Here is a 57,671-nt window from a genome sequence, read left to right as displayed (position 1 = left end):
GTGGCGGGCTACAGCATTGGCGAGCTGGCAGCCGCTTGTGTCGCCGGGGTTTTATCTGTCAGCGATACCGTCACCCTAGCCGGACAAAGAGCCGCCTTGATGGACCAGGCCGGAGCCGGGCAAGACAGCAGCATGCTGGCGATAAGCGGTGTTTCAATTCGGACGATTGAACAATGGTGCCAAGCACAGGGCGCCGCCTTGGCCATACGCAATGGCCCCGATAGTGCGGTGTGTGCGGGCCCGCGTGACAAGCTCTGTGCCCTGGAAAAGTTTGCTCAAGAACAAGGGGCTCGTTGCACACCCTTGTCCGTGAATATTGCGTCCCATACCCATTGGATGAGCAGCGCGGCTCACGCCTTTCAGGAGCAACTGAATCAAAGCGCACTGGCTGCCCCGAACGTGCCGTGGCCCACCAATGCCGGAGTGTGGGTGCATAATGCCGCTACCGCTGCCCAGGCCTTATCGGCGCAAATAATGCAAACTGTGCAATGGGATTCCTGCATGGAGCAGATTGAAGAACGACAGCCTAATGTGGTACTGGAAATTGGTCCGGGCCGTAGCCTGGCGAGCATGTGGAATCAACGCTATCCCGATATTCCCGCACGCTGTGTAGACGAGTTCCAAACCCTGGAGGGTTTGCAACGCTGGCTGTCACGCTGGGCGGGATAAATGCAGCGCGACATCGTGCGCTGGACATGCACCGTCCCTGATCAGGATTCAACACTTGGGCCGCCGTAATCGGCCAGCACCAAACCGACAGAGGATGCCAGCAGCGCTCAATAGCGGCCCTGTGAAGCCATGCACAAGAGAAAGAGAACAAAAGAAGGACCTGGCGCCGTTTTCAGACCCACATCAGGCAGACTTCTGCCCTTCTTTTTCCAGCTGCGTGCGTACGATCCGGCAGGCCCGTAACAAGCTCAACACATTCGGGCTACGCTCGCGCGACTTCATACACACCAGACCGATGCGCTGTAAATGTCGATACGGCGGCTCCAGACTGAACCACTGAATCTTGTCAGAGAAAACCTCTTTGGCACGGGCTGGCAAAAGGGAACACCCCACCCCGCCACTGACCAGGCTCATCAAAGAAAAGATGTCTCCGGTGCGCATCACAATATCGGCATCGAACCCGGCTTTGGCCAACATGCGCTGCATGTCCCGGCCAGTCGCAAAATCGTCGGTCAGCGACACAAAGCGCTCCTGGGAGCAACGCTCCAGATTCACCACGGACGAGTCCGAACCTTGCCAATCCACAGGGGCGGCAAACATCAGCTCATCATGAAAAACAGGCAGCATTTCCAGGTCATCAGGCTGCTTTTGAGGCAACTCGATCAAGGCGGCATCAATATGACCGCCCCGCAGCTTTTGCAGCAGCTTCTCGTTGGAATCCAACACCAGATCAATCTGCATGGCAGGCTTGTGGACCTTAAGCTCTACCAAAAGGCGTGGCACCAAACGTATTGTTAGCGAATACATGGAGCCAATGCGCAGTTGATCCGACGAATAGCCCCCGGCTTCACGGGCTGCGTCAATACCATGCTGTAAGGTACGGATGGTTTCCTTGGCGGCCTCGGCCAGCTCACGTGCCGACTCTTGTGGCACCAGGTGGCGCCCTTCCTGCAAGAACAAGGGGCAGCGCAAACCTTCTTCCAGACTCTTTAATGCCCGATGCACACTGACCGCACTGGTGCCCAACTGTTCTGCAGCACGGGCAATGGTGCCAGCTTCCAGAAAAGCCAGCAACACTTCCAAGCGTCGTACCGTGATTTTTTCGTCGATCAGAAACATCGTGGGGGTGGGAAGAAAAACAGCGCTAAGGCCACCAGTATGGAGCAAGCCTGACATCAATCCAATTCAGGCTAACCCGAAAAAAATGCCCCAAGCCGCTAACAACACGGCTTGAGGCATTTTCTCTTTATCTCAGACTTAGCTGAGTCAAAAGCCCGAATAATGTGCTTGCAGACCTGACATCCAAGCCCGAAGCCGACAGGATCACGCGGCCTTTTTCTCCGCACCCGATTGCACGATTTCTCGCACAGGAACCGGAGTCTGCAAACCAGCCTGATTCAATACCTGAACCGCACGGCGGAACAGATCAAAACGGGCATCCCAGAAATCAGCAGAACTGATCCAGGCACGCAGGTTTACCGTAATCACGCTGTCTTTGTACTCCATGACCATCACCACCGGGGCCGGGTCCTTGAGCACCTGCGGATGTTCATTCAACAAGTCCTGCAACAGCTTGATAGCCAGATCCAGATCATCGCCATAACGCACGCCCACACCAAAGTCCAAACGACGCGTCGCATTGCGGCTGTAGTTGATGATGGGGTTACCCCAGATCAGGCTGTTAGGCAATGTGAATTGAATGCCATCCACTTGTTCAAAACGGGTCAGGAACAACCCCACTTCCTGCACGGTACCGTCGCCTTTACCGACTACCGACACAAACTCGCCGGCACGCAAAGGACGCAGCATCAGCAACATGATGCCGGCGGCAATATTTTGCAGTGTGTTCTGCAAGGCCAGACCAACGGCCAAACCAGCAGCACCCAACACCGCAATAATGCTGGCGGTCTGTACGCCAAACCGCGCCAGTACGGCGATCAGCACAAAGACACGAATTGTCCAAACCGTCACAGACTGGGCCATAGGCACAATCGTGGGGTCCACTCGGGGAGAGCGGGCTGCCATCCGCTTGATGGCACGACCGGCAACGGCAGACAGCCACCAGCCAATGATCAGAATCAACAAAGCGATCACGACATTAAGCGCAATCGCGACAACGGCGGGAAACTCTGTCATCCAGGTTTGCAATTTTTCCACGTTTCAATCTCCTCAATTAAAAGGCAAAGCACCGAAGGGACTGGCCGCTAAGGGTAAACATTGCTAGTGCGCATCATAGCCTTGGGGGGGACATGAACCCAAGTGGACTAAGCTTTCCAGCTTATCCCCGAAAACTGTGGATAGCTCATAGGAAAAACTGGGCAAATCAGGAAAACTTTCAGTAGTATCAGCGGCTTAAAAACGGCGAACAGAAATCAACCAAATCCGGAAACAGCACCCCGCTTATCCCCATAAAATGTGGACAAGTCACAGGATAAACCGTGAATCAATGAGCTTATTTCAATATAATCAATCGCTTACACAAAGCGATCAGAGAATCGACAATTCTTTACCATTTTTTTCCTTGGGCAAGCACCGGTTTGTTGAAAACTGGCTTATCCACAAAAGATGTGCATAATAATAGGGAAAACCCCTGTATTAGCAAAAAATAGGCTTATAAAACAATCCCCTAAGTAGCCAGGTCAGGGATTCACCAATTCGCTCATCATCGGGCCGGTACGCGCCACAAGGATGCCAACCAATGTTGCTCTTGCGCTGGCCTGTCTGTAGGGCGATAAAAGTGCTTGATATATTCAAAGCCCGCTTGCTCCAGACGCTCTGACCACTGCTCCCAACTGTAGTAACAACCGTAGCGCTGACCATTCCAACCTTCCTGTCCCTGACCGCGCGGATTGGAGGAAAACAGCACCCCGCCTGGTCGCAGGCTGTGCCGCAAGGCCGTCAGCACGGCGGACAGCTCCGCACTGGGTATGTGGAATAACACGGCGTTAGCAAACACGCCATCAAACGCAGCAGCAGGCAAGTTCAAATCCAGGAAATCCTGATGCAAAACAGTCAGGCCAGTTTGCTGACGAGCCATTTCCACAAAGGCGGCACAACCATCCAAGCCCACCGGGCGATGGCCCATGGCCTGAAACGCGACCAGATCTCGCCCCGGCCCACAGCCCAGATCCAGAATATCCACAGGCCCCGGCAAACCGATCGCCGCCAGCAAGGCGTCGCGATTCTGACTGACGTCATGGTCCCACGTGCCGTCCCGATAGGCCTGCGCATGATCCTGGTAATGATTGACGGTGCGACGACTGGTTTCTTTCATCTGAACATCCTTGCCTAAGCTATGGGTTTACTTGACGCTGCCTAACGATGGATCGACTATATCCCGAGTCCAATTTGAATCCGATGCCATGAAGCCAAGCTATCCGCTCTCCGTCCTAGACCTATCCCCTATTGTGCAGGGCTCCACCCCGGCCCAGTCCTTTCGCTGTTCGGCGGATATTGCCCGTCATGCCGAGCAATGGGGCTACCACCGTTACTGGCTGGCCGAACACCACGGCATGCCCGGTATTGCCAGTGCAGCCACTTCGGTCCTGATCGGGCACATTGCCGGTCAAACCAGCCGCATTCGTGTGGGCGCAGGTGGCATCATGTTGCCTAACCACTCTCCTCTGGTGATTGCCGAGCAGTTTGGAACACTGGCCTGTCTGTACCCTGGCCGTATCGATTTGGGCCTGGGCCGTGCCCCTGGCTCCGACCCCGAAACCGCCCGCGCCTTGCGCCGCAATCTGAACAGCGACCCGGACCAGTTTCCACGCGATGTACTGGAGCTGATGGACTATATGTCCGACGAACCGCGCAACCGCATCATGGCCGTGCCCGGTCGTGGTCTGAATGTGCCGGTCTGGATTCTGGGCTCCAGCCTCTTTGGTGCTCAACTGGCTGCCGCGCTAGGCTTGCCCTATGCCTTTGCTTCGCATTTTGCGCCTGCTCAGTTGATGGATGCTATTGAGGTTTACCGCCGTCAGTTCCAGCCCTCCGTGCATCTGGAAAAACCGTACGTCATGCTGGGCTACAACGTCTTTGCCGCCGATACGCAAGACGAGGCCAAGCTACTGGCCTCCTCCTGGCAACAGTCTTTTGTGAACCTGCGCAGCGGTCGCCCCGGCCAACTGCCCCCACCCGTGCGCGATTACTACGAGCAATGCAGCCCACCGGCCCAGCACCTGCTGGACTCCCTGCTCAGCTGTACAGCCATTGGCAATCCGGAGCAAGTGCTTGAACAGATGAAAGGGTTCATTCAGCTAACGGGCGCCAACGAACTGATGCTGAACGCCAATATTTTTGATCACAACAAGCGCTTGCGCTCCTACGAGATTGCCGCCCAGTTGCGCGGCAGTCTGATATGAACCCACGCCACCTTCAAGAAACCGCACTGCGCTACTTCCAGGAAGTCGCGCGTTGTGGCTCTATCTCGCAGGCGGCCAGCAATCTGCATGTGGCTACCTCGGCCATCAGCCGCCAGATCAGCGGGCTGGAAGAAAACCTGGGCATGGCCTTATTCGAGCGCCATGCCCGTGGCATGAACCTGACCGCGGCGGGCGAATTGCTGCTGGCCCATGCCCGCCGCAGCGCCATGGATGCCGAGCGCACCTTGCACGATATTGCCGCTTTGCAAGGGCTGCAAACCGGCCTGATCCGCATTGCCTCCTCGGAAGGTTTAGCCGCCCAACTGCTGCCCCAGTGCATCGCGCAGTTTCGTGAAAAACACCCAGGCATACGCTTTTTGCTGGACGTGCTGCCACCACAGCGGATCAGCATGCTGCTGTTAAGCGGCCAGATAGATATCGGCATCAAATTTACCCAGACGGCTGAAAAAGACATCAAGACCTTGTTCCGCCGCGATGCCCCGGTAATGGCTCTGGCTGTTCCCGGCCACCCCGTCACCCGCACCGAACGCATCAGCCTGAAAAGCCTCTTGGCCCACCCCCTGGCCTTGCCCGGTCCGGACACCACGGTGCGGCAAATGATGGACGTGGCCTGCAGCGCCCAAAATCTGAGCCTGGACCCGGTATTCAGCAGCAATCACATGCAATCCTTGCATCAATTTGCCTTGTCCGGCGCAGGCGTGACCGTGTCGGCCCTGCTGTCAGCTCGTCACCTGATTGAGCAAGGTTTGCTGCAAGCCAGTTTCATCCATGAACGCGGCTTACTGAACCGCCAAATCGAAGTACAGGCCCTGGCTGGCCGCCGCTTGCCCTCTATTGTTCGCCGCTTTCTGGACGAGTTGCTGCCGCAGCTTGAAGTCGACCCGCAGGCTTTGCCAAAATAGCAACGCTGACCTGCCTATTTGTTGCTGGTTCGGCATCATCGCCTTTTCTATCATCTCTTGATTGAGGAGAGAGCCATGACAACACCCAGCAACACTGCAAGCACCGCACACCCCCCTTCAATCCACCGCCCCTGGCGACGTCTTGCCCAAACCCTGTTGGGTGCCATTCTGGCCGTCAGCAGCGTGCCGGCGGCCCGTGCCAGCGATTGGCCTGATCGTCCCATTCGCCTGATCGTCCCCTTTCCCACTGGTGGTGCCACTGACGTCATCAGCCGGTTGATTGCCGAAAGCGCCGCCAAAGCGATGAACACCAGCATTATCGTGGACAACCGCACGGGCGCAGGCGGCACCATTGGTTCAGCCGAAGTAGCCCGCAGCAAACCCGATGGCTACACCCTCCTGTTCACCACCAGCAGTACCCACGCAATTGCGCCACATCTGTACAAGTCTCTACCCTACGATGCAGACAAAGACTTCACCCCCATCGCCCACTTGGGTGATGCCGCCAGTGTCTTGCTGGTGAACCCGTCCGTCCCCGCACAAACCCTGCCGGAACTGATTGAGTACACCCGTGCCCATCCTGATGAGTTGAACTACGCCAGCAGTGGCAATGGCACCATCGTGCATCTGGGCACCGAGGCCTTTTTGAATCAGGCCGATATCGTCATGTCGCACGTTCCTTACCGGGGGACCGGTCAGGCCATTAACGATATGCTGGGCGGCTCGATCCATGTTTTACTGGACGCCATCCCCACCGGAATGCCGTATGTAAACAGCGGCCAATTGCGCGCCCTGGCGGTGACCGGCCCACAACGCTCGCCGCTGGCCCCCGATTTACCCACTTTTCAAGAGTCCGGCCTGCCGGGCTATGAATCAGTGACCTGGTTTGGTCTGTACGCACCCGCAGGCCTGCCCGATGAGATCCGTGATAAAGCTTATGAGGCTTTCACCCATGCCACTCAGGACCCCAACGTACGCTCACGCCTGCAAGCATTGGGCGTGGACCTGCCCCGCAGCACCAGCCAGGAAGAGTTTGTCTCTTTGGTTCGCGAGGACAGCGCACGTTGGCAAGGCCTGATCCAACTGACTGGAATACAGATTCAATGAACAAGACTGACACCTGTATGGACTGGAACAACCCCTACCCGTCCGCCCGTTCTGCGGTACTTGGCCAAAACATGGTCAGCACCTCCCACCCTTTAGCCGCACAAGCGGGCTTGCGCATGCTGCAAGCCGGTGGCAATGCAGTTGACGCAGCGTTGGCTGCTGCCATTGCCTTGACGGTCGTTGAACCCACGGGTTGTGGCATAGGCAGTGATGCCTTTGCTATCGTTTGGGATGGCAAAGAGTTACATGGCTTGAACGCTTCCGGGCGCTCGCCTCGTGGCTGGTCGCCGGATCGATTCAAAGGCCACGCGACTGTCCCCGACAAGGGCTGGGAAAGCGTGTCCGTTCCCGGTGCCGTCTCTGCCTGGGCCGAGCTGTCCAGCAAGCTGGGCCGTCTGAGTCTGGAGCAAGTCGCCGCCCCCGCCATTCATTACGCCCGAGAAGGTTTTCCAGTCTCACCGGTTATTGCACGCTTGTGGGAACTGGGCCGTCAGCGCCTGGGCGATCAGCCCGGTTTTGCGGACGCTTTTTTACGCGATGGCAAAGCGCCTGTGGCGGGCCAGTGGTACCAGAATCAAGACCAGGCCAATACGCTGGAACGTATCGCCGCCACCCAGGGCCAGGACTTCTATACGGGTGAACTGGCCCAACGCATTGCTGCCTTCTCCCGCCTGCATGGCGGTGCCATGGACGAGCAGGATCTGGCCGAACATCGTGCCAACTGGTGTGGCACCATCAGCCATCCTTTTGCCCAATCGGTCATTCATGAAATCCCCCCCAATGGTCAGGGTCTGGCGGCCTTGATGGCACTGGGCATCATGGAGCAGGCCGGCGTCGGTCAGCAACCGCTCGATCATATCGACACGGTGCACCTGAGCATTGAAGCCATGAAGCTGGCTTTTGCCGATCTGTACGAGCACCACGCCGATCTGGAGCACATGATTCATCAGCCCGAGCATCTGCTGGACCCGGCTTATCTGCGCGAGCGCGCTGCCCTGATTCAAAGGGACAAGGCTGGCGACCCCAAGCACGGCCTGCCCGGTCCTTCGGGCACGGTCTATGTCACCGCGGCCGATTCCAGCGGCATGATGGTGTCCTTGATCCAGTCCAACTATATGGGTTTTGGTTCCGGGGTGGTGGTCCCCGGCACCGGCATCAGCATGCAGAACCGTGGCCATGGTTTTACCCTGCGTCCCGGCCATGTGAATGAAGTGGCCGGTGGCAAGCGCCCCTCTCACACCATCATTCCTGCCTTTGCCATGAATGCCGATGGCACGCCGCAAATGTCGTTTGGTGTGATGGGTGGCCCCTTCCAGTCTCAAGGCCATATGCAAATGGCGCTGCGTGTTCTGCTGTACGGCCAGAACCCGCAAGCTGCTGCCGATGCGCCACGCTGGCGTGTAACAGGGGGCCGTGGCGTGGCGGTAGAACCTAGCTTTGACCCCGCTCTGGTGCAGGCCCTGCGCGAGCGTGGTCATGAGGTCGTCATTGAACCCGGCAGCGGTGTGTTCGCTTTTGGCGGGGCACAACTGATTCTGCGCCAGGGCAATCATTACGTGGGCGGCTCCGACCCACGTAAAGACGGGCAGGTGGTGGCTTACTAAGCCTGCTTGCCTTCCAGAGATGATTGCCTCTGCTTCGGGCCTGGATTTCGTGATCCGGGCCCAAATGCCTCTTAGTCGCCCTGACTTGTTCGATAAACAGTTCGTCCGAGCAGCGGCGTTGGCGTACCCATCCTTTCAGCCTCCCCGAACGCTAGGCGCCGGACACTACGCAGCCCGTGCTCTGACAAAGAAGATTGCGTGGCATCTGCCCTGCTCGCTGCCCAAACGTACACCGTGGTCAATATCTGACACTTCCACGACACAAAGACTGTGTTTTTATCAGGTTTTCTTCAGCCAGGCAGAATGACTGCTGTACCATCAAAAATGGCCGCTTCATCCCCCGGGAGCGGTTTTCTATTTGTCTAAACGGCCCTGTCATCCTTGAGGCCGTCCGCTGGAGCCCATTCGGTGCTGTCATTTTTTGAACGTCGATTAAACCCCTACCCCGAACAACACGTCGCCCCTCCCCCAACAGGTTTTTTCCCCTTCATTTGGGCCTGTACGAAAAATTCGCGTGGCTGGATTGGCTTGATGACCGTGACCTCGATTGGCCTGTCAGCCTACGAAGCCATGCTGTTTGCCCTGCTCAGCTATATCGTGGACTGGCTGCCCTCGATTGAACCTGCCCAGTTCTGGAGCCAGCAAGGTGGCACCCTGTTGACGATTGCCGCTGTTTTACTGAGCAGCGTGGCCCTGATCAGCCTGCATACGCTGGTCATGCACCAGGTGCTGGCCATCAACTTTCCCATGCGTCTGCGCTGGCTGTTTCATAAACTGATGCTGAACCAGAGCATGTCTTTTTACGCCGACGAGTTTGCCGGTCGTATCACCACCAAAATCATGCAAACCGCTCTGGCGGTACGCGAGACCCTGTTCATGGCTGTGGAAGTGGTTGTGGGCATGAGCGCCTACCTGATCGGTATTCTGATCCTGGCCGGCAGCTTTGACCGTTTGCTGATTCTGCCCTTTCTGTTCTGGCTGCTGGGCTACGCATTAGCCTGCGTCTACTTTGTGCCCCGTCTGGGCAAAGTCGGGGCTGAGCAGGCCGATGCCCGCGCCTTGATGACGGGCCGCATTACCGACGCCTACACCAACATCAACACGGTCAAACTGTTTGCCCACACACGCCGCGAAGCAGACCACGCCAAAAACGCCATGCGCCGCTTCCAGGAAACGGGCCATGCCCAGATGCGCCTGATCAGCCTGTTTGAAGTGACCAACCACGTCCTGGCCACAGTCTTGCTGATCAGCTCGGCGGGCCTGGCCTTGTATTTGTGGTCGATTGATCAATCCACTGCCGGTGTCGTGGCGGCCGTCATTGCCATGGCATTACGGCTGTCGGGCCATTCCCATTGGCTGATGTGGGAGCTGACCAACCTGTTCGAGAACGTGGGTACGATTCAGGACGGCATCAACACCTTGACGCAAAAACCCACCGTGGTGGATGCACCCGATGCCAAGCCCCTGCAAATCGAGCAAGGCCGTATCGAGTTTCAGGACGTCAGCTTTGCTTACCGCGATAAAAGCCGTCAGGTTATCGACAAACTCAACCTGGTGATCAAACCGGGCGAACGTGTTGGCCTGATTGGCCGTTCAGGCGCGGGCAAATCCACGCTGGTCAATCTGCTGCTGCGTTTCCATGATGTCGATAGCGGCACAATCCGCATTGATGGCCAGGACATTGCCCATGTCACGCAAGACAGTTTGCGTGCTGCCATTGGCATGGTGACGCAGGATACCTCCCTGCTGCACCGTTCCATGCGCGATAACATTCTGTATGGCCGCCCCGATGCCAACGACGAGTTGCTGCATATGGCGGTAGAGCGTGCCGCCGCTGCCGACTTCATCCCGCAACTGCACGACCGCCAGGGCCGTGAAGGTCTGGACGCGCATGTGGGCGAACGTGGTGTGAAACTGTCCGGCGGCCAGCGTCAGCGTGTGGCCATTGCCCGCGTCATGCTGAAAGATGCCCCCATCCTGTTACTGGATGAAGCCACCAGCGCACTGGACTCCGAAGTGGAAGCCGCCATTCAGGAAAGCCTGAACACCCTGATGCAAGGCAAGACAGTGATCGCCATTGCCCACCGCCTGTCCACCATTGCGGCACTGGACCGCTTGATTGTGCTGGATCAGGGCCGCATCATCGAGCAAGGCAGCCACCAGCAATTGCTGGAAAAAGGCGGGTTGTATGCCCGTTTATGGGCTCGTCAAAGCGGCGGATTCCTGGGAGAGACCGGCAAACAAGATGTCTAAGCCGGTGTCACTTGCTTGCAAAAAATACTGACGTTACGCTTTTGTCCCATTAGAATCTCGAAAGATCAAACTTCGCCGTGCTTGCGGCGAAGTTTTTTTTCAACTTATTGAGCCATACGAAGAAAAAAATCATGTTTTTAGTCTTCCCCGATTCCGCCGCCATTGCGACACACCTGAGCGCCCGTCTTCAGGACATTATTCGTCAGGATCCACAAGCGACGCTGGGTCTGGCAACCGGGGGGACCATGGAACCTATTTACGCCCGTTTCGTGCAGGACGTGCGTGACAATGCGCTGGATGTGTCCAAGATCAATAGCTTCAATCTGGACGAGTATGTCGGTTTATCTGCTGAGCACGAGCAAAGCTACGCCTGCTACATGCACCAGCACCTGTTCAGCCAATTGCCTTTTGATGCCGCGCGCCTACACCTGCCCAATGGACTGACCACAGAACTGGAACAGCACTGCCAGGACTACTCTGCGGCCATTGCCGCTAGCGGTGGTGTCGCCTTGCAACTGCTGGGCGTGGGCACCAACGGCCACATTGGCTTTAACGAGCCAGGCACCCCTTTTGACAGCCGCACGCATGTGGTGGCCCTGTCCGAGCGCACCCGTATCGACAACAGCCGCTTTTTTGACTCCATGGACGAAGTGCCAGCATCGGCCATCACCATGGGGATTGCCGATATTCTGAGCGCCCGTGAAATTGCCCTGGTGGTCACCGGCGAGCACAAGGCTCGCACCATGCTCAATTATCAGGAAGGCGGTATCACGCCCGAGCTGCCGTTCACGGCCTTGAAGCAGCACGCCAACACCCACATCCTGCTGGACGAGGCCGCTGCCAGCCTGCTAGACCCCAGCCTGTGCCACCGCCCCCTGATCAGCCAGGCCGCCTGAACCGGCTTGCCAGCCCCCGCCCAGCGCTCTGAACAGCGCCGCGCGGGACTGCAAACGCGACTGCATCAAGCTGACGCGCACATCCTGAGCGGCGTACAAGGTACGCTGCGCATCCAATAAAGACAGCAAGGTTTCCGAGCCGGAGCGATAACGTGCTTCGGCCAGTTGAAACGCTAGCCTGGCTTGCTCCCACTCCAGTTCCATGATCTGCGCCTGAGCATCCAGGCTATGCAGTTGCGCCAGCACACCTTCCACATCCATATAGGCCTGCACAATGGTCTGACGATACTGCGCCAGCCACTCCTGCAAACGGGCGTCGCTCAAATCCTTGCCCGCCTCCAGACGACCCGCATTGAAGATAGGAGCCACCAGCCCACTGATCAGGCTGTAGACCGGATGGCGCAAGCTTTCTTCCCAATGATTGCCCGATGCCCCTGCCCGCGCCCCCAGAGTCAGGCTGGGATACAGGGCAGCGCGCGCCACCCGCACATCGGCATGCGCCGCTGACAATTGGGCCTCGATGCGCGCAATGTCAGGACGTTGCGAAAGCAGTTGTGAAGGCAAGCCAGCCTCCAGCTCCGGCACCTGCAAACTGGCAATATCTTCCTGCGGTTCAGGCATGATTTCAGTACGGCCCAACAAGGTCGCCAACTCCACCCGCGTGCGCATGGCCTGCTCTTCAAGCACAAACAGTTTGCGCTGTTGCGAAGCCAGCAATTGACGTTGCTGTGCCAGCTCCAAAGGCGAAGCCGCCCCCGCCAGCAAGCGGGCCTCCAGCAAACTCAACAAGCGTTGTGCAACGGCCAGGTTTTGACGGGCAATGGCGACCCGCTGTTTATCACCCAGAGCCTGCAAGCTTAAATGCACCACCTGCGCCTGCACACTGACACGCAGCACGTCCAGCTCGTAATTCGCCGCCTGAGCCAGGAACACGGCGCTGTCGGCCTGAGCACGATGGCGCCCCCACACATCCAACTCGTAACTCATGAATACACCGGCCACATATTGCGAGCGAGAGTCTCCATGCGAGGAAGAAAACGGCGCATCTCTTTGCACAGACAGATTGCCCTGCAATTCCGGCAGCAAACTGGCTCCGGCAATGCGTGCCTGGGCCTGCGCCTGCAAGATCCGGGCCTGAGCCTGACGTAGCACCGCTACATCCTTCAAGGCTTCCTGCATCAGACTGTTCAAGGCGGGACTGTTATAGGCGCGCCACCACTGCGGCTCCACCTGGGCCAGAACCGGCTCAGAAGCCACCTTGCCTTGTTGCTGATAAGCCTGGGGCAGCGTCGGTGCTGTCTTGTCCAGATCAGAGGACAAGGAACTGCACGCTTGCAGCACCAGCGTGCTCATGGCCCCTGCTATCCATCGGTACTGAGCCATGCTTACTCCCCCGCCAAAGCCTGAACGGGGTCCAGTGCGGCCGCCGTCCGTGCGGGCATATAGCCAAAAACCATGCCCGTCACCACGGCGCAGCCAAAGGCACCCAAAGCAGCCCGCAAGGAAAACACCACATCCACCCCTCCAAAAATCAAACCAATACCTACCACAGCCCCCACCAGCACACCCAGGCAGCCACCTGTGATCGTCAACAACACCGCCTCGGTCAGAAACTGGCGCATGATGTCGCTTTGTCGCGCCCCCGTGGCCATACGTATGCCAATTTCCCGCGTGCGCTCACGCACCGTCATCAACATCACGTTCATGACGCCAATACCGCCGACCACCAAAGACACGGCGGCAATCAGGCCCAGCATCATGCTCATGGCCTGACGCGTGGACGCCTCGGCCTGCAAGCGAGCCGCCGCATTGCCGATTGAAAAGTCCTCGCGCCCACCATGACGTTGTGTCAGCAACTGGCGCATGTCCTGCTCCGCCTCCAGAACGGTCGCGCTGTCCCGCGCATCAATCACCACATAATCGGGTTGCGTCTGAGCCTGATACACACGAGCACGCGCCGCGTGGTAAGGCACAAACACCATATCGTCATAATCCTGTGCGCCTGAGTCGGCACCGCGCTCCTGCATCACCCCGATCACCTCAAAAGGCGAATTACCGATCAGGAGCTGCTGCCCCAAAGGCACATCCCTATCGGGGAAGAAATGCTTGGCGGCACGATGTCCCAGCACAACCAGAGGGGCCAGATCCCGGTCCTCGGCATCGGTGTAATAACGGCCTTGTGCCAACTGCCAGCGGTGAATATCCGGCATGGTTTCATTGGCGGCAAACACATACACCTGCCGGTCCACACGGCCCCTGCGCACCGTAATGGGATCACCGATCACCGGCATCACACGCCGTATCAGGGGCAGTTCACCGACCGCCTCCAAATCCTCCTCGGTCAGTTGTCCTTTGGGCAAACCATTGGGAGGCGAGGAACTGCTCAAGTACATGATGGTGGTGCCCATCGTGCCCATCTGATCCATCACTCGCTGACGCGCGCCCTCGCCCACGGCCAGCATGACAATGACCGAGGCCACCCCAATAATCACCCCCAGCAAGGTCAAGGCGGTGCGATGCCGGTTGATCAGCATGCTGCGCAAGGCACTGCGTGCCGCATCCTTGATTTCCGAGAGCCAGGGCGAGCGGCGATGCGCCGACTCCGTCAAAGGCGGCTTGGCCCTTGTTTCCTGGGCCGCATCGGGGCGGCTATCGGACAAGATGCAGCCATCACGAATCTCGATCACCCGGTCCGCCATCGCAGCCAATTGATGATCGTGCGTAATCAGAATGATCGTGTGCCCAGAATCCGACAGCTCGCGCAACAAAGCCATGACTTCCGCACCGCTACGTGAGTCCAGCGCACCCGTGGGCTCGTCGGCCAGAATGACTCGGCCACCGTTCATCAAGGCACGGGCAATGGACACGCGCTGCTGCTGACCGCCAGACAACTGATTTGGGCGATTGTCCAGCTTGTCCGCCAGTCCCAGACTGCTGAGTAATTCTGCGGCACGTGCAGCACGCGCGTCCTCGTCCAGGCCCGCATAAATGGCGGGCATCTGCACGTTTTCACTGGCCGTTTCGGTAGGTATCAGGTGATAGCCCTGAAACACAAAACCAAAGGTCTCCCGACGCAAGGCAGCCAGCTCATCCGCGCTTAACTGTGCAACATCCCGGCCTTGGAACAGATAAGTGCCGCTGCTGGGTTTGTCCAGACAACCGAGCAGGTTCATCAAAGTCGACTTGCCCGATCCCGACGCCCCCACAATCGCCACAAACTCGCCCGGCTCAATACTCAGGCTGACATCGAACAAAACCTGCACAGCCGGTTTGGTGCTGGGCGGGCCACCATAGATACGGCAGATGTCGCGCAGCTCAATCAAAGACGGTGCAGCCCCTACCATTGCAACCACCGCCAGCCACGCTCAGCCGCCACCACGGCCAGCACCACCTGCTCACCCTTGGCCACCCCATCCACAACTTGCACCTGATGGCGATTGCGCACGCCCAGGCTGACCGGTTTTTCCTGCAGCTTGCCTTGCTCCAGCACGGGCACCTTGAAGGCATCGGGACCGCGCTGCGGGTCAGGGCGCAAGGCCGCCAAGGGCACCAGCAAAGCCTGATCGGCACGATCAATTTCAAACAGCACCTGCGCGGTCATCTGCGGCATCAACGCGCCGTCTTTATTGTCCACATCAAACAGCACCGTATACATGATGGCCTTGGTGCCGCTCGGGGTGGCTGCGGCGGTTTCTTCCTGCGCGCTGCCCTCGGGCGCCGGCAGGACCTGCCGCACCGTAGCCTGCCATTGACGCGCCTGTGTCTCGCCCTGCTCGCCCAAGGTTGTAAAGGTCACGGCCATACCCGGTTTGATACGGCGGATATCCGCCTCGGACACGCTGGTCCACACCGTCATGGTGCCCAAATCGGCAATACGCAAAATAGTGGGGGTTTGATAAGTGGCATTCAGTGTTTGCCCTTCACGCGCCTGTACACCAATAACGGTGCCACTCATGGGTGCGTAAATGCGCGTGTAGCCCAATCGGGCCTCGTCCGCTTTCAGCGTGGCCTGAGTCTGCTCCATCTGCGCTTGCACATGGGCAACACGAGCCTGAGCCGTCGCCAGATTTGCCTGGGCAATTTGTATATCCTCCTGACGGCTGGCCTGCTGGCGTTCCAATTGACGCTGACGAGTCAACTGCTGGCGCGCCAGTACAAGCTGCGCCTGTTGCTCGGCCAACTGAGCGCGATACGCCGCCAACGACGCGCGGCCTGCATCGACCGAGGCCTGTTGCACACTGGGGTCAATTTCCACCAGCAACTGGCCCTGCTCAAGCTGATCGCCCGGCGCAACCGGCAACGCCGTAATCTGCCCCGACACCTGTGCCCCGACGTCCACATAGCGACTGGGCTTCAAGGTTCCCACCGCCGCAACGGTCGCGCGTATATCGCCTTGCTCTACGGCTACCGTTTCAAATTGCTCTGACGAGCGCCCGGCCTGTGCGGCCAGCGCCCCCAATACCAGCACCGCCACCAGGGCGAACGCCCAGCGACGCTTCACTGCTTTGGACTTCATACATAATCCCGTGGATCTACACCCGCCCGGCTCATGGCGGGCAGGTGATCAAAAAATAATAATGGTCAAAAAGAAAGGGGCTTGCTCACCCCAACACTGGCTCAACGCTGCTTAACAACGGGCCTAGAGCCCTGGCAAAACGGCGCAACAGGGGGGCAAGGAAAGAGATCCTTTTTCAGGCCTTCCCTATAAAGACGTTTGAGAGCCCATTTTCCGGACATTTATTTTGTAAAAGTTATCGCGGCAGGCTTGGACGAACCGATATAAGGCCGAATCGGATTAGCGGAGAATCGCACTACCTCATTGTCAGGAAAAACCAGGCAGTAAAAAGCTGGCAGGGGAGAGCCTCCCCTGCCCCGTCCTTAAAACTCGGCGGACATACTCAACATGAAGGTGCGTGGCTGCGATAAGACCAGATAGCCATTATTGGGATAACCGCCTACCGAAGCCCAATACGTCGTATCGGCGACATTCTCGACACTGGCCCTGAACGTCATCGGCACACCGGAGATCTTGCGCTGGTAGCTGGCCCCCAGGTCCCAGCGTACCCAGCCTGGCACACGGATTGCATTGGCCGAATCCGCGTAACGGGCACCAGTGGCCAATAGCTGTGTATCCAGCGACAAGCCCGTCACCTGCGGCACATCCCAGGTCAAACCCAGACTGCCTTGCCAGCGCGGCACGCCAATCACTCGCTGGCCTTCGCTAAGCGGATCACCCGTGTTTTTCTGCTTGGTGTCCAGGGCAGTCACACCACCGAGAATGCGCAAGGAATCGGTCAACTGACCGTAAAAGCTTAACTCCAGCCCGTTATGGCGGTCCTTGCCCGCTTCCACAAAACGCAGATCGTCATTGACCACGCCACGCGGTTTGGTCGTGGTAAAGAAAGTCAGCCCGCCGCCCAGTGAGCCGTTGTCGTACTTGACCCCCAGCTCTTTTTGCTTGGCCACAAAGGCCGACAAGCGCTGCCCGGCGTTTTGAACCGGCTGGTTATTAAAGCGAGTCGGTGCCAGATCACCTTGTGCCAGGCTTTCCGTGTAGTTGCCGTACAAGGCCCATTCATCCGTCAGCTTGAAAACCACACCCGCTGCAGGGCTGGTATGTTGCTGACGGTCTTTGCGCTGCAAGGCTTGGGTGCCGTAGTCATAGCTGCGCGTTTCCATAATTTGATGGCGCAAGCCCAGCATCACTTCCAACCGATCATCCCAGAGGTACATCAAATCACCCAGGGTATAACTGGTCAATTTGGTGCGCCCTACCAACGCCGGAGACCCCAGATCACCACCTGTAAAGGCGATGGGCGACAAGGCCTGGTTCACGGGATCATAAAGATTGCTGTCCTGCTTGCTGCCCATGGCCCAGGCGTTTTTCTCCTTGTGGTCATACAAGGAGGCGGCGGCCACCAGTTCATGCAGCACAGGCCCGGTTTCAAAACGGGCCCGCAAACCCAATTCGCCTGTTTTCACATCATCGCGTCGGGAATTGTTGAAACGTGAGAAAGTGGTTTTGCCAGATACCGCATCCGTGACCGTCTGAGTCGCAAGCTGATTATCTTCCTTGCCATGTTTCATGCCATAGGCAGCCCACAGGGTAATGGAATCATTCAGATCATATTCCCCGCGTAGGGTGCCGAAAACGGTTTCCTCATTGGAGTACGTCCAGGGTTGAGCGAAGTTACGCTTATGTGAAGGCAAGTCCGGCAAGGCGGACAGGCCCGCCTTTAACGCCACATTAGGCCGGACTTCACGCAGCTTGTGCTCCTGATAGCCCAGATCCGCCGACAACCGTACGCGCTCACCACGCCAATCCATCCCCACTGTGTACAGATCCAGACGGGTATGTTCATTGTCGACAGCCGTATCGCCGCTACGCCTGATGGCATTGACGCGAATACCGGCCGCATCATCGGCAAAACGGCGCGACATATCCACCTTGATCTGGCTTTGCCCGCCACTGCCATAACCCACACCAAGCTTGGTCAGCGGGTTCTCACCGGCGCGTTTGGGCAGCACGTTAATCGTGCCGCCAACACCACCGCCAGAGGGCGCGGCACCATACAGAAACCCCCCTGCTCCATGCAGCACTTCAATGCGCTCGGCCAGTTCCGCAGCCGTCGCTTGTCGGGGCAGCAGTCCAAACAGGCCGTTGTAGGCAATATCATCGGAAGCCGTCAAAAAGCCCCGGATGAAAAAACTTTCCTGGAAGTTGCCAAAACCACGGGCCACACCCACAGAAGGATCATGGCGCACCACATCGGCTACCGTGGACGCCTGCAGTTGCTCGATATAGCGGCTGGTATAGCTATTGACGCTAAAGGGCGAGTCCATATTGTCCAGGGAACCCAGTATCCCAACCCGGCCTCCGCTGGCGACCTGGCCGCCAGCATACTCCGGCAGCAAACCCTGACGCGACGCATCGGCACTGGCATTGACGGTAATGGTGGACAACTCCTGCGTCTGGGCACGATTGACATTGTCTTGGGCCTGAGCCTGAACATGAAGAGCAAACAAGGACACGACCAAGGTGCGTCCCAGGCAAGGTTTGAATAAAGAAGTCATCACGATTACCTATCAACCCTTGATGTTCTTCAGATCAATGCGCACCACACTTTCACGCTTGCTGGCCTTGTACTGCGGGGTAGCAGGCGCCTTAACGGTTACGTACAACTGGCTGTCCGGACCCAGTTCCAGGCTGTTGGGGTTATCAGGCAAGTTGTATTGCGCCTTGACCGCATAGCTGGCGCCATCCAACACGGATACCTTGCCTTGCTCACGATGCGTCAAGTACAACTCATCACGATCGGCGTTGTACAAGATATCCATCGCGTCGCCCACCGGCAGTGTCTGCAGCAATTTGCCGTCTCGGGCATCCAGCACATACACGGTTTTCTGGTCCTTGGTCTCTGTCACATAGAGGCGATTGCGGCTGGAGTCCAGCGCAAAATTCAAGAGCAAGGCGGGTTTGACGCCCGCCGGTTTCCAGCGCTGTTCAATCTGATTGGTTTGGGTATTCACCACCATCACCTCACCATCACCATTGGCGGCATACAGACGATGCGAGGCCGAATCCACCAAGAGCCCCGTGACCCATTTGCCAGCGTTTTCAATGGTGTCGATCAGTTCCAGAGTGCGATCATCCAACACCCAGATCACGGCAGGTGCGCCTACGGCTCCCACATAGATACGACCTTGCTGAGGATCGTGACGAATCGTGCGCGGACCCATTTTGGTGTCATCAAAACTCTTATTGTTGAAGTGGACGCGCTCTATGTTTCCGTCCTCCTTTAGCCCTACTTTGGAGACGGCAGCAGCCAGACTATTGGTAACGTACAACGTATCGCCCGAGGCGTTCCTTGCCAGGCCGAAATTGCTCTGGTCGGTATACATGGTCCCCTTCACATCCAGGGTGATGGGGTCCAGCTTATAGATCACGCCGCCACGAACTGACGACGCCCGCTCCGCCGAGGCCACATACAAGGAATTATCAAAGGGGCTGTAAACCGCTTGATAAATCCCGTAGGCCAGATCCTTGCGCAAGGCTCCTTCTGCCGTAATCGAGGTTTTTTGTGCCAGCTCCGGCGTCAAGGGCAGCGAGACAAGCTCCGACGACTGGGCGTGAGCAAGCGATCCGGCACTGAGCAAAGCGGCAGACAAGACAGACAAAGCAAGACAACGTGTGAACATGGGCATATCCTGTTTTCGAAATAGAAGTGATTATCATTTCTATTATTGCATTAAGCACCTCTATGCTCAAAACCGGGATATCCCTGCTCCTTAAGGAGAAACACGCGAGACTAAATCAGCCGCTTCCCTCCCCCCCGCTTGACTGCCCTCGCTACAATATCGACTCAGCCGCCTTCTGGGCGGCCTTGTTGTTGAATTCCCTGACCTGTAACTGTGCTATGACTTCTGCTGCCGATCTGTCCGCCCACACGCCCATGATGCGTCAATACCTTCAGCTCAAAGCGGAGGCCGGCTCGCATCTGCTGTTCTATCGGATGGGGGACTTCTATGAGATGTTCTACGCCGATGCCGAGCGCGGCGCGCGCCTGCTAAACCTGACACTGACCAAGCGCGGGTCCTCCAACGGCGAGCCCATCCCGATGGCAGGTGTGCCTTTTCATGCCATGGAAGGGTATCTGGCGCGTTTAGTCGCTTTGGGCGAATCCGTCGCCATCTGTGAGCAAGTCGGTGACCCGGCTACCAGCAAAGGACCGGTCGAGCGCAAGATCATGCGCGTAGTCACCCCCGGCACGCTGACCGATGATGCCTTGCTGCCTCCCAAGGCAGATCGCCTGATCGCCGCATGCACGCTCATCAAAGTACAACGCCAGGAAATGGTCGGACTGGCCTGGATGAACCTGGCCAGTGGCGAGTTTCTGGTCAGCCAGTGCGAGCCGGACATGCTGGACACGGAACTGAACCGTATCGGCCCCGTCGAGCTGGTCTACCCCGAATCGCTGCGCCCTGCCCCGGAACTGCCGCAAGCCAGTTGCCACACCTTGCCGGACTGGCACTTTGCGCAAGACGGTTCACGCGAAACCCTGCTGGACCATTTCGATCTGGACTCTTTGGCCAGCTTTGGTCTGGACGATCTGCCTGCGGCTACGGCAGCAGCCGGAGCCTTGCTGCGTTATGTCGGCAGCACGCAATCCCAATCCCTGGTTCACATCACGGCTATCCGTGTTCAGCATAGTTCGGACTTTCTGGTGCTGGATGCGGTCACGCGCAAGAACCTGGAAATTACCGAAACCATTAGCGGTGAAACCAGCCCGACGCTGTTCTCTACGCTGGATCATTGCCAGACCCCCATGGGCAGCCGTTTGCTGCGTCGCTGGCTGCACCATCCCTTGCGTCTGAACCACGCCGTCCAGCAACGTCAGGATGTGGTGTCCCTATTTTTCCAAACCCAGCAAAGCGCCAGCTTGAATGCAGGCGATCCTTTGGGTGTGCTGCGCCATGCCCTGCGTCGTTTTCCAGACCTGGAGCGTATTGCCACGCGTATTTCCTTACGCAGCGTGCGTCCACGGGAACTGGCCAGTTTGCGCGATGCGCTGGCAACGCTACCCGAGCTGCGTCAGGAACTAGAACACAACTTTGCTCAGTCTGAACATTTGTATGGGCATTTGTTAAATCTGGCGCTGGACCCAGAGCTGGCCTCTTTGCTGCAGGCCGCTATCGCCCCCGAGCCTGCCTTGCTCATACGGGATGGGGGTGTCATTGCCGATGGCTACGATGCCGACCTGGACGAATTGCGCAGCTTGGCCAGCGACAGCGGCGATGTGTTGGTCAAGATCGAAGCCCGGGAGCGCGAACGTACCGGCATCGCCACCCTACGCGTCGAATACAACCGTGTGCATGGTTTCTTTATTGAGGTCAGCCGGGGTCAGGCCGACAAAGTCCCCGACGATTACCGCCGCCGCCAGACACTAAAAAATGCCGAACGCTTCATCACACCTGAGCTAAAAGAATGGGAGGACAAAGTCCTGTCCGCCAAGGATCGCAGCCTGAGCCGCGAGAAGTTCCTGTTCGATCAATTGCTGGACAAGCTGCAAAGCTACGCGGGTCCCTTGGCCCTGTGCTCCAGCGCCCTGGCGGAACTGGATACCCTGTCCTCACTGGCGCTGCATGCACTAGACAATAACTGGGTCGCCCCCGAACTAAGCGAGCAAGCTGGCATCTGGATCGAAGCGGGTCGTCATCCCGTGGTGGAACACAGCATCGAGCGTTTCACACCCAACCATTGTGAGATGCATGCACAACGCCGCATGTTGCTGATTACCGGCCCGAATATGGGTGGTAAGTCCACCTATATGCGACAGGTTGCCTTGATTGCCTTATTGGCCCGCATCGGCAGCTTTGTGCCGGCCAACACGGCCCGTATTGGTCAGATCGATCGCATCTTTACCCGTATCGGCGCGGCTGATGACCTGGCCGGTGGCCGCTCCACCTTCATGATGGAAATGACCGAAGCGGCCGCGATTCTGGCCGGCGCCACCCCCTACAGCCTGGTGCTGATGGATGAGATTGGCCGTGGGACATCCACCTACGATGGTCTGGCCCTGGCCTGGTCCATCGCGCATCGCCTGCTCAGCCACAATCAGGCATTGACCTTATTTGCCACGCACTACTTTGAAATCACGCGTTTGCCCAACGAATTGCCTGCGGCTGCCAATGTGCATCTGGCCGCCGCAGAATCGGCTTCGGGCATTGTGTTCCTGCACGAAGTTCAGGAAGGTCCGGCCAGTCGCAGTTACGGGATTCAGGTTGCGCAACGTGCCGGTATCCCCTCTGCAGTCATCCGTCAGGCCAGCCGTGAACTAAGCCGTCTGGAAGCACAAAATGATCCTAGTGCACAACTGGATCTGTTCAATGCAGGCAGCGCGCCTGAAACCACGGCGACAGAGTCTGACCCGACCACAGAACAGGCACTGGAACTGCTGGATCAGTTCAAGCAACTGGATGTGGATGACTTGAGCGCACGCGATGCCCTGGATCTGCTGTATCGCTGGAAAAAAGAGATGAAATCCGCTGGGTAGACAAAGCCAAGGGAGCCTGGGCGGCTCCCTTTTCAGGCCGTTCTTTCAGCCTGCTCTCTGGATGCCAATCTGACGACCTTTGCTTGCTCTGTGTCATTGACACCAAAGACCCCACGGCATCAGCAAAGGTCTAGCCAGTCTACCTACCAGGCCCCTATGGAAAAACCTGACCTTCGACGTACCTGTCTAGATTGCCTGATTGCCAATCATCCCTGCCCAAACGTGGCCACAGCATTTTGTCCCTATTTTTCTGCTTTCTTTGCGCTATACACGTCTTATCAGCTAACTGCGCCCAAGCCGTGACAGGCCGGATCAGTTAAGCTACGGGCTAATTTAATTCTTGTTCGGGCAGTCCATGACTATCGATCAGCCATTGACCCTTTTGGGCGGCATCAGCGCGCATGAGTTCATGCAAATCTACTGGCAACGCAAACCGTTATTGATACGCGGCGCCATCCCTAATTTCAAGCACTCGCTGAGCATAGACAATATCCGCGAACTGGTAACGCGCGAAGAAGTCGAATCGCGCCTGATCATCCATGACGGCGACGACTGGGAAATGGAAACCGGGCCGTTTGACGAGCTGCCGCCAGCCTCGCAGCCCAACTGGACCGCCCTGGCACAAAGCGTAGATCTGCACGACGACAATACCGCTGCCCTGATGCGTCAGTTCCGCTTCATTGGCGATGCCCGTCTGGACGACGCCATGATCAGTATTGCCTCTGACGGCGGTGGCGTAGGCCCGCACTTCGACAGCTACGACGTGTTCTTGCTGCAAGCCCACGGCAAGCGTCACTGGCGCATCAGCCAGCAAAAAGACTTGAGTCTGGTGCCTGATCTGCCCTTGAAGATTTTGCGCAATTTTCAGGTAGAGGAAGAGTTCACCCTGGAACCCGGCGATATGCTGTATCTGCCCCCGCACGTAGCACATGACGGGATTGCGATTGGCGACTGCATGACGATTTCCATCGGCTTTCGCTCGCCCACCCAGGCAACGCTGGCTCGGGGTTTGATGGATGCCGCTTCAGATCAACTGGCCGCCGCCAATGGTGAAGGCTTTGGTCTGTATGCCGACCCGCCAATACCCATGCCCGAGTCCATGCAACAGCGCTACACCGACCCGGACGCACAGGCCAGCACCACACCTGCCGCCTTGCCAGAAAACCTGATTCAAAAGTCGCTGGATGCCTTGAATGCCATTCGTTTTGATGAGGCACTAGCCTCTCGCTTCCTGGGTGTCTGGCTGACCGAATTGCCCAGCAATAGCTGGTTCGACATTGCCGAAGATCCGGTTGATTTGCACGACCCCGAGCTGCCCGAAGGCCGCTTGGCGTTGGACCGCTGCTCGCGCATGATGTACCGAGGCGATGAGCTGTATATCAATGGTGAAGTGGCCCCCTGCCCGGCCAGCCCGGCGCTGAAATTGTTGTCTGACCAGCGTCAGCTCTCAATCCCCGGCGAGCATTTTGAAGCCCTGGATGAAGACGAACGTGAAATGCTCAATGCCTGGCTGGACGACGGCTGGCTGCAATTCAAGGAAAACTGAGCACCGAGCCACTAGCTCTGGCGAGTTCAGCAAAAAAAGCGGGACAGCTTGCAGGCTGCCCCGCTTTCTTATTTCTAGCCCGCCAAGAATCAAAAGTCCGATATATTTGTTGGTTGAGGTTGAGGTTGAGGTTGCCGTTGCCGTTGCCGTTGCCGTTGCCGTTGCATTATTCACGCCCTGCAGCAAGAAAAAGTACTATCATGAAAAACGCAATTCACAAGACGAGCAACTCGTCATAAAGCCAGCATTAGTGGCTTTACAGCCCAGCTTCAATCCAGCTCGGGCCACCCTCAAAAATCACGTAGCCACCCCACTCAATATAGTCAGGCACCTACTTAATTCAAAAGTGGTCTGCCCTACACCAGAAAAGCGTCCTATCAGACCAGTCCATTTAGTCGCTATAACTAGTGCTCGTTTGTCATCTCTCCTTTTGGAAAGCGCAGAGCACTATGTCTACCTCTCGATCATCCTCATCCTATTTAGTCAGCGATCTGATCCCGCCTATCGTGGCCGGCCTCATCTCGGTCATCGTTAACTACGGTGGCACCTTTATTCTGGTTTTCCAGGCCGCCAAGGTCGCCGGGCTCAGCCCCGAGCTGACCGCGTCCTGGGTCTGGTCGATCTCGATTGGCGTCGGCGTTACCGGCCTGCTCTTGAGCTGGGTCTCGCGCGAGCCCATCATCACCGCCTGGTCGACCCCGGCCGCCGCCTTCCTGGTAACAGCACTGGCCACCACGCCGTATGAAGAAGCCATCGGCGCCTACTTGATCTCGGCAGCAGCCTTCGTCGCCCTGGGGCTGTCCTCCTACTTCGAGCGCCTGATCCGCCTGATTCCCAACGGCATCGCCGCCGGCCTGCTGGCCGGGATTCTGCTGCAATTTGGCATTGGGGCATTTGGCAGCATGACACTGGACCCGAAACTGGCAGGCTTGCTGATCCTGGCCTACCTGATCATCAAACGCTTTTCCGCACGCTATGCTGTGGTGGGCATTCTGATCCTGGGCCTGAGCTTTTTGCTGTTGGAGCATCGCGTCGACCTCAGTGGCCTGAAACTGGAACTGGCCGCGCCGGTGTTCACCATGCCGGTGTTTACGCTCAATGCCTTGCTGAGCGTGGCCTTGCCTTTGTTTCTGATTACGCTAACTGGCCAATACATGCCAGGCATGCTGGTCCTGCGTAACGACGGTTTTCGTACCAGCGCCAACCCGATTGTGTGGGTAACCGGTCTGGGCTCGCTGATCATGGCTCCTTTTGGCTCTCACGCCATGAATGTAGCGGCCATTACCGCTGCCATTTGCACCGGGCCAGAAGCGCACCAGGATCCCTCCAAACGCTGGGTTGCCGGAATTGCAGCCGGCGTGTTCTACATTCTTGTCGGTGTTTTTGGCCTGACGCTGGCCGCCGTGTTCATGGCCTTCCCCGCAACCTTCATCACCACCCTGGCGGGCTTGGCGCTACTGGGAACCATTGGTGGCAGCCTGGCGGGGGCCATGGCCGATATCAAATCACGTGAAGCAGCCTTGATTACATTCCTGGCCTCGGCTGCCAATATCACGCTATTCGGGATTGGCGGGGCCTTCTGGGGACTGGTGATTGGTCTGTTGGCGTACTTTATTTTGAACGGGAAGTTGCCGCAGCGTAAAACCGAAAAACTAAGTAATGATGGACTGCCAGCAGCATCTGATGCCCGGTGATTAGTTGGAATAAATAGCAGACTAGGGCGGTAGTCCTAGCCTGCCATTGCTGCAGGGCCGATACCAGCACTGGCCTTGCCACTGGATAGGCGATGGCCTACGACAAAAAGCTAGCTGGGCATCCGACATTTAAACCTTTTCAGCGGCCTCTATCGCAGCAAACCTTATCTGCACACGCTACAAACCCAGAAGCTTTTCTCAACTGCTTACGACGCGCCACACTTAACGCCTAGCAAAAAGCACAGCCCATACTTTTTCTGAACTGCCTACTCGGCAGCAAACTGTAACGTTCAGACGTAGACATTGGTGTTTTCTTTCTAAGCTGCCTACTCGGCAGCAAACATGGAGGATGCGCTTGTTCAGTTCGCTACGACATTTCTAAGCTGCCTACTCGGCAGCAAACAAAATCGGTCGTGAAACTGAAAATGCGGGGATTTTCTAAGCTGCCTACTCGGCAGCAAACCGCCCCGATTAATCAGAACCACCGATCACATTTTTCTAAGCTGCCTACTCGGCAGCAAACTAGCGTGAGACAAGTCCGTGCCTATTACTAATTTTCTAAGCTGCCTACTCGGCAGCAAACCGCTCAGGCCGGACGTTCTACTACTACGATGTTTTCTAAGCTGCCTACTCGGCAGCAAACATTTTGCGGTGCTAGAGAAAGCCATGCGCGAATTTCTAAGCTGCCTATTCGGCAGCAAACGCAGCCATGCAACTGTTTGCCGCAGCCGGTATTTTCTAAGCTGCCTACTCGGCAGCAAACAAGACTTGCGCCGTGCGCGTGTAGTTCTCAAATTTCTAAGCTGCCTACTCGGCAGCAAACTAGAGCGTTCATCCCTGAATGCTAATCAGGCTCTATCTTATGGCTTTTTTTGCGACTAAAACCCTTTTTTCACACCACCCCATAAGCATCTGATTTTAAACAAAATTTTAAATCATAGAAAAAAAGGGTTTCTGCAAAGAAAAGACCATCACCTCGAATTCGCTCATCAATTTTATTGTAAAAAACAGTCACACAAAAACAGCTAACAGTAGTCATAAACGGCAAATAACTCATTAATTAGCTCAAAACACCCTGAAAGAATTAATAGAAACAATCTCCTGACTGCCTCTTCCCGGCTCAAGTGCTAGCCTGCGCTGGCTTTGATCTTCAGGAAACAGTGTCATGTTTGGCGATTTCAATCTTGCGTCTCCCTATCCGGCTTATGCCCGCCTTCGCCAGGGGCCACCTTTGGTGTGGGATGCGGATTTCTGTGGTGGGGCGTGGCTGGTCCACAGGCACGGCGATGTCCAAGCCGCCCTGCGGCATCCCGATTTAAGTGTGCGGCGTGTTGGTGGGTGGGTATCTCAAGCAGGTGCTCATCCCTCCCCGCGTCTGCAAACCTTCAAGGGCTTGATGGCCAGGACACTGGTGTTTCTGGATCGTCCCCGTCACACCCGTGTCCGGCGAGTGGTGAATGCCGCCTTTAGCGCAAAGGCCTTGGACACCCTACACGGCACCATTGAAAAGCGCGTTGCGCAAATCCACCTGGGCTTGGAAAACAAACTACAGCACGGCTCTGCCGATCTGGTGGATGAAGTCTGCCGTCCGCTCCCCGCCTTGGTCATGATGGATGTACTCGGTTTGCAGCAGCTACCCTTATCTGTTTTTCAGGCCTGGTCAGAGCAACTGGCGCGTTTTATTGGACAAGCGACACCAGATCAGCCCTTGTTGATGGACACGCAGGACGCCTTGTTGGATATGGCCGACTTTCTGGGGAACAGCGCCAACCTACAAGAAGGTGGCTTGGCTTGGCGGCTTTTGCATGACAAGCAACTCTCTCTTCAAGGCAGGCGCGAACGTTTGGCGCAGTCCTGTATGTTGCTCTTTGCCGGCTATGAAACCTCCCGGCATCTGCTCAGCTCCTTGTTTCAAACTCTGCTGGACGACTGCACAAAGCAGCAAGACTTGCTATCGAATCCCCAGAAGATTCCTGCCGCGATCAAAGAGGTGCTGCGCCACGACAGCCCGATTCAATACACAGCCAGACGTTTGATGCAGGACCAGCACTGGCACGGTCAGCATTTACGCAAGGGACAATTGCTGCTGTTGCTTTTGGGCGCTGCCAACCGGGACCCGGAGATTTTTGCCCATCCCGACGAGCTGGATTTCAATCGCAACAATCAGGCCGAGCTCTCCATGGGCCACGGAATTCATCATTGCCTGGGTGCTGGTTTGGTGCAGTTGGAAGCCAGGCTGACGCTTGAGCAGTTCCTGCCTTTATTACCTCGCCTTCAATTAAGCCAAGGTGAACGCATTCAGCTTCCCGCCTATCGGGGCTGGAACCGCTTGTCGGTTCAATACCGGGCCTTGCCGTCATGAGTGCTTTTCTCTCTCACTTGGATCAACAACTGAAGGCGTTGAAGGCCAAGAAGCTGTGGCGACAAAGAGCCATCAGCCGTCCCTTGCCAAACGCGCATATCGAACGCAATGGCCAGGTCTTGCTGAATTTCGCCGGCAATGACTATCTAGGGCTGAGTCAGCACCCAGCGCTCAAGCAGCTACAAGCACAGGACGTCGCCGGAGCCACCGCATCTCCGCTGATTTGTGGGCATCATGCGCAGGCTCAGGCACTGGAGCAGGATCTGGCAGACTGGAGTGGCTTTGAGGCCAGCCGTCTTTTTGTCAGTGGTTATCAGGCCAGCTTGGGTGTCATTCCCGCGCTAGTCGGCACTGGCGACACGATCTTCTGTGACAGGCTGAACCACGCCAGCCTGATTGATGCCAGCCGTCTATCCGGTGCCCGTTTACGCGTCTATCCCCATAGGGATATGGCACGCCTGGATGACTTACTCAGCCGCCCTACGACAGGGTTCAAGCTGGTGATCTCGGACAGCCTGTTCAGCATGGACGGAACGATTGCCCCGCTTGATGAGCTGATCGCCTTATGCGAACGCCACGATGCTTTGTTGTATTTGGACGATGCGCATGGCCTGGGGATATTGGGCGAAAACGGACGCGGCGCGCCGGAACATTTTCAGCTCAAGGCCACGCAACGTCAGCGCCTGATTTATCTGGGGACTTTTGGCAAGGCAGCCGGTCAAGGCGGCGCGTTTATCGCCTGCTCCCATAGCCTGGCGGACTGGCTCACTCAATCGGCTCGCAGCTATGTGTACAGCACCGGGCTGGCCCCAGCTCATTGCGCATCCTTGCTGGCCTGTCTGCAACTAATCAAACAAGCTCAAGCACAGCGGACCTTGCTGACAGAACACATCCAAACGCTGCAAACCCTGAGCCGGAATCTGCCCTGGCGCTTGGCTCCGTCCAAGACGCCGGTACAAAGCCTGCTGATTGGCGAGGTCGAACCCACCTTGCAGCTATCCGAAACGCTCCTTCAAAAAGGTATTTGGGCACCGGCCATACGACCGCCCACCGTTCCCCGCCATCAAGCCCGATTACGCATTTCCCTGTCTGCCGCGCACCGGCATCAAGACATTGAACAACTGGTCCAGGCACTACATGAAGCCGCCCACTCTTTACGGTGATTTGCCATGAACTCAAACTCCTTTCCCCCTTTGGCCCAACGCAGCCTGCAAGCGGTCTGGCATCCCTGCACTCAGATGCAGCATCACGATCAAGGCGTGCCGCTGTTAGCGATCAAACGCGCCCAGGGCGCCTGGCTGTATGATGCTCACGGCAACGCCTACCTGGACGCCATCAGCTCCTGGTGGGTAAACCTGTTCGGGCATAGCCACCCGCATCTGGTGCAGGCAATTAGCGATCAGGTACAGCAGTTAGACCACATCATGCTCTGCGGCCTGACCCACGAGCCGGTCGTGCAACTGTCCGAGCGCTTGGCCGCCTTGAGCGATCATCGCTTAGGCCATGCTTTTTATGCCAGCGATGGCGCTTCCGCCGTGGAAATTGCCCTCAAGCTAAGCGTGCATTACTGGCGCAACCAGGGGCAGGAGCACAAGCACCGTTTCGTAGGCATCGCACAGGGCTACCACGGCGAGACGCTGGGTGCGCTAGCCGTGACCGATGTGCCCTTGTTCCGAGAAAACTACGGCTCACAGCTAGGCCAGCAGTACACCGCAGCCAGCCCCGATCTGCGGCAGGCCAAGAGCCCGGACGAACACAGCCAGATCACCGAAAACGCCCTGCAGTCTTTGGAACAGATTCTGAATAGCCATCAGGATATTGCCGCTGTGATTTTGGAACCCCTGGTGCAATGTGCGGCTGGCATGTGCATGCACTCACCCGACTATCTGCGCGGTGTGCGCGAGCTATGCGACCGCTATCAGGTGCATTTGATTCTGGACGAAATTGCTGTGGGTTGCGGGCGTACCGGCACCTTCTTTGCCTGTGAGCAAGCAGGTATCTGGCCAGATCTGCTGTGCTTGTCCAAGGGAATTACCGGCGGGACATTGCCTTTGTCCGTGGTGCTATCCAGCCCCACGATTTATCAAGGTTTTTATGACCAGGACTTGCGTCGGGGCTTTCTGCATTCCCACTCCTACACCGGCAACCCCTTGGCCTGCCGCGCAGCGCTGGCCACCTTGGAGCTGTTTCAGCAATACCCTGTCTACGAGCTGCAAAAAACGCTGGGACAAGCACTTGATGACGGCTTGCACAAACTGAATCGGCAATATCCCAAGATGCAGCATCTGCGCCGCTGCGGAGTGATCTGGGCCTTTGATCTGGACACGGGCCCAGCCCAGTACGATCACCAGGGCTTCGCACGACGCTTTTACCACTCTGCCCTGCAACAGGGGCTGATGCTGCGCCCTATCGGCAATACGGTATATCTGATGCCCGGCTATCTATGGGGTACGAAAGAAATCGAACATGTATTGACTGGCTTAGGTCGCCTGCTAAAGGAATACGCATGAGGGCCTGCTTTGTGACGGGCACCGATACGGAGATTGGCAAAACGCTGGTCAGCTCGGCGTTGCTCCACGTGCTGAACCAAAGCGGCGCAAGCACGCTAGGCATCAAACCCATTGCATCGGGAGCGGAAGAAATAAATGGCCGTCTACACAACGAGGATGTGAATGCCCTGGCGCGGCACTCCAGCCTGAACGCTGCCCCGGAAACGCTGACACCGTACCTGTTTAAACCGGCTGCGGCCCCTCATATTCTGGCTGAGCAAGCAGGCATCGAATTGGAACCGACTCTGATTCAAAAGACGGTTCAAGCAGCGGTGAAATCAGCGGACTATGTCGTCGTCGAAGGGGTGGGTGGCTTCATGCTGCCCTTGGGCCAAGGTCGGACAGGCGTCGATCTGGCGCAGGCTTTGCAGCTACCAGTGGTCTTGGTTGTTGGTTTACGTTTGGGGGCCTTGAATCATGCTTTGCTGACGGCCCAAGCCATACGCGCCAGTGGTTTGCCCTTGCTGGGCTGGGTCGCCAACCACATCGCCCCGGAGATGAGTTATGCCAAGGAGAACCTGCAAACGCTGCATGACTATCTGCCCGGCCCTTGTCTGGGTGTCATTCCAAGACTGAATGCCACCACACTGGATGATCGTATTCAGCAAGCGGCGCACTATCTACGTTCACCCTGGGAAGATAAAGACTAAGCGCTTTTTATGGAGCTTAAAAAAAGTAGCTGCCGACGCTACCTAGAAACGCCACGCCCAGCAGCAGACACACCGCGCCGCCCAAGGCAAAACGCAAGGCGGGGTTGGCAGACCAGACGTCCACGCAGCGATTTAGCACGCGTTGACGCCATGTTCCCTGCCCTGCTGCGGCTTGCCGGGATGTTGCACGCAAATTGGTCAGTTGCTCCTGGCTGATTCCATCCATCGCTTCCCACTCCAGCTTCCAACGCAAGAAAGCAGCCTGGTGCTGGGGATCAATGGACAGCCAGGCACGGAACGCGGACTGGCTGCGGGCATCGTTCTGGTGTTTGGGATCATGATGCTTAAGCAGCCAGCTCAAGGCCTGCTCATCAATGTGCTGCATGTGCTCGTCCTTAGACATACGAACCAGCCGGACGCGGCACGACCCCATCCACCCGATTGGCCTGTGCCGGATTGTGACGGCACGCCAGCATAGCCATGCGGATATAGTGCTCAACCACTCGGGGGCTAGTGCCCATGCGAGTCGCAATTTCTTTGTAGTTCAGCCCCTCGAAGCGATGCAGCACAAAAGCTTCGCGACGACGACGAGGCAAGGCCTCGATCATCGCCAACACACGAGCCCCCGGTTCTGAAGGAGCATGAACAGAGGCTTGTGAGCCACGCAGCATGCGCAGGCAAAAACGTAAACCGTTACGGTAAAACGATTTCAGCATGGGCCACTCCCTAAAACACACTAAATGATAATAGTTCCTATTATCTTTACTGTTTTGGAGAAAGTCCAGCCCTGCTCGATAAAGATTTACTCTGCTCAGAAAATAAAAGGTGCTCTCTCTCAAACCCCTGCCAGAAAAAGGCCTTGCGCCACTTTCAGGGGCAACAGCAATACAGACACTACCAACAAAGCCCAGCGTAGCCTGAAAAAAGTACTGCGTCCTTTCAGGAAAAGGCCGTCAAGTGCCTCTTCTTCTGTAAAGGGAAAACAAGCGCTAATCACCTTGACCTCATAGTATTCCTTGCCCCTGTTAGCTCTTCTTCGATAAGAGAAAAAGAGCAAGGTCACGCAGTACGGGGCAAAGACATAAAAAAAGCCCTGGCACGAAACCAGGGCTTTTTCCAGGCGACCCGCAGGCCAGCTTACAACAATCAGCTACCGGGGCGCAGATTGGTGGACAGCACATTAATAATGCGCTTGGCTGTCGCTGTCGTCTGTTCCTGGCCTTGCTGATCCAGCACCGTTACGCGAGTGCCTGCACCTTGAGCACTGAGCTTGATGCGGAACGGAGTGGCTTCGGCGGTGTTGCGGCTGCCGAAGAGGCGACCAATAATGTTTTGCTGTTCGATCTTCTCGCCGGTATCCGAATCCAGATAGCGGATAAAGAATTCACCAGCGGAACGATCACGATCTTCAACCGAGAAGCCGGCGGAGTCGATGGCCACGCCAACACGACGCCATGCACGATCAAAGGACTCGTTCAGCATCAATTCGGCCTGATCGCCCTTGTCTGAGGTCTGGACTTGAACGCCAGCAGGATCCTTGGTGGCATTGGCCACTTGTTCACGTGCGGTTTCAATATCCGAGCCCAAAAACACCATCATGCGAGCCAGCATGGCGGCATTCAGACCGGGATCTTCTTTGGCAAACACCCACTTAAAGGCGGTGCCGTCTGCCGTCGGTGTCTCTTCCATATGCTGGTGAGACACATAGATTTCGGTCTTGTTGCCGACACGCTCAAAGCGGGTGCGGAAGCGGTCACGTTCGCCGCTGTCAAAGACCTGGTCAATGATGGAACCCAAGGCGCTGCGAATCCAGCTTTCTGGAATCTTGGCACGGTTTTCAGCCCAATCGGTCTGGATCAAACCAGCACGAGGATCTTGAGACTGAATGGTAAAACCATGATCACCCCAGAATTCGATAATACGGGGGAACAGGTCTTCCACGGGCCGGTCTACAACCAGCCAACGCAGATCACCGTCACGCATCACCTTGATGGCGTCGGACTGAGGCAGGATATCATCTGCCCCGCCTTTGAGTTGCTGCGCATTCTGGCCTTGCGAGTAGACCGAATAAGACGTGACACCTTCTGGCGCACGGTAATGTGCGTCGCGGTTAGCCTGGGTCAGATCCGGCGGAATGCTCAATGGATCGCCTGCAACCGTACTCTTGTAATTCACCGACTCGCCCTGACCCATTATCTGGTCCATTGTCGAGCAGCCCGACAGTACCAATAGGCTCAAAGACAGCCCTATCAGGCTTTTATTAACTGGCTTAGCAATCATGGAGAAGATCCGCAAGTTTCAAGGATTGACGCAGCAATTCGTGATGCTGTGCACTTAACGGCGTCAATGGTAAACGATATCCCAGCTGAGTAAGGCCCATTTCTGCAACGGCCCATTTCACGGGAATGGGGTTAGCCTCAATAAACAGGTTCTTATTCAAACCTGCCAGATAGGCATTCAAACGGCGTACCGTCGGTACGTCCATATCCAGAGCAGCCTGACACAACTGGCTCATCAGGCGTGGGGCCACGTTGGCCGTCACGGAAATATTGCCTTTGGCGCCCAATAAGATATACGCAGCAGCGGTAGGATCATCACCGCTGACCACAATAAAGTCTTCCGGCGCATCGCGCAGCAGCAAGCCACCACGAGCCAAGTCGCCCGTTGCGTCCTTGATACCGATGATGTTGGGGATTTGAGCCAGACGCAGCACGGTATCGTTCTGCAAATCGGCGACCGTGCGGCCTGGCACGTTGTACAGAAACTGGGGCAGGCTCACCGCTTCGGCAATAGCGCGAAAGTGCTGGTACATGCCTTCCTGGGTGGGACGGTTGTAGTAAGGCACCACCGACAAGCCGGCATCTGCACCCACTTGCTGGGCGTGACGCGACAGCTCAATGGCCTCACGGGTGGAGTTGCCACCCACACCAGCAATCACCGGAACACGACCGGCGGCGTGCTCAACGGCAATCTTGATCAGTTCAGCGTGTTCATCAACCGACACCGTAGGCGATTCGCCCGAGGTCCCAACAACCACCAGCACACGCGTTCCTTCCTGAATGTGCCAGTCGATCAGCTTTCGGTAAGCGGCAAAATCCAGACCCCCATTGGGATCCATGGGTGTAACAAGGGCAACCATACTGCCCTGAAAATTGGAAATAGCAGAGTCCGAACTTGCCATGATGAGATGAATCTCCGGGTTTAAGGCCCTATAGCCCAAAAAAAATATGACTCACAAGTTTAACGGATAAGCCGTTAAATCATAAGAACCATTTCAATATGCCTTCACCCAGTGCAATCAAAGGACTCATCAGGGTCCAGAGCACACCGGTAAACATCAGCAAGATCAGAATGATCATGCCATAAGGCTCGATACGAGAATAATGATAGGCCCAACGATTAGGCAATAGACTAAATACAATGCGCCCACCGTCCAAAGGCGGCAAAGGCAGCAGATTCAGTGCCATCAACACCAGGTTGACCTGTACGCCAGCCACTGCCATCCCCATCCAGAAGCGGCTGTCACCCTGCCCCAGCTTGACCATCAAATGGGCATAAAGGACCCACAAAATAGCCATCAGCATATTGGAGGCCGGGCCGGCCAAGGCAACCCAGAGCATGTCGCGTTTGGGATTGCGCAAACGTCCCCAATCCACTGGCACAGGTTTGGCCCAGCCAAACAAAATGCCCCCCATGCCCATCATGGCGCTGGAGAGCAACAGAACCGCAGGCACCACAATGGTGCCGATAGGGTCAATGTGGCGCAGTGGGTTCAGGCTGATACGACCGGCCAGCATCGCCGTGGGGTCGCCAAACATACGCGCGACGTAGCCATGGGCGGCTTCATGTAGCGTAATGCCGAAAATGACAGGCAAAGCATAGACCGTCAAGGTCTGTATAAAAGAGTCCATGGTGATCCTTGGGTCCGGGCCGTGGGACTATCCACTCACAAAGGATAAGCCACCTACACGCGGCCCGTCTGATTGGGACAGCGAGTGCTGCCCCAAGGTTCAGAATTGAAACACGGATACGCACTTGGACGCGAGTTTTGTGTCAGTCAGGGATCAAGACAGGCCCAGCGTAGACGGATCACCCGACCCGCGACGCAACACTTCGGGCGTTGGGCCCGTCAAATCAATGACAGTAGTGGCCTGCAAGGGGCACGGTCCACCATCGACAACCGCCGCCAGTTGATGCGCATAACGGTCCAGAATTTCCTGGGCATCGTTCAAGGGCTCGTCTTCACCGTCGGGAATCAGGGTGGTGGAGATCAGGGGGCTGCCCACTTGCTCCATCAAGGCCAGGGCCACTTTCTGGTCGGGCACCCGAATACCAATGGTTTTGCGCGAAGGATGCGACACGCGGCGCGGCACTTCCTTGGTAGCTTCCAGAATAAAGGTCCACGGACCGGGGGTGGCCATTTTCAGCAGGCGATACTGCGGGTTGTCCACTTTGGCAAAGTGGCTGATCTCGGCCAGATCACGACACAGCAAGGTCAGATGATGACGGTCATCCAAGCCACGCAAACGACGCAGGTTGTCAGCGGCCGACTTGTCGTCCAGACGAGCGACAACGGCATAACTGGAATCGGTAGGAATGGCGAGCAGCCCTCCTTTAGCCAATAATTCGGCTGCTTGAGCCAATGCGCGGGGTTGGGGGTTTTCGGGATGAACGACGAATAATTGAGACATTTCGCGCTTCCTTGCTATTACGAGGGGAAATCATTAAACCTGAGCCACACCGTGACCGGCAAGACCGGAGCAGGACTCAGGGTCGGCGTATTCATGCATGAGTGTTGCATTATTTAAAAAAAGCATGCTAGAATACATTTTTTACTTCACAGCCCACCCTAAAGTAGGCCTGAAGCAAAAAGCAGTAAACAGTGGTGACCGTAGCTCAGTTGGTAGAGTCCCGGATTGTGATTCCGGTTGTCGTGGGTTCGAGCCCCATCGGTCACCCCAAAAAATTTACCGCTTCCAGCGTTTTGCGTATCTCCTTAAAAGAAGCCAAAGCCAGGAACTGAAAAAAACATACTTGAAAGCCCGCCACGTAGCGGGCTTTTTTGCGTTTGTTCATCGTAGCAAGTTTGGCGCCTTCGCACACCCCCACACACGTTCGGGCAGGACAATAAACTGTGTTTGAATGTGAAACCCTTGCCTGCCTTGACTTGCACCCGCCGCCCCGCCCTTCAAATTAGCAAGTCCGCTCGTCAACCGTGTCGCCCTCCATCAAACGCCTGGCGTTTCGGCCCGCGTCGTCTGTAATAGAAACTGGCACAAAACCACACTTTCTTATACTCTAATCTGTCCCATTTCCTGGAAGTTTGCTGATGACACTCGGTTTCCCCTGCTGGGATCAGGCACCCGCCCATTGGGATTGGCTGGCACAAGATGAAGACGGCCAATGGTTTTGGTATGGCGTCCAACCGTCGCCCGGCATAGGAGGTGGCGTCTGGCGTTCCCCCTCGCGTCTACAGCAATTTGCTGCCCGAGGTGAGCCGAACCCTTCCTGGATGCACAGTCTTTACCAACGTCCTGACCTACCCGACCGTAGCAATTGACCCCATGCAAGAGCATCTGATCCATCTGCGCTCCCTGCTGCACGATTACTGGCCGCATCTGGCTCTGGCGCTCAGCGTGATACTGGGCGCATCGGCAGCCATTCACGCCGCCATGACCAAGAACGATGTGCGCGCAGCCATCAGTTGGGTGGGCGTCATCATCATGTCTCCGCTGCTGGGGCCATTTCTGTATTTAATTGCGGGAATCAACCGCGTACGCAGACAAAGCCGCCTGGAACAAAGTGCGGACGTATTCTATGAGCAGGTCACTTACCTGCATCCCCCCGTCTCGGACATTGGCGCTCTGGTTGGCGCACCGTTTCGCTCTTTGCAGATTCTGGGCGATCGTGTCAGCCGCAGCCAATTACGCAACGGCAATAATGTACGCGTCCTGGTCGGTGGCGATCAGACCTATCCCGCCATGCTGCAGGCCATTGAGCAGGCTCACAGCACCATTGCCTTGCAAAGCTATATCTTCGATAGCGACCGCCTGGGGCGCGAGTTCGTCAGTGCTCTGTCACGAGCCCATCAACGTGGCGTGCAGATTCGTGTGCTGGTCGATGCCATTGGAGCGAAATACTCGCGCACGCCGATTGTGCGATTGCTGCGCCGCGAAGGCATACGGTGCGCTCTGTTCATGACCAACCCGCTGGGTTTTTTACGCATGCCCTACGCCAATCTTCGCAGTCACCGCAAGCTACTGATTGTGGATGGCACAGTAGGCTTTACCGGCGGCATGAATTTGCGTGAGTCCTTTATGGCGCAGTACAGCGAGGGCAAACCGTCCCAGGACACACACTTTCGCCTGGAGGGCCCGGCTGTCATGCAGTTGCTGGCCTCTTTCCGGCACGACTGGCAGTTCACCACGCGCGAGGACCTGTCCCCCGCCTATTGGCATGCCAGCTCCACGCCCGCGCCTCGGCCCCATGTGCCCGCCCGTTGCATTGCCTCTGGACCTGACCGCTTCATGGCCAGCACCCACCATATGCTGCAAGGTGCGTTTGCCATTGCCCAGCGCCATATCCGTATTCAATCGCCCTACTTTCTGCCCGACCAGATCCTGCTAGGGGCCTTGAATACCGCCGCCCGCCGTGGCGTTCAGGTCGATATCGTCATCCCCGGACAAAACAATCTGCGTCTGGTCAATTACGCCATGACAGCCCAACTGGATCAGGTTCTACGCGCCGGCTGCCGGGTCTGGCGCGCGCGCGGCCCCTTCAACCACTCCAAGCTCATGACCATTGACGGCGCCTGGTCCTATATTGGTTCATCCAATCTGGACCCGCGCAGCTTGCGTTTGAACTTCGAGCTGGACGTGGAAATTTACAGCCGCGATACGGCCCGCCAAATCCAGAACCTGATTGATCTGGAGATTGAAGAGGCCGAAGCCGTCAGCCTGGAGTCCTTAAGTTCGATTGGTTTTGGTAAACGCTTGCGTAACCGCCTGATCTGGCTGGCCAGCCCCTATCTATAGGGTGTGCGTCGATGACACGACAGCAAGCCTAAGGAAAGCCCTTGGCTTGCACAATCTTTCAATCCGCTTGCGCACCCACCCCGTATAATCAAGCGCTTAAACGGTCAACACAGACAGGCGTGCCGTTCCCATACAGCCATGAGCGCCTTTAAAAAAACAATGTCCGAGCTTTCTTATTCCGACCTGGCCCAATGGGCCGCCCACCACCTTGAACACCGCCCACCCCGTGCCAAGTCCCTGGTCATGACCTTGTTTGGGGACGTGATTCGCCCTCATGGCGGCAAACTCTGGCTGGGAAGCCTGATTCAGTTGCTGGCCCCCTTCGGGATCAGCGACCGGCTGGTGCGCACCAGCGTATACCGGCTGGCCGAAGAAGGTTGGCTAAGCGCACAACGCGAGGGCCGACGCAGTCAATACACTTTGCGTCCCGAAGCCAGCCAACGCTTCGAGCATGCCTATCAACGCATCTACACCCCCACTTACCTAGCCTGGGATGGTCAATGGACACTGATCTTCAGCATGCCCACCCTGATGATGAATTCCAAACAACGCGCCGACCTGCGCAAGGAACTGCTGTGGGAAGGGTTTTGCGCCCTGTCACCCACCGCTTTCCTGCACCCGAACCCGGATCACACCATTCTGGATTACATCCTGCAGGCTACCCAGGCTCAGTCACTGGTTTATGTCGCTAAGCTGGAGCCCTCCCAACTTCCCCAAACCCGTCCCCTGTCTCAACTGATTCAGGACAGTTGGGATCTGGCCCAGGTAGCCAGCGGCTACGGGCAGTTCATCCGGCGTTTTGCGCCTGCTCTGGCCATGCTGGAGGCAGGACAGGATTACAACGACGAGCTGGCCTTTGTGATTCGCACCCTGTTGATTCACGAGTTTCGCCGTATTCAGTTGCATGACCCCCAACTGCCCATTGAGCTATTGCCAGCGGGCTGGGCCGGCAAACAGGCCTATGAGCTGTGTCGGGACGTGTATCGCCTGGTGTGCGCCAAGGCCGAGCGCTATATTCTGTCCACCTTGCGGGCCGAAGACGAGCAGGCACCTGAAGCAGCAGCCTACTTTTATGAACGCTTTGACGGTCTGCCGGTTCCATCCGAGAGCCAAGCCTAAGCCCGACGCCTGAGCTTGCGGACTGACGCAGGGACTGACGCAGGGACACATAAAAAACCCCGGTGTGATCTGAATCACACCGGGGTTTTTATACGTTTTCAGGATCAGGCTCGGGCACTCAGGCCCGGCCTGTCAGAGCAGATTAGTGTGCAGACGCCGCTGCAGCACCCACACCCGTCTCGGAACGCACAGACTGAGCCTCAAAACCGGCACGATCAATCTCGGCGCGAGCACTACGATCAGTGATCGAGAAGAACCAGATCGCCAGGAACGCCAACGGCATGGAGAACAGCGCCGCCGACGCATACGGGAATGGAGCCGTGCCAGCCGGATTACCCAACGTGGCTTCCCACACCGATGGCGAGAGCAAGGTCAGCAGCAACGCCACGATCAGACCCAAGAAGCCGCCAATTGTCGCGCCACGCGTCGTGCAACCCTTCCACATAATGGACAGGAACAGAACCGGGAAGTTAGCCGAGGCCGCAATCGCGAAGGCCAGTGACACCATGAAGGCAATATTCTGTTTCTCGAAAAGAATACCCAGCAACACGGCAATCACCCCCAGGACCAAGGTAGTCGTACGCGATACACGCATGACTTCCTCGTTCGTGGCCTCGCCTTTTTTGATCAGCGTGGAGTACAGGTCATGCGACACAGCCGACGTACCGGAGAGAGTCAAGCCGGCCACCACAGCCAAAATCGTGGCAAAAGCAACCGCCGACATAAAGCCCAGGAACACGTCGCCACCCACGGCATCAGCCAAGTGCACAGCGGCCATATTGGTACCACCAATCAACACTCCGCCATCTTCAAGGAAGCGAGGGTTGGTGGACACCAGCACGATAGCGCCAAAGCCAATGATGAAGGTCAGGATGTAGAAATAGCCAATCCAGGTGGTTGCCCAAAACACGGATTTACGTGCTTCTTTTGCATCAGGCACCGTGAAAAAGCGCATCAGGATGTGTGGCAAACCAGCGGTACCGAACATCAAGGCCATACCGAAGGAAATGGCGCTGATCGGATCCTTGATGAAGTTACCCGGTCCCATGATGGCCTGACCAATTGTGGAGGCCTGAACCGCATCTTTACCGGCAGTGATAGCAGCATCGGTCTTGACCTGTACTGCCGCCGCAAACAGTTTTTCCGGCGAAAAACCATATTGCGCCAGTACCATGATGGCCATGAAAGAGGCACCGAACAGCAATAGCCCAGCCTTGATGATCTGCACCCAGGTGGTTGCGGTCATGCCACCGAACAGCACATAGACCATCATCAACACACCCACCAGCACCACGGCCACCCAGTATTCCAGACCAAACAGCAGCTTGATCAACTGGCCCGCACCTACCATCTGTGCGATCAGGTAAAACAGAACGACCACCAGCGTGCCCGAAGCCGCAAAGGCGCGGATAGGACCTTGGCGAAAGCGATACGCAGCCACGTCAGCAAAAGTGAACTTACCCAGATTACGCAGCTTTTCTGCCAACAGGAACGTAATGATCGGCCAGCCGACCAAAAAGCCGATGGAGTAGATCAGGCCGTCGTAGCCATTGATCATCACCGCAGCGGAAATACCCAAAAAGGAAGCCGCAGACATATAGTCACCGGCAATGGCCAGGCCGTTTTGAAAGCCTGTAATACCGCCACCTGCCGTGTAGAAGTCAGAGACCGACTTGGTGCGGGCAGCCGCCCATTTGGTAATCCACAAGGTCGCCAACACAAAGGCCGCGAACATGCCAATAGCAGTCCAGTTGGTTGGCTGCTTTTGCAGCTCGCCCAGATCGCCACCTGCCGCCAACAAGACGGGGCTGGTCAGCATCAAACCCAGAACCAGCCCGAAACGAAGGTAGGAACGTTTCATTTACGCACCTCCTCAAGGACTTCCTTGGCCATCTGGTCGAACTTGGTATTGGCACGCCAGACATAAATACCTGTAATCACAACCGCCAAAACAATGACGCCAAAACCAATAGGAATACCCAGGGTCATGACGCCTTCACCCAAGCGCATTGCAAACAACTCCTTGTCGAAAGCAATAATGCCGATGTAACTGTAATAGGCCACCAGCATGATGATGGTGAGTGTCCAACCCAACCGCAACCGGGTCTTGACCAGATTCTGATAGCGAGGATTGGCCGTTATCCGACCTACAAGGGGGTCTTGCATAGTTTGTCTCCGCATTGTTCTGAACGCCTTGTTCGCTGGCGTATCTTATTGAACCGGCCCAGCCCTCACAGGCTGAAAACGGCGTTATGAAGACGCCTGCCGACGTCTATGCGGTGAACATTAGAGCTCGACACTTACACCATACTTACTAATTGTGCCGCCTCAGGGTTATGCCTAGGAGCACAAAAATCGCACGCAAAAAGGGGGGTAAGGTTGGCGCGGGTGGAGGGGTTCGAACCCCCGGCCCCAGGCTTAGAAGGCCTGTGCTCTATCCAACTGAGCTACACCCGCCAGGTGATGATGGCATCGTCAAAACTGCCGACAATGCAAGGTCCTGATGCAAAGGTCCGGCAAGCGCCGGGACCCGTTTCAAGGTTTTTTCGTAACAAAACGAACTTGAAAAGGACAATCGAATATTCTAGCCTGAAAAGTCGTTTTCGATAAGCTGCAAGCGAGTCAGAGTGTCAATACTGTAAGAAAAATAATTATAGAGAGCATTTTGAATCGCAAATGGTACAGTCTTGTACGAATCAACTTGTTTTCCTGGATTTTGTCTCCATGCCGACCAAGAAGAAACTAAGTAAGCACTCTTTAATACTATCGGCCCCCCTTCTTATCTTGAGCGCAGTCCTGAGCACCGCACAGGCCGGTATTAGCTATCAATTGCGCCAAGTACAGGCCAGTTCGGGCGAAAGCGTCAACATTGATGCCATCGTCTATAACGACACAGGCAGCTTGATGAGCTGGACTGCCCCGCAAAACCTGGTTTTGCAGTGGCGCGACACCAACGGTAACGTCATCCGCAGTCTGGCCGAACTGGTTACTTCCCGGCCACGTGCGTCTATCCCCACCAACAATTTCACCGCCTATAGCTGGCGAGCCGTGGTCCCCAACGGGTTGACCGGCCTGCAAGCCGTCAATATTGAAGGCGAGCGTGTGATGTTGGCACTGGATACCAACCCGCAAGGCCAAAGCCCGATTACCTCTTTGCCTGCCACCGCACCGGTTGTGAATGCCGGCGCAGGCCGTGATCCTGGCGTCATCGATCCCGAGCTGCCCTATGCTCAGGCAGTGGCCGCTGGCGCTCAGCCAGAAGGTCCAGCCGTCAATAGCGGAGAGGGCTTGCGCCCGGCAACCTCCAGCTTTGAGAACTTCAGTAACGCCATCTCGGCACACGACCCAACCTACTTTATTGGTGGCAGTAAAGGCGGGACAAACGCTCGCTTCCAGTTAAGCTTCAAGTACCGTTTGCACTCGCCACAAGATCCCAGCCATCCGAAGTTCTACGATCACTTCTACATTGGCTATACGCAAACTGCGCTGTGGGATCTGCACGCCGACTCCAAGCCCTTTGTCGACACCACGTACCGTCCCAGCTTTTTCTGGCGCAAGGACTCCATCTGGGAATCCGAGCAAAAACGTCTGTTCATGGGTCTGGCTACTGGCTATGAGCACGCCTCCAACGGCAAGGCCGGTGAGGACTCCCGCTCCATGAACGAGGTCTTTATCCAGCCCGAGTTCAACTATCGCTTTGATCACGGAGCCACACTGACGTTTGCCCCACGTATCAAGCACTATGTGTTCATGGGCGAGAATGCAGACTGGGCTCACTACCGAGGCCGTTACGACTGGAAGATCCGCTACGCTCAGGACAACGGTCTGGTGCTCTCTGGCATGTATAACAAGGGCGCTGGCAGCCGCAACACGCACGAGTTCTCGATTGCCTGGCCGCTCAAACGCACCCCCTTGAACATGAATGGCTACCTCTACGGCCAGTACTTCTCGGGCTACGCGGAAACCATGCTGGGTTACCGCGATCGTTCTTCGCAATTCCGTATCGGTCTGGCCCTGGTGCCATAAGCCCGCTACAGCAAGCCCCCACCGCGCCGGCTTCCCATGCCGGCGCGGGCCATATCATGATCACAGGCCTGGATCAGAAAACGCTGGAACAAGGCCACCAGACCTTGCGGCTCACGTTCTTTGGGCCACAACAAGCCCACCTCGACAGACTCCACCGTATCGGTAATGCCGATCGCGTGAATGCGCTTGCCTTCCAAAGACCAGGGCCGATAAACCATATCGGATAGAATCGTCACGCCAAAGCCGTAAGCCACCAGACCACGTACCGCCTCCAGGGACCGCGTCCGCATGGCCACACGCTCCGGAAAACCGGGCCTGCCCCAATGCCGCATGGCCGCCGTATCCGCGTCGTCCACCGTCAAGAAGATGTAGGGATAATGATTGATCTGCTCCAAAGACACACTGGACTCGCTGGCCAGTGCGTGTTGATCTGACACCCATAAGCGCCGGCGGGAACTGCTCAGGCGGTGGTGCCCAAACATGGCCAAATCGGTAATATTCGACAAAAGAGCAACACCCAGGTCGATGCGCTCACTTTGCAAGGCCGCCTCCATGTCGGGGCGCTCCATATCCACCAGTTCGATGTCGATATTGGGATAACTGTGCTTGAAACGGCTGATCAGGTCGGGCAAGAAATAGCCCAGAACCGTATAGCCAGCCGCCACCCGAATTTGCCCTTCGATATTTTGTCGGCGCAAATCAGCGTGATTCAGTGCGTCACTGACCGCGTCAATCACGTGATGCGCATGGTGAAAAAACGCCTGCCCCTGTGGCGTTAGCTCCACGCCGTGGGGCAGGCGTTCAAACAAGGCCACATTCAGTTGACGCTCCAGACTTTGCACCGCATTGCTGATAGCCGACTGCGAGACATTCTCCGCCTGGGCCGCCGCAGAGAACTGTCCGCTGACCGCCGCCGCAATGAAATAACGGAACTGTCTCAAGGTCACTTCGTGTTTCATAGCCATCCGTTTTTCAGATATCAGGTACACGTAAATTTGATTTTACGATAACAAAAAGCTGCCCTAGACTAAAGAACAAACGACAACAACTTGCACGAAAACAATCCTTCTTGCAGGAGACAAACTCATGAATGCCCCACTCAACAAACCTTACAAGGCCATGTTGGAATCGGTGTCCCTGGATGACAAATACACGGTCACCAAGGGCCGCGCCTATATGAGCGGCACCCAGGCTCTGGTGCGCTTGCCCATGTTGCAAAAAGAGCGGGACCGGCGCGCAGGTCTGAATACGGCCGGCTTTATCTCTGGCTACCGGGGTTCCCCACTAGGGAGCGTAGACCAGGCTCTGTGGCAAGCCAGCAAACACCTGAAAGAGCACGACATCGTGTTCAAACCCGGTCTGAACGAAGATCTGGCCGCTACCGCCGTCTGGGGTAGCCAACAAACCAATCTGTATCCCAGTGCCCGTTTCGACGGCACGTTTGCTATGTGGTACGGCAAAGGACCGGGCGTGGATCGCTCCATGGACGTGTTCAAGCACGCCAACTCGGCCGGCAGCTCCCGCCACGGTGGTGTGCTGGTGCTGGCGGGCGATGACCACGGCGCCAAATCCTCCACCGTTGCCCACCAGTCCGATCACGTTTTCGCCGCCGCCGGTATCCCCGTGCTGTATCCGGCCAACGTGCAGGAATACCTGGACTTCGGCCAACACGGCTGGGCCATGAGCCGTTTCTCCGGCCTGTGGGTGGCCTTGAAGTGCGTCACCGAAGTCGTGGAGTCCAATGCCTCGGTAGACCTGGACCCGGACAGCCTGAACATCGTCCTGCCCGAGATCGAGGACATGCCCGCCGATGGCCTGAACATCCGCTGGCCAGACCCGCCACTGGCACAAGAAGCTCGCATGATGAACCACAAGTGGTACGCCGCTTTGGCTTATGTGCGCGCCAACAAACTGAACCGCATCGAGATTGATTCGCCCGAGGCGCGCTTTGGCATCATGACGGCCGGTAAGGCCTATCTGGACACCCGTCAGGCGCTGGCTGACCTGGGCCTGTCCGACGAACTCTGTGCCGAGCTGGGCATCCGACTCTTCAAAGTGGGCTGTATCTGGCCTCTGGACGGGCAGGACGCCCGCCAGTTCGCCACCGGACTGACCGAAATCCTGGTGGTGGAGGAAAAACGCCAGATTCTGGAATACGCCCTTAAAGAAGAACTGTACAACTGGCGCGATGATGTACGTCCCAAGGTCTACGGCAAGTTTGACGAGACCGAACACGGGGGTGGCGAATGGTCGTTGCAACGCTCTCCCTGGTTGCTGCCGCCCCAAGGTGAACTGTCCCCTGCAATTATTGCGCGCGCCATTGCCCGCCGCCTGTGCACCATGGACATTTCCGAGGAACTGCTGGCCCGCATCCAGGCTCGTCTGGCCATTCTGGACGCCAAGGATCGTGAAGCTCGGATGCCACGCGTCAGCGTGGAGCGCAAACCCTGGTTCTGTTCGGGCTGTCCGCACAATACCTCGACTCGCGTGCCCGAGGGTTCCCGCGCCATGGCGGGGATTGGCTGTCACTACATGACCGTCTGGATGGATCGCAGCACCTCCACCTTCAGCCATATGGGTGGCGAAGGCGTGGCCTGGATTGGTCAGCAACCCTTTACCGACGAGAAACACGTCTTTGCCAATCTGGGCGATGGCACGTACTTCCACTCGGGGATTTTGGCAATTCGCGCTTCGATCGCCGCCAACTCCAATATCACCTACAAGATTCTGTATAACGATGCCGTCGCCATGACAGGCGGCCAGCCCGTAGACGGGATCTTGAAAGTCACCGACGTCATTGCCCAGGTTCACGCCGAGGGTGCCCGCAAGATTGTGGTGGTTACCGACGAGCCCGAGAAATTCAAGGGCATGACCCTGGCGGGCAATCCGCCTGTCTACCACCGCGACGAGCTGGACCGCGTACAGCGCGAGCTACGTGAAGTGCCCGGCACCACTATCCTGGTCTATGACCAGACCTGCGCCACAGAAAAACGTCGCCGTCGCAAGAAAGGGACTTACCCGGATCCGGCCCTGCGCGCCTTTATCAATGACACGGTCTGTGAAGGCTGCGGAGACTGCTCGGTCAAGTCCAACTGCCTGTCCGTCGAGCCGCTGGATACCCCTATGGGCTCCAAGCGCCGCATCAACCAGTCCTCCTGTAACAAGGACTTCTCCTGTGTTAACGGCTTCTGCCCCAGCTTTGTCACCCTGAAAGGGGCTCAAGTACGCAAGCCAGAAGCGAAAGGCCGTTCGCTGGAATCCTTCCATCTGGCCGATCTACCGCTGCCCAAACTACCGGACCTGGACAAGACCTACGGTATTTTGATCGCCGGTATTGGTGGCACCGGCGTGGTAACAGTGGGCGGCTTGCTGGGCATGGCCGCTCATATCGAACAAAAAGGCGTCAGCGTCCTGGATATGGCCGGCCTGGCTCAGAAAGGCGGTGCCGTGCTGAGCCATGTGCAAATTGCACGCCAGCCCGATCTGCTGCATGCCACTCGTGTCCCAACCGGAGAGGCTTCCCTGCTGATTGGCAGCGACGCCCTGGTCAGCGCTTCCACGGACGTACTGAGCCGTGTCAGCCGCGACCGCACGCACACCATTATCAATACCGCTGCCAGCCCGACCTCGGACCTGATCGGTAACGCACACTGGAAATTCCCGCTGCGAACAGCCTGCACGGATATTGAAAATGCCGTCGGCAAGGAAATCCGCTATCTGGATGCCAATGCGCTGGCGGTCCATGTCATGGGCGACGCTCTGTACGCCAACCCCATCTTGCTGGGTTACGCTTTCCAGCGCGGCTGGATTCCCCTGCACATGGACAGCCTGCTGCGCGCCATTGAGCTGAACGGAGTAGCCGTCAAAGCCAACCGCGAAGCTTTCCAATGGGGCCGTCTGGCTGCTGAAAAAGGTATCGAAACCTTGATGGAAGGGGCCACACCCAAGGCCCGCGCAGTCTCTTTCCCGGAAAGCGTGCAGTCCCTGATTAAGCGTATGGAAGAGCACCTGACAGCCTATCAGAACCCAGCCTGGGCCAAACGCTATCGCGATGCCATCAACAAGATCATGGAACGCGAATCGCGTCTGGATCAGGACAAGACGCTACCCCTGACTCGCATCGCTGCTACGCAACTGGCCAAGCTGATGAGCTACAAAGACGAGTACGAAGTCGCCCGTCTGTATACCGACCCGGCCTTCCTGGACAAGCTGCGCGCCCAGTTTGCGGGTGAGCCCGGCAAGGACTACCAGATTGAATACCACCTGGCTCCGCCCCTGCTCGGTCGCAAGAACAGCCAGGGCCAGCCCACCAAGAGCAAGTTTGGTCCTTCGACCCGCCACTTGTTCAAGATTCTGGCCGGTCTGCGCGGTTTACGTGGTGGTGCTCTGGATATCTTTGGCTACACCCAGGAGCGCCGTCAGGAACGGCAGAATATTGAAGACTATCTGGCCGACCTGAATGAAGTCAGCGCCCACCTGGATGCGGACAATATGGAAGTAGCCCTGCGTTGGCTGAACTACCCGGATCTGATCCGTGGCTACGGCCATGTCAAGGATGCGGGCCATGTCAAAGCCTACGCCCAGCGTGAACAACAACGCAGCCAGTTCCGCTCCCGTACCGAACCCAGCCAACGCGTTGCCTGAACCGACCGCCGGCCCTGAACACCGGGCTGGCTTCCCCTAGCTCCTTCTTAACAGCAGGCTGTCTTTCCAAGCGGCCTGCTTTTTTTTCGTCTTTAAACCCTGCACCTGTCACAACCCGGTTCTCTGCGACAACCACCGTCGCTTAGCGACACAGTTTGCTCCGCAAACTGACATACAATCGTGCAATTCGATGCCAGTGCCACCATCCGTGGCAATCAGGTCGACCCAGGACCACTTTCTTATGCGCCATCTTGTTTACGTTTTTATTCCTTCAGCCCTGATTTTGCTGACCGCGTTCAGGCTGGCTTTTGCCTTGTGGCAATGGCCCCGTGTGCGTCAGGCCGGAGGTCTGCTGCCCATTCTGATTGGCGGCCTGCGTATCGACGCGCTGATAATTGCCGCCTTGAGCGCCCCCGTTGTCTTGCTGGCCCCCTGGGTGGGACACTACCCGGTGATGACGACAGTAGCCGCCATCTGGTTTACCTTCGCCTGGTTTTTGCTGACCTTGCTGGAAGTCTCCACGCCCCAGTTCATTATTGAATACGACACTCGTCCAAACCGGCTGTATGTTGACTATCTGAAGCACCCGCAAGAAGTGGTGGGCATGCTCTGGAAAGGCTACCGACTGATGATCGGCATCGCCCTGATCGGACTGGGCCTGATTGTGTATTCAGGCTGGGCTATCTTTGGGCAGGTCTCCCCCGATCCGGTAATGAGCTGGTGGCTGCGTCCCATCTGGATGCTGGTGGGAGCCGCCCTGTGCGCACTGGCGATACGGGGCACCTTGGCCCACCGCCCCATCAACCCTTCCTCGGTGGCCTGGAGCAGCGACAGCATGCTCAACACACTGCCACTCAATTCGCTGTACAACGTAGCCTACGCTATCTACAGCATGAAAAACGAGCGTTCTGCCCAGGACATTTACGGTGGCATGGATACCGCCGAAATGAACCAGATCGTGCGCGATGCGGCCACTTTGCCTGCCGGCCCTGACACATTACCCACCCTGCACCGTCAAACGCCCGCACAACAACGCGAGCGCAAACCCAATCTGGTCCTGATCGTGGAGGAGAGCCTGGGCGCCCAATATGTCAGCAATCTGGGCGGCGCCAATCTGACCCCCGAGCTGGACAAGCTGGCCCAAACAGGCTGGAACTTTCGCCGTGCTTATGCCACCGGCACCCGCTCGGTGCGTGGTCTGGAAGCGGTTTCCGCCGGCTTTCCTCCCACCGTGGCCGATGCGGTGCTGCGACTGCCCGGCTCGCAAACCCGCTTTTTTACTCTGGCCCAATTACTCAAAGAGCAAGGTTACCGTTCGCGCTTTATCTATGGCGGCGAAGCCCACTTTGACAATATGAAGAGCTTTTTCCTGGGCAATGGCTTTGATGAGCTGTATGAACAATCCAGCTTTGAGTCCCCCGAGTTCGTCGGCACCTGGGGCGCCAGCGACGAGGATATGTTCAACAAGCTGCACCATTTACTTAGCCAGGACAAGGAGCAGCCTACCCTGACACTGGCCTTCTCCGTCAGCAATCACTCGCCCTGGGAGTACCCGGCTGGTCGTATCCAGGTCGAAGGCGACCCTGCCACCGTAGAGAACACCGTGCGTTACGCGGACTGGGCCATTGGGGACTTCTTCAAAAAAGCCCGCCAATCCGACTATTGGGACAACACGGTATTTTTGATTGTGGCCGACCACGACTCGCGCGTGGGTGGGGCCAATCTGGTGCCTTTACGCCACTTCCATATTCCCGCCCTGATTCTGGGCGGGGGTGTGCCCAGCCGCCAGGACGAACGCATTATCAGCCAGATCGATCTGGCTCCCACCCTGCTATCCCTGATGGGGATTGAAAGCGAGCACCCCATGATCGGGCGCGACCTGACCCAGCAAGACAGCGACCGAGCCATGATGCAATATTTCGAGAACTACGGATATCTAAAGGGCGATATCCTGACCGTGCTGATGCCCCACCAGTCGCCTTGCCAATATCGCTATACCGCACCGGACAAGTACGAGCCGCTGGAGCAGATAGACGACGTGTTGGCCAAGGAGGCACTGGCCCACGTGCTCTGGCCTAGCTGGGCATACCACGAACAGGCTTACACCCTGCCCCACCTGCAAAAACGCTGAAACCGAGAGCACAGGGCTTGACGAAGCCCTTAATTCGCTCTATTATGTTTGTCTTTAGTCGGGGCGTAGCGCAGCCTGGTAGCGCATCTGGTTTGGGACCAGAGGGTCGCGAGTTCGAATCCCGCCGCCCCGACCATTAAAGAATTAAAGGCTTAGTTCATTTCACAGTGAACTAAGCCTTTTTCTTTGCCCACCCCTTGAACGTTAGTCTATTTGCATGGTGTGTTTTGCCTTGGGCAGTGAAAAATTGGCCCTTAGCCCTGATGCATCAATGCGTTCAAGCCCCCTTTTTAATGAGGCATACGCTTGCCAAGTTAACAAGGACAGGATATAATTTTTTGCTTAGTCGGGGCGTAGCGCAGCCTGGTAGCGCATCTGGTTTGGGACCAGAGGGTCGTAGGTTCGAATCCTATCGCCCCGACCAAAAAATTCAAAGGCCTTGCAGAGCAATCTGCAAGGCCTTTTTGTTTTGCTGACTCATTGAACCATGCACGCCAGCAACGCCACGGCGTTTAACTTTGGCTTGGGCTTACCCCCACCGAATTGGGCAAACCAAAAATCGCATCAAATGCCCAGTTATAAATAAAGGCGAAGATGGGAAAGAAGGCCAGCAATACCGCCTCCATCAAAAAAGCCTTCCACAAACTGATATCCAGCCACCACGCAATCAGCGGGACCAGCAAAGACACCAGCACGATCTGAAAACCGGCCACATGCAGCACCCGGTGCCAGAAGGTGCGCCTCTGGATCTGACGGCGACGCTCCCAGGCCTCAAACAGCATGTTATAGAACAGGTTCACCGACACCGCACACGTGCTGATCATGAAAGACAACACACCACTTTGCATCGCCCCCGCCCCGCTCAAGTGCCCCAATACGGTTGCCGCTACCATCATGCCCAACAGCTCGAACATCCCCACATAGACAACTCTTCTTTTCCACCCCTGCACGATAAATATCCTTGATAAAAATGCTGAAAAGCATGATTATCCGCAGTAATTCTTTTAGAAAAAGTCAGATTCCATCAGTTTTACTTATAGGTTGAATCATGCTTACCAGCGATCATCTGGAGCTATTGTTGGCCGTGGTCGAACACGGCTCTTTTTCCTCTGCAGCACGGGCCTTGCGACGGACGCAATCGGCCGTCAGCATGGCCGTGGCCAATCTGGAGGCCGAGCTGGACCTGACGCTATTTGATCGCAGCCGCCGTGAACCCGTACCGACTGCCGAACTGCTGGCCATGCTGCCCGAGGCCAAACTGATCGCCAGCCGCTTGCAGGGGTTGCGGCTGCATTTGCAGGAATTGTCGGGGGGGCTGGAAAGTCATTTGCGGCTGGGTATCGTCTGCGACGTTGATCCCAAACCGGCTTTGATTGCCTTGCAGGCTCTGGAGCAACGCTATCCCGGCCTGGACATAGAGCTGCGAACCGCGCCGCAAGACACACTGGTCGAGGCCCTGAAAAAACGTGAGCTGGATCTGTGCATTGCCTACGGCGGACTGGAACTGGAAAGCGTGGGGATCATCCAGTCCTTGTGGACCGAAACCATTAGCGCCGTCGCCGCGCCTGACCATCCCTTGGTGCGAGGTGGCCCCCGCCCCCTGGAGGACTTGAAAGCCTACCGGCAGATTGTCATTACCAGCCCCGACAATGATCTCAACAAAGACCGCTCCATGCTCAGTCTGCGTCAGTGGAAAACGGACAATTTGTCCCTGACGCTGGAACTGGTGGAGCGGGGTTTAGGCTGGGCAAATCTGCCCTTGTCGTGCTTGCGGCCCTCACTGGAGTCTGGCCGTTTGCACCGTATCCAGTTCTCTACCGGCAGCAACGGGCTGGACTTGCCCATTTATCTACTGCAATCCAAGGGGCAGAATGTGGGCAAAGCGCAGGCCCTGTTCAGACAGGCCCTGCAAGACGAGCTAAATAGCCGCGTCCTCCCTACTCCGGCACCGTGACATTGGCCTGGCCACTATCGGCCAGGAACTGGGCCACCATCCCCTCTTTCTTCTGCCGGGCAATAAAAGCCTCGACCCAGGCATGAGCCAAGGTACGTTCCGAAGGTACCGCCATGGCCTGACGAATCACGGTAAAACTGTCGGGCAGCACACGCAAACCGCTGCGGGAACTCGCATAACGCTCCAGAGGCTGACGCACACCGGCAGCAGCATCCAGCTCCTCTTCTACAAACAGGTCGATGGCATCAGCAGAGGTGGTTGCCCGCACCAGATCGGCATGTTTCAAATGACGGCTCAAAAACAGGTCGTAGGCCGCGCCCTTACCAACCGCAATGCACAGGCCTGGCCGATCCAGTTGATCCACGGTCTGAAAGGCAGACTCTTCGCGCACCAGATACGTGCCTTCAATGTGTACATAGGCTTCACTGAAGCGGATCTTCTCCGCACGCTTGGGATCAATCGCCAAAAAAGCCAAATCCCACTCATCCCGATACACTGCCTCCACCACGGCCTGAGCCGCATCGTAGCCGCGAAATTGCACGCTCAAGCCCAGCTCTTGCGCCACACTGTGAGCCAGATCGGCCGACACCCCTTTGGGCGACTGTTCATTGGCACCGCGTTGGGCCAGGACGGGGTTGCCGTAATTCATGGCAACACGCAACACCCCGCTGGGGGCCAGTTCTGCTGCGACAGCCTGCTTTTGTGTCATGTAAATGCTCCGTCATACTTTTAAGAACCCGGTCTTCTACAATAACGCACCTTCCTGTCCCACTACATAATGGAGCGCCTATATGTCTCGTGATGATCTTGGAAAACTCTTGCTGCGTGTCACGGTCGGTGTGTTGATTCTGCTGCACGGCATCGCCAAGATACGTTATGGCATCGGCGGCATTGAACGAATGCTGATCGCCAACAATATGCCCGGCTTTCTGGCCTGGGGTGTCTACATAGGCGAAGTAATTGCTCCGGTCCTGATGATTCTGGGCTTTTACGCCCGTGCTGGCGGTTTGATTGTAGCCATGAACATGGTCATTGCCTTGTTGCTGGCCCACAGCAACCAGATCAGCAGTTTCAATGCCCAAGGCATTTGGGCTTTGGAGTTGCAAGGGATGTTCCTGATTGGCGCGCTGACCGTAGGTTTGATTGGTGCCGGACGCTACAGCCTGGGTGGTGATGGCGGCCCCTGGAACTAAGGCTGGCCCCAACCCTGTGCTAAAAGAACGCCCGCCTCGCCGGGCGTTTTTCATGGATGATCAAGCCATTACCACCACCTGACCCTGTTAGCACCAGCCACTCAATCTGCCAGCCCCAGACGCCTCTACCCTCAACGACACTGGTGTTGGTGTTAGTGTTAGTGTTGGTGTTGGTGTTGGTGTTGGTGTTGGCACCCAAATTTCCTACCTTAACTCGCCAAGGTCAAATCCAGGCGCAAACCACCTTTTCCCGACACACTGGCCTGCACCTTGCCCTGATAGCTGCGCGCAAGCTCACGCACAATGTCCAATCCCAAACCAAAGCCAGGGTGCCGCTCATCCGCACGCTGACCTCGGCCAAACACACGCTCAAGCTGCTCCGGGTCCAGGCCAGGGCCATCATCTTCCACCACCAGATGCAGCACATTGTCCTGCTGCCACACCTGACACCACACATTTTGTGTGGCCCATTTGCAGGCGTTGTCCAAGAGATTACCGGCCATCTCCTGCAAATCCTGCTCTTCGCCTTTAAAGACCAATTCCTGCTCGGACACATCCAGATGAATCTGCTTATCCTTGTGCAAACGTCCCATCACCCGGCACAGGGACTGCAAACAGGCAGACACATCGGTACGCACGCCAATGGCTCTTACCGCCATGGCCCGTGCACGAGACAAGTGGTGATCAACCTGACGCTGGGCCAAGGCCACCTGCTCGCTAACCACAGCCGCCAAATGCGGATCTTCTGCCTGGGCTGCATTACCCATAATCGTTAGCGGGGTTTTGACGGCATGGGCCAGATTTCCAGCCTGCGCCCGCGCACGATCCACCATGCCCGCATTGGCACTAAGCACCGCATTGAAATCATCCACCAAGGGCTGAATTTCGCTGGGAAAACTACCACCAACTTGCGGCTCACGGCCTTCTTGCACGTCCAGCAAACGGCGTCGCAACAGATGCAAAGGATACAAGGCCAGCACCACTTGCAAGATCGCCGCCAGAATCAGACCCACGGCCAAACCGCCCAGAGACAGGAACAGAATCCGCTCAAAACGGGCCAAGGGCTCGGCCAACAGCTCCCGCTTGCCCGCCACCATGATCTGCAAGCTTTGGCCCTTGTCGTTAACCTCGTCCAGCTCCTGACGCAGCACCACCAGTCGCTGCTTTTCCGGGCCGGTCAGTGACAGAACGCCACTGGGCGTATCAGGCGCATTCACATCCAGGGCTTCGTCCCACAAAGAAGTTGACCGCAAAACGACGCTCCACTGATCGCTGCCCACCTCCTGGCGGGCAATCTGCCAGTACATGCCGGAATACGGTTGTTCAAATAAAGGATCACTCAGACGCGATTGCAGGGTAACGCCATCCGCATTGTCCAGATTCACATCCGCCATGATCTGGTCCAGATGAGTTTGCAAACGCTGCTCGAACTGACGATAAACATGGTCTTGAAACAGGCGATTCAAGCCCAAGCCGGCCAGAACAATACTGATCAGAATCCAGGCCAAGGTCCCCAGCAGCAAGCGGCCACGCAAGGAACCCAAAATGGAGTGACCCCGCCAGGCAATCATGCTTCGGGGTCCACCAGACGGTAGCCCATGCCTCGCACCGTTTCGATGTAGCCGGGGGGCAGCTTTTTGCGCAAACGACCGATAAACACCTCGATGGTATTGGAGTCACGCTCGAAGTCTTGCGAGTAAATATGTTCAGTCAACTGGGTACGTGACAAAACCTGACCGGGGTGATGCATCATAAATGCCAACAAGCGGTATTCATGACTGGTCAGAGACAGAACCATGCCCGCACAACTGATCGAGGACGAGCGCGCATCCAGCTCCAATTTACCCAGCTGCAAACGCGGGTTCGCCTGCCCCGCCGCACGGCGCAGCAGGGCCCGCATACGGGCCAGCAACTCTTCCATGTGAAAGGGCTTGGCCACGTAGTCGTCAGCACCGGCATCCATGCCTTCAACCTTGTCGTGCCAGTCATTGCGGGCCGTCAGAATCAGCACCGGCATATTAATGTCCGAAGCGCGCCAGCGACGCAATACCGATACCCCGTCCATGCCTGGCAAGCCCAGATCCAGCACGACTGCGTCAAAGGCTTCAACCTCGCCCTGGTAATGCCCCTGCTCGCCATCATGAGCGACTTGAACGGCATAGCCCGCCCGCTCCAGCGCCTGTTGCAATTGCGCTGCCAAGGTAGGTTCGTCTTCAACAACCAGTATCCGCATATCAATGTCCTCGGGAGTGCGAACGTTTCACACCACGCACACGCAGCACCTTGCCGGTCAAAGCATCCACTTTCAGGCGCAGGAGGCGGTTGTCGTCAACCAGCATGCGTAACTCATACACCCACAGATCAACGCGTTCGTCATATTCAAACTGCACACGCAGCACTCGACCGGGATACGTTTCCCTCACCCGTTTCAACACCTCCCGCAGCGGCAAGGCTTCCCCACGGCGCACGGCCTCACGGGCCTGATCGTGGCCACGGTAGGCCGGCCCTGGAGGCCAGTACGGACTGGGGCCGAAACGCTCGTTAGGCGGGGGAGGTTCGGGCGGAGGTGGTAGCGGGGGTAGGCGACGAAAACAGTCATCATCCCCGACGTAATCATGTCCCGACCAATCCGAACGCTGATCCCTGTCCCACGACGAATCGCCCCGCTGCTTTTTGCTGCCGCAGTCAGGAGAATCATGGGAATGGGCAAATGCCAATGGCATCACCGCCGTCAGAACGGCGGCCAAACTCATCAGCAATGCGGATTGTTTAATGGACGTCATGAGAATCGGTAGGTGCAAACAAAAAAGAGGGATCAAACGACCACGCCCCCTTATATAGCAAGCTGCGGATGAACATAACATGAACAGCGGCTTCAGTTTAGATTCAGAGCCACCTATCCATAATGGGCACCAGGCTGACAGGACAAATCAACCTTCCCATCTCAAAAGGAAGCTACCCAGGAATCTGACAGCACCACTTTTTGATTACATGAAGGAGCTATACATGAAACGCACTTCCCTCTTTTCTGCCTTGGTAGTGAGCGCAAGCCTGTTGGGTGGCACTGCTGCCATTGCACAGGACGCCACAAGCACAGCCCAAACACAGACTACCCAAAAACAGACCCGTCAGGCCCGTGACCATAAACCGCTGACCGCGAACGACGTCACCGATATTGGCCCAGCCTACCAGCGTCTGAAAGAGGCAGGCTACAGCAAGGTCGGCAGCCTGCATCAGCGCGGCGACCGCATCATGGCCATGGTGGTGGATAAGGACGGCAAGGTCGTTCGTGTCCGCTCCGAAGGCGAAAACGGTGCCTTTACAGTCGTCGAACGTAAAACCGACGGTCAACATCGTCGCGGCCACCGCGACGGACACCGTGACGGTACCAGCAGGGAAGCCAAATAAGTTTTGTATCCCGGCCCATCCATATCACTTTCCCCTAAGCCGTTGCTGTTCGCAATCAATCGTTTGAAGTGACAAGCCCTTGTTGTTTTAGCAGTCAAAGTCGATAGCTGGACCTTGCCGCTCCCATCAAGGCAGTGGCAAGCAAGCAGGACGAAAAACGGCGCATCCCCTGGCGCCGTTTTTCTTTTTCTACTGGCTAGCCCGGATAGGGACATCCCGCATAAGGGGTTAGGATGAAAGTCTATTTCACCTTTGGGAAACGTGTCTCTTATGCTGTCTGCTGATTCTGTTTACTCGCAAAGCTACTCGGAATTTCACTGGTCCATCCCCGAACACTACAACATCGCTCACGATGTTTGCGACAAGTGGGCTGACGGATCTGGACGTCTTGCCCTGATCCAGCAAGGGCCTGATGGCCAGGTCAAACGCTACACCTTCGATCAACTCAAAGCCTGGTCCGACTCGCTGGCTGCCGCCTGGCAAGCCCAAGGAAT

46 protein-coding genes, 4 tRNA genes and 1 CRISPR repeat array (2 of these 51 running past the window's edge) are annotated in these 57,671 nt (G+C 56.8%); of the genes, 27 read left to right on the top strand and 23 right to left on the bottom strand.

Translation table 11 applies throughout. From position 1 onward, the window contains the following. On the top strand, positions 1-669 hold the 3' portion of the coding sequence (locus AB7E06_RS01300; RefSeq protein WP_427954788.1) for an acyltransferase domain-containing protein. The gene continues 261 nt to the left of window position 1, outside the view; only the last 669 of its 930 coding nucleotides appear in the window; its start codon lies off the left edge, out of view; it ends in the stop codon at positions 667-669. A 183-nt stretch (positions 670-852) separates the two neighbouring features. On the opposite strand, the gene AB7E06_RS01295 is transcribed toward AB7E06_RS01300, so the two are convergent. The 3 genes from AB7E06_RS01295 to AB7E06_RS01285 all read right to left on the bottom strand — a co-directional run bounded on the left by AB7E06_RS01295 (position 853) and on the right by AB7E06_RS01285 (position 3,943). Continuing rightward, complete coding sequence (locus tag AB7E06_RS01295) at positions 853-1,845, bottom strand: LysR substrate-binding domain-containing protein (RefSeq protein ID WP_321268052.1); 993 nt, start codon at positions 1,843-1,845, stop codon at positions 853-855. A 147-nt stretch (positions 1,846-1,992) separates the two neighbouring features. Next, positions 1,993-2,805 (bottom strand): mechanosensitive ion channel family protein, encoded by an 813-nt coding sequence (locus AB7E06_RS01290; protein ID WP_162496942.1) that lies wholly within the window; start codon positions 2,803-2,805, stop codon positions 1,993-1,995. A 526-nt stretch (positions 2,806-3,331) separates the two neighbouring features. Continuing rightward, positions 3,332-3,943, bottom strand: a complete 612-nt coding sequence (locus AB7E06_RS01285; protein WP_108727959.1) for a class I SAM-dependent methyltransferase — start codon at positions 3,941-3,943, stop codon at positions 3,332-3,334. Between the two features lie 88 nt (positions 3,944-4,031). On the opposite strand from AB7E06_RS01285, the gene AB7E06_RS01280 reads away from it, so the two are divergent. The 6 genes from AB7E06_RS01280 (at position 4,032) to AB7E06_RS01255 (ending at position 11,813) form a co-directional block, all read left to right on the top strand. Continuing rightward, a complete protein-coding gene (locus AB7E06_RS01280) occupies positions 4,032-5,030 on the top strand; it encodes an LLM class flavin-dependent oxidoreductase (RefSeq protein ID WP_121738377.1) in 999 nt (332 codons plus the stop codon). After that, positions 5,027-5,953, top strand: a complete 927-nt coding sequence (locus AB7E06_RS01275; RefSeq protein WP_094195882.1) for a LysR substrate-binding domain-containing protein — start codon at positions 5,027-5,029, stop codon at positions 5,951-5,953. Before AB7E06_RS01280 ends, AB7E06_RS01275 begins: the two co-directional genes overlap by 4 nt. Positions 5,954-6,028: 75 nt before the next feature. After that, entirely contained in the window at positions 6,029-7,060 is a 1,032-nt protein-coding gene (locus AB7E06_RS01270; protein WP_427954784.1) for a Bug family tripartite tricarboxylate transporter substrate binding protein, read from the top strand. Further along, on the top strand, positions 7,057-8,664 hold the full coding sequence (locus AB7E06_RS01265; RefSeq protein ID WP_249461356.1) for a gamma-glutamyltransferase family protein: 1,608 nt from the start codon (positions 7,057-7,059) through the stop codon (positions 8,662-8,664). The genes AB7E06_RS01270 and AB7E06_RS01265 overlap by 4 nt, the downstream gene beginning before the upstream one ends. 408 nt (positions 8,665-9,072) lie before the next feature. Beyond that, positions 9,073-10,917, top strand: coding sequence for an ABC transporter ATP-binding protein (locus AB7E06_RS01260; RefSeq protein ID WP_094195879.1), 1,845 nt, complete (start codon positions 9,073-9,075; stop codon positions 10,915-10,917). Positions 10,918-11,048: 131 nt separating this feature from the next. Beyond that, complete coding sequence (locus tag AB7E06_RS01255) at positions 11,049-11,813, top strand: glucosamine-6-phosphate deaminase (protein WP_427954781.1); 765 nt, start codon at positions 11,049-11,051, stop codon at positions 11,811-11,813. Here AB7E06_RS01255 and AB7E06_RS01250 read toward each other — a convergent pair. The 5 genes from AB7E06_RS01250 to AB7E06_RS01230 all read right to left on the bottom strand — a co-directional run bounded on the left by AB7E06_RS01250 (position 11,766) and on the right by AB7E06_RS01230 (position 20,012). Beyond that, positions 11,766-13,196 carry an efflux transporter outer membrane subunit gene (locus tag AB7E06_RS01250; RefSeq protein WP_427954779.1) on the bottom strand — a complete coding sequence of 477 codons (1,431 nt, stop codon included), beginning with the start codon at positions 13,194-13,196 and terminating at the stop codon, positions 11,766-11,768. The two genes, AB7E06_RS01255 and AB7E06_RS01250, sit on opposite strands and share 48 nt — an antisense overlap. A gap of 2 nt (positions 13,197-13,198) precedes the next feature. After that, the gene (locus tag AB7E06_RS01245; RefSeq protein WP_427954777.1) at positions 13,199-15,157 is read right to left on the bottom strand and encodes an ABC transporter permease; all 1,959 of its coding nucleotides are present in this window, start codon (positions 15,155-15,157) and stop codon (positions 13,199-13,201) included. Then, the gene (locus tag AB7E06_RS01240) at positions 15,151-16,329 is read right to left on the bottom strand and encodes an efflux RND transporter periplasmic adaptor subunit (protein ID WP_427954775.1); all 1,179 of its coding nucleotides are present in this window, start codon (positions 16,327-16,329) and stop codon (positions 15,151-15,153) included. Before AB7E06_RS01240 ends, AB7E06_RS01245 begins: the two co-directional genes overlap by 7 nt. A gap of 362 nt (positions 16,330-16,691) precedes the next feature. Then, positions 16,692-18,887 carry a TonB-dependent receptor gene (locus AB7E06_RS01235; protein ID WP_427954773.1) on the bottom strand — a complete coding sequence of 732 codons (2,196 nt, stop codon included), beginning with the start codon at positions 18,885-18,887 and terminating at the stop codon, positions 16,692-16,694. A 12-nt stretch (positions 18,888-18,899) separates the two neighbouring features. Beyond that, positions 18,900-20,012, bottom strand: coding sequence for a YncE family protein (locus tag AB7E06_RS01230; RefSeq protein ID WP_094195873.1), 1,113 nt, complete (start codon positions 20,010-20,012; stop codon positions 18,900-18,902). Between the two features lie 218 nt (positions 20,013-20,230). Here AB7E06_RS01230 and mutS point away from each other — a divergent pair, with 218 nt between their 5' ends. The 7 genes from mutS (at position 20,231) to bioD (ending at position 31,668) form a co-directional block, all read left to right on the top strand. Beyond that, positions 20,231-22,867 carry a DNA mismatch repair protein MutS gene (mutS, locus tag AB7E06_RS01225; RefSeq protein WP_094195872.1) on the top strand — a complete coding sequence of 879 codons (2,637 nt, stop codon included), beginning with the start codon at positions 20,231-20,233 and terminating at the stop codon, positions 22,865-22,867. A 355-nt stretch (positions 22,868-23,222) separates the two neighbouring features. After that, positions 23,223-24,413 (top strand): JmjC domain-containing protein, encoded by a 1,191-nt coding sequence (locus AB7E06_RS01220; protein ID WP_427954770.1) that lies wholly within the window; start codon positions 23,223-23,225, stop codon positions 24,411-24,413. 449 nt (positions 24,414-24,862) lie between these two features. Next, entirely contained in the window at positions 24,863-26,107 is a 1,245-nt protein-coding gene (locus AB7E06_RS01215; RefSeq protein WP_094195870.1) for a benzoate/H(+) symporter BenE family transporter, read from the top strand. Between the two features lie 253 nt (positions 26,108-26,360). Next, a CRISPR array of direct repeats spans positions 26,361-26,930; the repeat unit is 29 nt; unit sequence TTTTCTAAGCTGCCTACTCGGCAGCAAAC. A gap of 342 nt (positions 26,931-27,272) precedes the next feature. Beyond that, positions 27,273-28,469 (top strand): cytochrome P450, encoded by a 1,197-nt coding sequence (locus tag AB7E06_RS01210; protein WP_321268026.1) that lies wholly within the window; start codon positions 27,273-27,275, stop codon positions 28,467-28,469. Continuing rightward, a complete protein-coding gene (bioF, locus tag AB7E06_RS01205) occupies positions 28,466-29,632 on the top strand; it encodes an 8-amino-7-oxononanoate synthase (protein WP_321268024.1) in 1,167 nt (388 codons plus the stop codon). Before AB7E06_RS01210 ends, bioF begins: the two co-directional genes overlap by 4 nt. 6 nt (positions 29,633-29,638) lie before the next feature. After that, on the top strand, positions 29,639-30,979 hold the full coding sequence (bioA, locus tag AB7E06_RS01200; RefSeq protein WP_427954767.1) for an adenosylmethionine--8-amino-7-oxononanoate transaminase: 1,341 nt from the start codon (positions 29,639-29,641) through the stop codon (positions 30,977-30,979). Next, positions 30,976-31,668: a dethiobiotin synthase gene (gene bioD, locus AB7E06_RS01195; protein WP_264672541.1), complete on the top strand. Its 693-nt coding sequence runs from the start codon at positions 30,976-30,978 to the stop codon at positions 31,666-31,668. The genes bioA and bioD overlap by 4 nt, the downstream gene beginning before the upstream one ends. 16 nt (positions 31,669-31,684) lie before the next feature. Here bioD and AB7E06_RS01190 read toward each other — a convergent pair whose 3' ends face one another. From AB7E06_RS01190 to AB7E06_RS01165, 6 genes are all read right to left on the bottom strand, one after another. Next, positions 31,685-32,053, bottom strand: coding sequence for a FecR/PupR family sigma factor regulator (locus AB7E06_RS01190; RefSeq protein WP_427954764.1), 369 nt, complete (start codon positions 32,051-32,053; stop codon positions 31,685-31,687). Between the two features lie 10 nt (positions 32,054-32,063). Continuing rightward, positions 32,064-32,384: a sigma factor-like helix-turn-helix DNA-binding protein gene (locus tag AB7E06_RS01185; RefSeq protein WP_108727977.1), complete on the bottom strand. Its 321-nt coding sequence runs from the start codon at positions 32,382-32,384 to the stop codon at positions 32,064-32,066. A gap of 430 nt (positions 32,385-32,814) precedes the next feature. Further along, positions 32,815-33,948, bottom strand: coding sequence for an outer membrane protein assembly factor BamC (gene bamC / locus AB7E06_RS01180; protein WP_094195863.1), 1,134 nt, complete (start codon positions 33,946-33,948; stop codon positions 32,815-32,817). Next, positions 33,938-34,849, bottom strand: coding sequence for a 4-hydroxy-tetrahydrodipicolinate synthase (dapA, locus tag AB7E06_RS01175; protein ID WP_094195862.1), 912 nt, complete (start codon positions 34,847-34,849; stop codon positions 33,938-33,940). The genes bamC and dapA overlap by 11 nt, the downstream gene beginning before the upstream one ends. A 79-nt stretch (positions 34,850-34,928) precedes the next feature. Then, positions 34,929-35,579 (bottom strand): site-2 protease family protein, encoded by a 651-nt coding sequence (locus AB7E06_RS01170; RefSeq protein ID WP_094195861.1) that lies wholly within the window; start codon positions 35,577-35,579, stop codon positions 34,929-34,931. 153 nt (positions 35,580-35,732) lie between these two features. After that, complete coding sequence (locus AB7E06_RS01165) at positions 35,733-36,359, bottom strand: L-threonylcarbamoyladenylate synthase (RefSeq protein WP_094195860.1); 627 nt, start codon at positions 36,357-36,359, stop codon at positions 35,733-35,735. 194 nt (positions 36,360-36,553) lie between these two features. On the opposite strand from AB7E06_RS01165, the gene AB7E06_RS01160 reads away from it, so the two are divergent. The 4 genes from AB7E06_RS01160 (at position 36,554) to paaX (ending at position 39,821) form a co-directional block, all read left to right on the top strand. Further along, positions 36,554-36,629 (top strand) — tRNA-His (locus tag AB7E06_RS01160). A gap of 368 nt (positions 36,630-36,997) precedes the next feature. Then, a complete protein-coding gene (locus AB7E06_RS01155; RefSeq protein ID WP_094195859.1) occupies positions 36,998-37,228 on the top strand; it encodes a hypothetical protein in 231 nt (76 codons plus the stop codon). A 4-nt stretch (positions 37,229-37,232) separates the two neighbouring features. Further along, positions 37,233-38,702 carry a phospholipase D-like domain-containing protein gene (locus AB7E06_RS01150; protein WP_094195858.1) on the top strand — a complete coding sequence of 490 codons (1,470 nt, stop codon included), beginning with the start codon at positions 37,233-37,235 and terminating at the stop codon, positions 38,700-38,702. Between the two features lie 159 nt (positions 38,703-38,861). Further along, positions 38,862-39,821, top strand: a complete 960-nt coding sequence (gene paaX, locus AB7E06_RS01145) for a phenylacetic acid degradation operon negative regulatory protein PaaX (protein ID WP_094198276.1) — start codon at positions 38,862-38,864, stop codon at positions 39,819-39,821. Positions 39,822-39,963: 142 nt separating this feature from the next. Here the strand turns inward: paaX and AB7E06_RS01140 are convergent, their stop codons facing one another. The 3 genes from AB7E06_RS01140 to AB7E06_RS01130 all read right to left on the bottom strand — a co-directional run bounded on the left by AB7E06_RS01140 (position 39,964) and on the right by AB7E06_RS01130 (position 42,278). Beyond that, complete coding sequence (locus tag AB7E06_RS01140; protein ID WP_427954759.1) at positions 39,964-41,682, bottom strand: cation acetate symporter; 1,719 nt, start codon at positions 41,680-41,682, stop codon at positions 39,964-39,966. Beyond that, positions 41,679-41,987: a DUF485 domain-containing protein gene (locus AB7E06_RS01135; protein WP_108727980.1), complete on the bottom strand. Its 309-nt coding sequence runs from the start codon at positions 41,985-41,987 to the stop codon at positions 41,679-41,681. Before AB7E06_RS01135 ends, AB7E06_RS01140 begins: the two co-directional genes overlap by 4 nt. A 214-nt stretch (positions 41,988-42,201) precedes the next feature. Then, positions 42,202-42,278, bottom strand: a tRNA-Arg gene (locus AB7E06_RS01130). A gap of 267 nt (positions 42,279-42,545) precedes the next feature. Between AB7E06_RS01130 and AB7E06_RS01125 the strand changes: the two genes are divergently transcribed. Continuing rightward, a complete protein-coding gene (locus tag AB7E06_RS01125) occupies positions 42,546-43,847 on the top strand; it encodes a phospholipase A (RefSeq protein WP_094198275.1) in 1,302 nt (433 codons plus the stop codon). Positions 43,848-43,852: 5 nt separating this feature from the next. Here AB7E06_RS01125 and AB7E06_RS01120 read toward each other — a convergent pair whose 3' ends face one another. Continuing rightward, positions 43,853-44,806: a LysR family transcriptional regulator gene (locus AB7E06_RS01120; RefSeq protein WP_376913301.1), complete on the bottom strand. Its 954-nt coding sequence runs from the start codon at positions 44,804-44,806 to the stop codon at positions 43,853-43,855. Between the two features lie 127 nt (positions 44,807-44,933). On the opposite strand from AB7E06_RS01120, the gene AB7E06_RS01115 reads away from it, so the two are divergent. From AB7E06_RS01115 to AB7E06_RS01100, 4 genes are all read left to right on the top strand, one after another. Then, on the top strand, positions 44,934-48,491 hold the full coding sequence (locus tag AB7E06_RS01115; RefSeq protein ID WP_427954756.1) for an indolepyruvate ferredoxin oxidoreductase family protein: 3,558 nt from the start codon (positions 44,934-44,936) through the stop codon (positions 48,489-48,491). A 241-nt stretch (positions 48,492-48,732) separates the two neighbouring features. Further along, positions 48,733-50,622 carry an LTA synthase family protein gene (locus tag AB7E06_RS01110; RefSeq protein WP_321278214.1) on the top strand — a complete coding sequence of 630 codons (1,890 nt, stop codon included), beginning with the start codon at positions 48,733-48,735 and terminating at the stop codon, positions 50,620-50,622. Between the two features lie 59 nt (positions 50,623-50,681). Then, a tRNA-Pro gene (locus tag AB7E06_RS01105) sits at positions 50,682-50,758 on the top strand. A 211-nt stretch (positions 50,759-50,969) separates the two neighbouring features. Then, a tRNA-Pro gene (locus tag AB7E06_RS01100) sits at positions 50,970-51,046 on the top strand. An 88-nt stretch (positions 51,047-51,134) separates the two neighbouring features. On the opposite strand, the gene AB7E06_RS01095 is transcribed toward AB7E06_RS01100, so the two are convergent. After that, positions 51,135-51,572: a PACE efflux transporter gene (locus tag AB7E06_RS01095; protein WP_264672535.1), complete on the bottom strand. Its 438-nt coding sequence runs from the start codon at positions 51,570-51,572 to the stop codon at positions 51,135-51,137. Positions 51,573-51,670: 98 nt separating this feature from the next. Between AB7E06_RS01095 and AB7E06_RS01090 the strand changes: the two genes are divergently transcribed. Further along, a complete protein-coding gene (locus AB7E06_RS01090) occupies positions 51,671-52,576 on the top strand; it encodes a LysR family transcriptional regulator (protein ID WP_094195851.1) in 906 nt (301 codons plus the stop codon). Here AB7E06_RS01090 and AB7E06_RS01085 read toward each other — a convergent pair. After that, complete coding sequence (locus AB7E06_RS01085) at positions 52,560-53,285, bottom strand: transporter substrate-binding domain-containing protein (RefSeq protein WP_094195850.1); 726 nt, start codon at positions 53,283-53,285, stop codon at positions 52,560-52,562. The genes AB7E06_RS01090 and AB7E06_RS01085 overlap by 17 nt on opposite strands. Positions 53,286-53,367: 82 nt before the next feature. Here AB7E06_RS01085 and AB7E06_RS01080 point away from each other — a divergent pair, with 82 nt between their 5' ends. After that, positions 53,368-53,769, top strand: coding sequence for a DoxX family protein (locus AB7E06_RS01080; protein WP_094195849.1), 402 nt, complete (start codon positions 53,368-53,370; stop codon positions 53,767-53,769). A 209-nt stretch (positions 53,770-53,978) separates the two neighbouring features. Here AB7E06_RS01080 and AB7E06_RS01075 read toward each other — a convergent pair whose 3' ends face one another. The 3 genes from AB7E06_RS01075 to AB7E06_RS01065 are packed head-to-tail and all read right to left on the bottom strand — an operon-like array spanning position 53,979 to position 56,552. Beyond that, positions 53,979-55,340, bottom strand: a complete 1,362-nt coding sequence (locus AB7E06_RS01075) for a sensor histidine kinase (RefSeq protein ID WP_427954752.1) — start codon at positions 55,338-55,340, stop codon at positions 53,979-53,981. Further along, the gene (locus AB7E06_RS01070; RefSeq protein WP_094195847.1) at positions 55,337-56,002 is read right to left on the bottom strand and encodes a response regulator transcription factor; all 666 of its coding nucleotides are present in this window, start codon (positions 56,000-56,002) and stop codon (positions 55,337-55,339) included. The genes AB7E06_RS01075 and AB7E06_RS01070 overlap by 4 nt, the downstream gene beginning before the upstream one ends. A gap of 1 nt (position 56,003) precedes the next feature. Then, a complete protein-coding gene (locus AB7E06_RS01065) occupies positions 56,004-56,552 on the bottom strand; it encodes a PepSY domain-containing protein (protein ID WP_108727988.1) in 549 nt (182 codons plus the stop codon). 223 nt (positions 56,553-56,775) lie between these two features. Between AB7E06_RS01065 and AB7E06_RS01060 the strand changes: the two genes are divergently transcribed. Both AB7E06_RS01060 and AB7E06_RS01055 read left to right on the top strand, forming a co-directional pair. Continuing rightward, positions 56,776-57,177, top strand: a complete 402-nt coding sequence (locus AB7E06_RS01060) for a hypothetical protein (RefSeq protein WP_094195845.1) — start codon at positions 56,776-56,778, stop codon at positions 57,175-57,177. Between the two features lie 270 nt (positions 57,178-57,447). Further along, positions 57,448-57,671 carry the 5' portion of an acyl-CoA synthetase gene (locus tag AB7E06_RS01055; protein WP_094195844.1) on the top strand. 1,402 nt of this gene lie beyond the right edge of the window, so only the first 224 of its 1,626 coding nucleotides appear in the window; its start codon is at positions 57,448-57,450; its stop codon lies beyond the right edge, outside the window.

It is taken from the genome of Alcaligenes sp. (assembly GCF_050255915.1).
In the GTDB taxonomy this organism is placed as follows: domain Bacteria; phylum Pseudomonadota; class Gammaproteobacteria; order Burkholderiales; family Burkholderiaceae_B; genus Alcaligenes; species Alcaligenes aquatilis.
The sequence above is the reverse complement of the archived record's forward strand: the minus strand, read 5'-3'. Positions and strand labels throughout refer to the sequence as shown.

What these genes read in the sequence shown, in the direction of transcription:
- AB7E06_RS01155 (WP_094195859.1), top strand. Translation starts at nt 36,998, where the DNA reads ATGACACTCGGTTTCCCCTGCTGGGATCAGGCACCCGCCCATTGGGAT.
- AB7E06_RS01190 (WP_427954764.1), bottom strand. Translation starts at nt 32,053, where the DNA reads ATGCAGCACATTGATGAGCAGGCCTTGAGCTGGCTGCTTAAGCATCAT.
- AB7E06_RS01270 (WP_427954784.1), top strand. Translation starts at nt 6,029, where the DNA reads ATGACAACACCCAGCAACACTGCAAGCACCGCACACCCCCCTTCAATC.
- bamC (WP_094195863.1), bottom strand. Translation starts at nt 33,948, where the DNA reads ATGATTGCTAAGCCAGTTAATAAAAGCCTGATAGGGCTGTCTTTGAGC.
- AB7E06_RS01060 (WP_094195845.1), top strand. Translation starts at nt 56,776, where the DNA reads ATGAAACGCACTTCCCTCTTTTCTGCCTTGGTAGTGAGCGCAAGCCTG.
- AB7E06_RS01170 (WP_094195861.1), bottom strand. Translation starts at nt 35,579, where the DNA reads ATGGACTCTTTTATACAGACCTTGACGGTCTATGCTTTGCCTGTCATT.
- AB7E06_RS01070 (WP_094195847.1), bottom strand. Translation starts at nt 56,002, where the DNA reads ATGCGGATACTGGTTGTTGAAGACGAACCTACCTTGGCAGCGCAATTG.
- AB7E06_RS01135 (WP_108727980.1), bottom strand. Translation starts at nt 41,987, where the DNA reads ATGCAAGACCCCCTTGTAGGTCGGATAACGGCCAATCCTCGCTATCAG.
- AB7E06_RS01275 (WP_094195882.1), top strand. Translation starts at nt 5,027, where the DNA reads ATGAACCCACGCCACCTTCAAGAAACCGCACTGCGCTACTTCCAGGAA.
- AB7E06_RS01295 (WP_321268052.1), bottom strand. Translation starts at nt 1,845, where the DNA reads ATGTCAGGCTTGCTCCATACTGGTGGCCTTAGCGCTGTTTTTCTTCCC.
- AB7E06_RS01125 (WP_094198275.1), top strand. Translation starts at nt 42,546, where the DNA reads ATGCCGACCAAGAAGAAACTAAGTAAGCACTCTTTAATACTATCGGCC.
- AB7E06_RS01285 (WP_108727959.1), bottom strand. Translation starts at nt 3,943, where the DNA reads ATGAAAGAAACCAGTCGTCGCACCGTCAATCATTACCAGGATCATGCG.
- AB7E06_RS01235 (WP_427954773.1), bottom strand. Translation starts at nt 18,887, where the DNA reads ATGACTTCTTTATTCAAACCTTGCCTGGGACGCACCTTGGTCGTGTCC.
- AB7E06_RS01220 (WP_427954770.1), top strand. Translation starts at nt 23,223, where the DNA reads ATGACTATCGATCAGCCATTGACCCTTTTGGGCGGCATCAGCGCGCAT.
- AB7E06_RS01120 (WP_376913301.1), bottom strand. Translation starts at nt 44,806, where the DNA reads ATGAAACACGAAGTGACCTTGAGACAGTTCCGTTATTTCATTGCGGCG.
- AB7E06_RS01215 (WP_094195870.1), top strand. Translation starts at nt 24,863, where the DNA reads ATGTCTACCTCTCGATCATCCTCATCCTATTTAGTCAGCGATCTGATC.
- AB7E06_RS01240 (WP_427954775.1), bottom strand. Translation starts at nt 16,329, where the DNA reads ATGAAGTCCAAAGCAGTGAAGCGTCGCTGGGCGTTCGCCCTGGTGGCG.
- AB7E06_RS01245 (WP_427954777.1), bottom strand. Translation starts at nt 15,157, where the DNA reads ATGGTAGGGGCTGCACCGTCTTTGATTGAGCTGCGCGACATCTGCCGT.
- AB7E06_RS01210 (WP_321268026.1), top strand. Translation starts at nt 27,273, where the DNA reads ATGTTTGGCGATTTCAATCTTGCGTCTCCCTATCCGGCTTATGCCCGC.
- AB7E06_RS01080 (WP_094195849.1), top strand. Translation starts at nt 53,368, where the DNA reads ATGTCTCGTGATGATCTTGGAAAACTCTTGCTGCGTGTCACGGTCGGT.
- AB7E06_RS01265 (WP_249461356.1), top strand. Translation starts at nt 7,057, where the DNA reads ATGAACAAGACTGACACCTGTATGGACTGGAACAACCCCTACCCGTCC.
- AB7E06_RS01280 (WP_121738377.1), top strand. Translation starts at nt 4,032, where the DNA reads ATGAAGCCAAGCTATCCGCTCTCCGTCCTAGACCTATCCCCTATTGTG.
- AB7E06_RS01150 (WP_094195858.1), top strand. Translation starts at nt 37,233, where the DNA reads ATGCAAGAGCATCTGATCCATCTGCGCTCCCTGCTGCACGATTACTGG.
- AB7E06_RS01255 (WP_427954781.1), top strand. Translation starts at nt 11,049, where the DNA reads ATGTTTTTAGTCTTCCCCGATTCCGCCGCCATTGCGACACACCTGAGC.
- AB7E06_RS01065 (WP_108727988.1), bottom strand. Translation starts at nt 56,552, where the DNA reads ATGACGTCCATTAAACAATCCGCATTGCTGATGAGTTTGGCCGCCGTT.
- AB7E06_RS01085 (WP_094195850.1), bottom strand. Translation starts at nt 53,285, where the DNA reads ATGACACAAAAGCAGGCTGTCGCAGCAGAACTGGCCCCCAGCGGGGTG.
- AB7E06_RS01250 (WP_427954779.1), bottom strand. Translation starts at nt 13,196, where the DNA reads ATGGCTCAGTACCGATGGATAGCAGGGGCCATGAGCACGCTGGTGCTG.
- bioF (WP_321268024.1), top strand. Translation starts at nt 28,466, where the DNA reads ATGAGTGCTTTTCTCTCTCACTTGGATCAACAACTGAAGGCGTTGAAG.
- bioD (WP_264672541.1), top strand. Translation starts at nt 30,976, where the DNA reads ATGAGGGCCTGCTTTGTGACGGGCACCGATACGGAGATTGGCAAAACG.
- AB7E06_RS01230 (WP_094195873.1), bottom strand. Translation starts at nt 20,012, where the DNA reads ATGTTCACACGTTGTCTTGCTTTGTCTGTCTTGTCTGCCGCTTTGCTC.
- AB7E06_RS01115 (WP_427954756.1), top strand. Translation starts at nt 44,934, where the DNA reads ATGAATGCCCCACTCAACAAACCTTACAAGGCCATGTTGGAATCGGTG.
- dapA (WP_094195862.1), bottom strand. Translation starts at nt 34,849, where the DNA reads ATGGCAAGTTCGGACTCTGCTATTTCCAATTTTCAGGGCAGTATGGTT.
- AB7E06_RS01185 (WP_108727977.1), bottom strand. Translation starts at nt 32,384, where the DNA reads ATGCTGAAATCGTTTTACCGTAACGGTTTACGTTTTTGCCTGCGCATG.
- bioA (WP_427954767.1), top strand. Translation starts at nt 29,639, where the DNA reads ATGAACTCAAACTCCTTTCCCCCTTTGGCCCAACGCAGCCTGCAAGCG.
- AB7E06_RS01110 (WP_321278214.1), top strand. Translation starts at nt 48,733, where the DNA reads ATGCGCCATCTTGTTTACGTTTTTATTCCTTCAGCCCTGATTTTGCTG.
- AB7E06_RS01165 (WP_094195860.1), bottom strand. Translation starts at nt 36,359, where the DNA reads ATGTCTCAATTATTCGTCGTTCATCCCGAAAACCCCCAACCCCGCGCA.
- paaX (WP_094198276.1), top strand. Translation starts at nt 38,862, where the DNA reads ATGTCCGAGCTTTCTTATTCCGACCTGGCCCAATGGGCCGCCCACCAC.
- AB7E06_RS01140 (WP_427954759.1), bottom strand. Translation starts at nt 41,682, where the DNA reads ATGAAACGTTCCTACCTTCGTTTCGGGCTGGTTCTGGGTTTGATGCTG.
- AB7E06_RS01090 (WP_094195851.1), top strand. Translation starts at nt 51,671, where the DNA reads ATGCTTACCAGCGATCATCTGGAGCTATTGTTGGCCGTGGTCGAACAC.
- mutS (WP_094195872.1), top strand. Translation starts at nt 20,231, where the DNA reads ATGACTTCTGCTGCCGATCTGTCCGCCCACACGCCCATGATGCGTCAA.
- AB7E06_RS01290 (WP_162496942.1), bottom strand. Translation starts at nt 2,805, where the DNA reads ATGACAGAGTTTCCCGCCGTTGTCGCGATTGCGCTTAATGTCGTGATC.
- AB7E06_RS01075 (WP_427954752.1), bottom strand. Translation starts at nt 55,340, where the DNA reads ATGATTGCCTGGCGGGGTCACTCCATTTTGGGTTCCTTGCGTGGCCGC.